The 56,345-nt window shown below is 47.7% G+C and carries 57 protein-coding genes and 1 pseudogene (1 of these 58 cut by a window edge); 39 read left to right on the forward strand and 19 right to left on the reverse strand.

The annotated features are described in order from the left end of the window. Window positions 1-21 precede the first annotated feature (21 nt). From M1D67_RS04330 to M1D67_RS04340, 3 genes are all read left to right on the forward strand, one after another. Window positions 22-402: an OsmC family protein gene (locus tag M1D67_RS04330; protein WP_268489584.1), complete on the forward strand. Its 381-nt coding sequence runs from the start codon at window positions 22-24 to the stop codon at window positions 400-402. 104 nt (window positions 403-506) lie between these two features. Beyond that, the gene (cax, locus tag M1D67_RS04335; RefSeq protein ID WP_020450572.1) at window positions 507-1,562 is read left to right on the forward strand and encodes a calcium/proton exchanger; all 1,056 of its coding nucleotides are present in this window, start codon (window positions 507-509) and stop codon (window positions 1,560-1,562) included. 66 nt (window positions 1,563-1,628) lie between these two features. After that, a complete protein-coding gene (locus M1D67_RS04340) occupies window positions 1,629-2,420 on the forward strand; it encodes a YfkD famly protein (protein WP_020450573.1) in 792 nt (263 codons plus the stop codon). Between the two features lie 28 nt (window positions 2,421-2,448). Here M1D67_RS04340 and yfkAB read toward each other — a convergent pair whose 3' ends face one another. Then, complete coding sequence (yfkAB, locus tag M1D67_RS04345; protein ID WP_020450574.1) at window positions 2,449-3,570, reverse strand: radical SAM/CxCxxxxC motif protein YfkAB; 1,122 nt, start codon at window positions 3,568-3,570, stop codon at window positions 2,449-2,451. Window positions 3,571-3,713: 143 nt separating this feature from the next. Between yfkAB and M1D67_RS04350 the strand changes: the two genes are divergently transcribed. The 3 genes from M1D67_RS04350 to M1D67_RS04360 all read left to right on the forward strand — a co-directional run bounded on the left by M1D67_RS04350 (window position 3,714) and on the right by M1D67_RS04360 (window position 6,078). Beyond that, on the forward strand, window positions 3,714-3,899 hold the full coding sequence (locus tag M1D67_RS04350) for an SE1561 family protein (protein WP_003179806.1): 186 nt from the start codon (window positions 3,714-3,716) through the stop codon (window positions 3,897-3,899). A gap of 109 nt (window positions 3,900-4,008) precedes the next feature. Next, on the forward strand, window positions 4,009-4,800 hold the full coding sequence (gene pdaA / locus M1D67_RS04355) for a delta-lactam-biosynthetic de-N-acetylase (RefSeq protein WP_479831625.1): 792 nt from the start codon (window positions 4,009-4,011) through the stop codon (window positions 4,798-4,800). Window positions 4,801-4,974: 174 nt separating this feature from the next. Beyond that, a complete protein-coding gene (locus tag M1D67_RS04360) occupies window positions 4,975-6,078 on the forward strand; it encodes a glycerol dehydrogenase (protein WP_023855873.1) in 1,104 nt (367 codons plus the stop codon). Window positions 6,079-6,256: 178 nt separating this feature from the next. Here M1D67_RS04360 and M1D67_RS04365 read toward each other — a convergent pair whose 3' ends face one another. Continuing rightward, complete coding sequence (locus M1D67_RS04365; protein ID WP_095293049.1) at window positions 6,257-6,853, reverse strand: hypothetical protein; 597 nt, start codon at window positions 6,851-6,853, stop codon at window positions 6,257-6,259. 57 nt (window positions 6,854-6,910) lie between these two features. Then, window positions 6,911-7,873 (reverse strand): magnesium/cobalt transporter CorA, encoded by a 963-nt coding sequence (gene corA / locus M1D67_RS04370; RefSeq protein ID WP_023855875.1) that lies wholly within the window; start codon window positions 7,871-7,873, stop codon window positions 6,911-6,913. 134 nt (window positions 7,874-8,007) lie between these two features. Here corA and M1D67_RS04375 point away from each other — a divergent pair, with 134 nt between their 5' ends. The 6 genes from M1D67_RS04375 (at window position 8,008) to M1D67_RS04400 (ending at window position 12,792) form a co-directional block, all read left to right on the forward strand. Beyond that, window positions 8,008-8,871, forward strand: a complete 864-nt coding sequence (locus M1D67_RS04375; RefSeq protein WP_106071174.1) for a DNA-3-methyladenine glycosylase family protein — start codon at window positions 8,008-8,010, stop codon at window positions 8,869-8,871. Between the two features lie 2 nt (window positions 8,872-8,873). Next, window positions 8,874-10,280 carry a 23S rRNA (uracil(1939)-C(5))-methyltransferase RlmD gene (gene rlmD, locus M1D67_RS04380; protein ID WP_479831626.1) on the forward strand — a complete coding sequence of 469 codons (1,407 nt, stop codon included), beginning with the start codon at window positions 8,874-8,876 and terminating at the stop codon, window positions 10,278-10,280. A gap of 50 nt (window positions 10,281-10,330) precedes the next feature. Then, entirely contained in the window at window positions 10,331-10,801 is a 471-nt protein-coding gene (locus M1D67_RS04385; protein ID WP_020450581.1) for a DUF6884 domain-containing protein, read from the forward strand. Window positions 10,802-11,017: 216 nt separating this feature from the next. Then, window positions 11,018-11,512: an RNA polymerase sigma factor gene (locus tag M1D67_RS04390; protein WP_023855879.1), complete on the forward strand. Its 495-nt coding sequence runs from the start codon at window positions 11,018-11,020 to the stop codon at window positions 11,510-11,512. Then, window positions 11,502-12,065: a hypothetical protein gene (locus M1D67_RS04395; protein WP_216922014.1), complete on the forward strand. Its 564-nt coding sequence runs from the start codon at window positions 11,502-11,504 to the stop codon at window positions 12,063-12,065. The genes M1D67_RS04390 and M1D67_RS04395 overlap by 11 nt, the downstream gene beginning before the upstream one ends. A 1-nt stretch (window position 12,066) precedes the next feature. Then, window positions 12,067-12,792 carry a YfjL-like protein gene (locus M1D67_RS04400; protein ID WP_025810228.1) on the forward strand — a complete coding sequence of 242 codons (726 nt, stop codon included), beginning with the start codon at window positions 12,067-12,069 and terminating at the stop codon, window positions 12,790-12,792. Between the two features lie 29 nt (window positions 12,793-12,821). Here the strand turns inward: M1D67_RS04400 and M1D67_RS04405 are convergent, their stop codons facing one another. Beyond that, window positions 12,822-13,397: a TetR/AcrR family transcriptional regulator gene (locus tag M1D67_RS04405; protein ID WP_025810226.1), complete on the reverse strand. Its 576-nt coding sequence runs from the start codon at window positions 13,395-13,397 to the stop codon at window positions 12,822-12,824. 107 nt (window positions 13,398-13,504) lie between these two features. Between M1D67_RS04405 and M1D67_RS04410 the strand changes: the two genes are divergently transcribed. The 6 genes from M1D67_RS04410 to M1D67_RS04435 all read left to right on the forward strand — a co-directional run bounded on the left by M1D67_RS04410 (window position 13,505) and on the right by M1D67_RS04435 (window position 19,937). After that, window positions 13,505-14,698 carry a macrolide family glycosyltransferase gene (locus M1D67_RS04410; protein WP_145929900.1) on the forward strand — a complete coding sequence of 398 codons (1,194 nt, stop codon included), beginning with the start codon at window positions 13,505-13,507 and terminating at the stop codon, window positions 14,696-14,698. A 300-nt stretch (window positions 14,699-14,998) separates the two neighbouring features. Next, a complete protein-coding gene (locus tag M1D67_RS04415; protein ID WP_023855883.1) occupies window positions 14,999-15,319 on the forward strand; it encodes a YckD family protein in 321 nt (106 codons plus the stop codon). Window positions 15,320-15,422: 103 nt separating this feature from the next. Continuing rightward, window positions 15,423-16,628 (forward strand): MFS transporter, encoded by a 1,206-nt coding sequence (locus M1D67_RS04420; RefSeq protein WP_026580644.1) that lies wholly within the window; start codon window positions 15,423-15,425, stop codon window positions 16,626-16,628. Next, a complete protein-coding gene (locus M1D67_RS04425; RefSeq protein WP_020450589.1) occupies window positions 16,621-17,361 on the forward strand; it encodes a YfjL-like protein in 741 nt (246 codons plus the stop codon). The genes M1D67_RS04420 and M1D67_RS04425 overlap by 8 nt, the downstream gene beginning before the upstream one ends. 314 nt (window positions 17,362-17,675) lie before the next feature. Then, window positions 17,676-19,052 (forward strand): sucrose-specific PTS transporter subunit IIBC, encoded by a 1,377-nt coding sequence (locus M1D67_RS04430; RefSeq protein WP_020450590.1) that lies wholly within the window; start codon window positions 17,676-17,678, stop codon window positions 19,050-19,052. A gap of 42 nt (window positions 19,053-19,094) precedes the next feature. Continuing rightward, a complete protein-coding gene (locus M1D67_RS04435) occupies window positions 19,095-19,937 on the forward strand; it encodes a PRD domain-containing protein (protein ID WP_020450591.1) in 843 nt (280 codons plus the stop codon). Between the two features lie 34 nt (window positions 19,938-19,971). Here the strand turns inward: M1D67_RS04435 and M1D67_RS04440 are convergent, their stop codons facing one another. The 5 genes from M1D67_RS04440 to M1D67_RS04460 form a co-directional block, all read right to left on the reverse strand. After that, a complete protein-coding gene (locus M1D67_RS04440) occupies window positions 19,972-20,478 on the reverse strand; it encodes a carbonic anhydrase (protein WP_035339184.1) in 507 nt (168 codons plus the stop codon). An 11-nt stretch (window positions 20,479-20,489) separates the two neighbouring features. Beyond that, a complete protein-coding gene (locus tag M1D67_RS04445; protein WP_479831627.1) occupies window positions 20,490-23,111 on the reverse strand; it encodes a DUF2309 domain-containing protein in 2,622 nt (873 codons plus the stop codon). Next, window positions 23,108-24,640: an NADH dehydrogenase subunit 5 gene (locus M1D67_RS04450; RefSeq protein WP_105980816.1), complete on the reverse strand. Its 1,533-nt coding sequence runs from the start codon at window positions 24,638-24,640 to the stop codon at window positions 23,108-23,110. The genes M1D67_RS04445 and M1D67_RS04450 overlap by 4 nt, the downstream gene beginning before the upstream one ends. 175 nt (window positions 24,641-24,815) lie before the next feature. After that, a complete protein-coding gene (locus M1D67_RS04455) occupies window positions 24,816-25,190 on the reverse strand; it encodes a Na-translocating system protein MpsC family protein (protein ID WP_016886253.1) in 375 nt (124 codons plus the stop codon). Window positions 25,191-25,457: 267 nt separating this feature from the next. Beyond that, window positions 25,458-26,009, reverse strand: a complete 552-nt coding sequence (locus M1D67_RS04460) for a DJ-1 family glyoxalase III (protein WP_016886252.1) — start codon at window positions 26,007-26,009, stop codon at window positions 25,458-25,460. A 212-nt stretch (window positions 26,010-26,221) separates the two neighbouring features. On the opposite strand from M1D67_RS04460, the gene M1D67_RS04465 reads away from it, so the two are divergent. The 5 genes from M1D67_RS04465 (at window position 26,222) to M1D67_RS04485 (ending at window position 32,735) form a co-directional block, all read left to right on the forward strand. Continuing rightward, window positions 26,222-27,196, forward strand: coding sequence for a thiamine pyrophosphate-dependent dehydrogenase E1 component subunit alpha (locus M1D67_RS04465; protein WP_016886251.1), 975 nt, complete (start codon window positions 26,222-26,224; stop codon window positions 27,194-27,196). A gap of 21 nt (window positions 27,197-27,217) precedes the next feature. Further along, window positions 27,218-28,252 carry an alpha-ketoacid dehydrogenase subunit beta gene (locus M1D67_RS04470; RefSeq protein WP_479831628.1) on the forward strand — a complete coding sequence of 345 codons (1,035 nt, stop codon included), beginning with the start codon at window positions 27,218-27,220 and terminating at the stop codon, window positions 28,250-28,252. 22 nt (window positions 28,253-28,274) lie between these two features. Next, a complete protein-coding gene (locus M1D67_RS04475) occupies window positions 28,275-29,402 on the forward strand; it encodes a dihydrolipoamide acetyltransferase family protein (protein WP_020450596.1) in 1,128 nt (375 codons plus the stop codon). A gap of 18 nt (window positions 29,403-29,420) precedes the next feature. Beyond that, the gene (lpdA, locus tag M1D67_RS04480) at window positions 29,421-30,797 is read left to right on the forward strand and encodes a dihydrolipoyl dehydrogenase (protein ID WP_020450597.1); all 1,377 of its coding nucleotides are present in this window, start codon (window positions 29,421-29,423) and stop codon (window positions 30,795-30,797) included. A 102-nt stretch (window positions 30,798-30,899) separates the two neighbouring features. Next, on the forward strand, window positions 30,900-32,735 hold the full coding sequence (locus tag M1D67_RS04485) for a sigma-54-dependent Fis family transcriptional regulator (protein WP_268489597.1): 1,836 nt from the start codon (window positions 30,900-30,902) through the stop codon (window positions 32,733-32,735). Here the strand turns inward: M1D67_RS04485 and M1D67_RS04490 are convergent. Beyond that, window positions 32,732-33,061, reverse strand: coding sequence for a YnfA family protein (locus tag M1D67_RS04490; protein ID WP_161513128.1), 330 nt, complete (start codon window positions 33,059-33,061; stop codon window positions 32,732-32,734). The two genes, M1D67_RS04485 and M1D67_RS04490, sit on opposite strands and share 4 nt — an antisense overlap. Window positions 33,062-33,243: 182 nt before the next feature. On the opposite strand from M1D67_RS04490, the gene glvA reads away from it, so the two are divergent. From glvA to M1D67_RS04505, 3 genes are all read left to right on the forward strand, one after another. Next, a complete protein-coding gene (gene glvA / locus M1D67_RS04495; RefSeq protein WP_020450600.1) occupies window positions 33,244-34,593 on the forward strand; it encodes a maltose-6'-phosphate glucosidase in 1,350 nt (449 codons plus the stop codon). A gap of 107 nt (window positions 34,594-34,700) precedes the next feature. After that, on the forward strand, window positions 34,701-35,471 hold the full coding sequence (locus tag M1D67_RS04500) for a MurR/RpiR family transcriptional regulator (protein ID WP_020450601.1): 771 nt from the start codon (window positions 34,701-34,703) through the stop codon (window positions 35,469-35,471). Window positions 35,472-35,486: 15 nt separating this feature from the next. Continuing rightward, the gene (locus M1D67_RS04505) at window positions 35,487-37,079 is read left to right on the forward strand and encodes an alpha-glucoside-specific PTS transporter subunit IIBC (RefSeq protein ID WP_025810194.1); all 1,593 of its coding nucleotides are present in this window, start codon (window positions 35,487-35,489) and stop codon (window positions 37,077-37,079) included. A gap of 149 nt (window positions 37,080-37,228) precedes the next feature. Here M1D67_RS04505 and M1D67_RS04510 read toward each other — a convergent pair whose 3' ends face one another. The 3 genes from M1D67_RS04510 to M1D67_RS04520 all read right to left on the reverse strand — a co-directional run bounded on the left by M1D67_RS04510 (window position 37,229) and on the right by M1D67_RS04520 (window position 39,383). Continuing rightward, window positions 37,229-37,807, reverse strand: coding sequence for a class I SAM-dependent methyltransferase (locus M1D67_RS04510; RefSeq protein ID WP_026580631.1), 579 nt, complete (start codon window positions 37,805-37,807; stop codon window positions 37,229-37,231). Between the two features lie 106 nt (window positions 37,808-37,913). Next, complete coding sequence (locus M1D67_RS04515) at window positions 37,914-38,891, reverse strand: glycosyltransferase family protein (protein ID WP_023855896.1); 978 nt, start codon at window positions 38,889-38,891, stop codon at window positions 37,914-37,916. A 153-nt stretch (window positions 38,892-39,044) separates the two neighbouring features. Continuing rightward, window positions 39,045-39,383, reverse strand: coding sequence for a winged helix-turn-helix transcriptional regulator (locus M1D67_RS04520; protein ID WP_020450605.1), 339 nt, complete (start codon window positions 39,381-39,383; stop codon window positions 39,045-39,047). 230 nt (window positions 39,384-39,613) lie between these two features. Between M1D67_RS04520 and M1D67_RS04525 the strand changes: the two genes are divergently transcribed. The 4 genes from M1D67_RS04525 (at window position 39,614) to M1D67_RS04540 (ending at window position 44,200) form a co-directional block, all read left to right on the forward strand. Further along, on the forward strand, window positions 39,614-40,072 hold the full coding sequence (locus M1D67_RS04525) for a DoxX family protein (protein WP_048350624.1): 459 nt from the start codon (window positions 39,614-39,616) through the stop codon (window positions 40,070-40,072). Then, window positions 40,044-40,904, forward strand: a complete 861-nt coding sequence (locus M1D67_RS04530) for a VOC family protein (RefSeq protein ID WP_020450607.1) — start codon at window positions 40,044-40,046, stop codon at window positions 40,902-40,904. Before M1D67_RS04525 ends, M1D67_RS04530 begins: the two co-directional genes overlap by 29 nt. A 160-nt stretch (window positions 40,905-41,064) precedes the next feature. Beyond that, window positions 41,065-42,663 carry a glycoside hydrolase family 43 protein gene (locus tag M1D67_RS04535; RefSeq protein WP_479831629.1) on the forward strand — a complete coding sequence of 533 codons (1,599 nt, stop codon included), beginning with the start codon at window positions 41,065-41,067 and terminating at the stop codon, window positions 42,661-42,663. Beyond that, on the forward strand, window positions 42,653-44,200 hold the full coding sequence (locus M1D67_RS04540) for a glycoside hydrolase family 43 protein (protein ID WP_479831630.1): 1,548 nt from the start codon (window positions 42,653-42,655) through the stop codon (window positions 44,198-44,200). Before M1D67_RS04535 ends, M1D67_RS04540 begins: the two co-directional genes overlap by 11 nt. Here M1D67_RS04540 and M1D67_RS04545 read toward each other — a convergent pair. Continuing rightward, entirely contained in the window at window positions 44,197-45,042 is an 846-nt protein-coding gene (locus M1D67_RS04545) for a helix-turn-helix transcriptional regulator (RefSeq protein ID WP_479831631.1), read from the reverse strand. The two genes, M1D67_RS04540 and M1D67_RS04545, sit on opposite strands and share 4 nt — an antisense overlap. 50 nt (window positions 45,043-45,092) lie before the next feature. On the opposite strand from M1D67_RS04545, the gene M1D67_RS04550 reads away from it, so the two are divergent. The 7 genes from M1D67_RS04550 (at window position 45,093) to M1D67_RS04580 (ending at window position 52,863) form a co-directional block, all read left to right on the forward strand. After that, on the forward strand, window positions 45,093-46,565 hold the full coding sequence (locus tag M1D67_RS04550) for an extracellular solute-binding protein (RefSeq protein ID WP_479831632.1): 1,473 nt from the start codon (window positions 45,093-45,095) through the stop codon (window positions 46,563-46,565). 128 nt (window positions 46,566-46,693) lie between these two features. Next, window positions 46,694-47,287: an NAD(P)H-dependent oxidoreductase gene (locus tag M1D67_RS04555; protein ID WP_479831633.1), complete on the forward strand. Its 594-nt coding sequence runs from the start codon at window positions 46,694-46,696 to the stop codon at window positions 47,285-47,287. Continuing rightward, window positions 47,284-47,895: an NUDIX hydrolase gene (locus M1D67_RS04560; RefSeq protein WP_048350617.1), complete on the forward strand. Its 612-nt coding sequence runs from the start codon at window positions 47,284-47,286 to the stop codon at window positions 47,893-47,895. The genes M1D67_RS04555 and M1D67_RS04560 overlap by 4 nt, the downstream gene beginning before the upstream one ends. Window positions 47,896-47,909: 14 nt before the next feature. Further along, the gene (locus M1D67_RS04565) at window positions 47,910-48,440 is read left to right on the forward strand and encodes a YfiT family bacillithiol transferase (protein WP_458117835.1); all 531 of its coding nucleotides are present in this window, start codon (window positions 47,910-47,912) and stop codon (window positions 48,438-48,440) included. Between the two features lie 180 nt (window positions 48,441-48,620). Beyond that, window positions 48,621-51,173, forward strand: coding sequence for a bifunctional lysylphosphatidylglycerol flippase/synthetase MprF (gene mprF / locus M1D67_RS04570; protein WP_023856445.1), 2,553 nt, complete (start codon window positions 48,621-48,623; stop codon window positions 51,171-51,173). A gap of 112 nt (window positions 51,174-51,285) precedes the next feature. Beyond that, entirely contained in the window at window positions 51,286-52,182 is an 897-nt protein-coding gene (locus tag M1D67_RS04575; RefSeq protein ID WP_106071182.1) for a PhzF family phenazine biosynthesis isomerase, read from the forward strand. Between the two features lie 102 nt (window positions 52,183-52,284). Then, window positions 52,285-52,863: a nitroreductase family protein gene (locus M1D67_RS04580; protein ID WP_020450617.1), complete on the forward strand. Its 579-nt coding sequence runs from the start codon at window positions 52,285-52,287 to the stop codon at window positions 52,861-52,863. A 33-nt stretch (window positions 52,864-52,896) separates the two neighbouring features. Here the strand turns inward: M1D67_RS04580 and M1D67_RS04585 are convergent, their stop codons facing one another. The 4 genes and pseudogenes from M1D67_RS04585 to M1D67_RS04600 all read right to left on the reverse strand — a co-directional run bounded on the left by M1D67_RS04585 (window position 52,897) and on the right by M1D67_RS04600 (window position 55,038). Further along, window positions 52,897-53,091 carry a YfhD family protein gene (locus M1D67_RS04585; RefSeq protein ID WP_020450618.1) on the reverse strand — a complete coding sequence of 65 codons (195 nt, stop codon included), beginning with the start codon at window positions 53,089-53,091 and terminating at the stop codon, window positions 52,897-52,899. 68 nt (window positions 53,092-53,159) lie between these two features. Beyond that, window positions 53,160-53,273, reverse strand: coding sequence for a YfhE family protein (locus M1D67_RS04590; protein WP_023856002.1), 114 nt, complete (start codon window positions 53,271-53,273; stop codon window positions 53,160-53,162). Between the two features lie 67 nt (window positions 53,274-53,340). Continuing rightward, window positions 53,341-53,871, reverse strand: a complete 531-nt coding sequence (locus M1D67_RS04595) for a GNAT family N-acetyltransferase (RefSeq protein ID WP_043054191.1) — start codon at window positions 53,869-53,871, stop codon at window positions 53,341-53,343. 266 nt (window positions 53,872-54,137) lie between these two features. Further along, window positions 54,138-55,038: pseudogene (locus M1D67_RS04600) on the reverse strand (TIGR01777 family oxidoreductase). Window positions 55,039-55,106: 68 nt separating this feature from the next. Here M1D67_RS04600 and recX point away from each other — a divergent pair. Together recX and M1D67_RS04610 are read left to right on the forward strand one after the other, a co-directional pair. Then, window positions 55,107-55,898, forward strand: coding sequence for a recombination regulator RecX (gene recX / locus M1D67_RS04605; protein WP_020450621.1), 792 nt, complete (start codon window positions 55,107-55,109; stop codon window positions 55,896-55,898). Window positions 55,899-55,902: 4 nt separating this feature from the next. Beyond that, entirely contained in the window at window positions 55,903-56,217 is a 315-nt protein-coding gene (locus M1D67_RS04610; RefSeq protein WP_025810180.1) for a YfhH family protein, read from the forward strand. Between the two features lie 29 nt (window positions 56,218-56,246). Here M1D67_RS04610 and M1D67_RS04615 read toward each other — a convergent pair whose 3' ends face one another. Further along, a protein-coding gene (locus M1D67_RS04615) for a YpzG family protein (protein ID WP_369878957.1) crosses the window boundary here: on the reverse strand, window positions 56,247-56,345 show its 3' portion. 30 nt of this gene lie beyond the right edge of the window; 99 of the gene's 129 nt are visible here — the last part of the coding sequence; the start codon falls outside the window, past its right edge — the gene reads right to left on this strand; the stop codon is at window positions 56,247-56,249.

Raw genomic sequence — 56,345 nt, forward strand, 5'->3', positions numbered from 1 at the left:
CTGTCAAAAGAGGTGTGAATCATGGAAATCGTGTGGAATCAGAACGGCTTTGAGGCTGGTCTGGAATATGGAAAGCTTAAGATATCAGGCAATGAAGAAGCAGGATTCAGGCCTTATCAATTGCTGGCCGCTTCGATTGCGGCATGCAGCGGAACCGTTCTTCATAACATATTGGAAAAGAAAAGGATACAGCTGAAAGATATGACCATTGAGACAAAAGAAGAACGCATTTCCGAAGAGGCGGGCCGCATCAAAAGCATTCATCTTCACTTCATATTGAAGGGAGAAAACCTCGGTGCAGAACAAATTCAAAAGGCGCTGAAAGTAGCGATGAAAAATTGTGCCATGGTGAGGTCTGTTGAAAACAGCATCAAGATCATCGAAACATTTCAGATTCGCTGATGTTTAAAAACCTGCGTTAATGCGGAATAGATCAGTATGCTGTATATAAACTGAAAAGTTCGCACAAAAATAACCTACACCAAAAAAGAAAAGAGGAATGAAAAATGGGCCGTTTTTTCTTTTGGATGATGGCTGCGGGAGTTCCCCTTTCTGTTGCAGGGAGCATGTTGCATTGGCCGCAGGTTTTATTGTTCATCATATACTGCCTGACGATTATCGCGCTTGCAAGCTATATGGGAAGAGCCACCGAAAGCCTTGCGATTATTGCGGGTCCGAGGATCGGGGGCCTTTTAAATGCGACGTTCGGAAACGCCGTTGAGCTGATCATTTCGATCTTCGCGTTGCGGGAAGGACTGACCGGCATTGTGCTCGCATCGCTGACAGGATCTGTCCTCGGCAACCTTCTCCTGGTCGCCGGCCTGTCGTTTTTCATCGGGGGCCTGAAATATAAGCGCCAGGAATTCAACGTGTATGATGCGAGACACAATTCAGGTTTGCTCATGTTCGCGGTGATTGTCGCTTTCGTCATCCCTGAAGTATTTTCAGCCGAAATGACAGAGCCGAGGAAGCTGTCGATGAGCGTCGGCATCAGCATCATCATGATTTTGCTTTACCTGGCAGCGCTTTATTTCAAGCTTGTCAGCCACCGCGGGGTTTACCAGACGAATCAAAATGAGCGGGAAGAATCGCATGAAGAGCCGGAATGGTCGGGAAAGAGGGCAACATTGATTTTATTTTTGGCGACCGTTGCCGTTGCCTACATTTCCGAGCACCTCGTCCACACATTTGATACGGTGGCCGAACAATTCGGCTGGTCGGAGCTTTTCATCGGGGTCATCATTGTCGCGATCGTCGGAAACGCGGCAGAGCATGCTTCCGCCGTCATTATGGCCTATAAGGACAAAATGGATGTCGCAGTTGAAATTGCGATCGGATCAACGCTGCAGATCGCGATGTTTGTCGCACCCGTTCTTGTGATCAGCTCTTTGTTTTTTCCAGTGAGCATGCCGCTCGTCTTTACCTTGCCGGAACTCGTCGCCATGGCTTCCGCCGTCCTTTTGATGATCGTCATTTCAAACGACGGGGATACGAACTGGTTTGAGGGCGCGACATTGCTGGCTGCTTATATCATCATGGGAATCGGTTTTTTCCTTCTTTAAAAAAATTGGGATAAACGGAGAGCATCCGGAAAACAATAAGGGAAAAGAAACAGAAAGAGTGATAGTATGAAAAAGCTTTTGTGTTTTACGCTAACTGCGTTTTTATCCTTTAGTTTTTTCGCTGTACAGGAAGCTGATGCAGCCAAGCCGATCAAGATTCCAAGCTCTGTCACGAATATTTCCAAAGAGAACACATACCCTAACGCCTCCCAGGATCAGCCGAGGCTGCAGCCGAGCGAACTGGCTGAAGAGCTGCTGAAAACAACCGATATCGCGATTGAAAATCCGCATCTTATCAAAATGCTGAATGAGTCAAGCATTTCCGGCACACCGCTGGCAATCGGCTACAGAGCGACGATCTATTTGGGCAGATGGGCGCTCGGGTATACCTCGAATGAAACCGTTGCGAACTGGGAATACCGCAAAATCAACACGAACCGCTTTGACAACCGGGGCGGGAAAGCACCTGCCGAACTCACGTATTCCCAGGAACAGACGAGCAAAATCAAAGGCGGCTTAACAGCGAAAGTCCCGAAAGCGGACGATGTCAAAAACATGATGATGCTTGAAGCCATGGAAAAAACAAAGCTGCCGCTCGCCTTTGAAACAGTCGTCGGCGCCGGCACAAAACGCGATCAGATTTATAAAGTGCAGCCGAAAAAGCTGGGGAATTTACACGCCTATGCACCTGCCGTCAATGAAAAAGGGAAGGTCACCTACGGTGAAGTGTACATTGTATTAAAAGGCAACAAAAGAAAGCTGGTCGTCAAAAATATCACCTCGCAAGGAATCGGCGCCTGGATTCCTGTACAGGATCACCTCACATTCGGCTTTCAGCTCAGCCATCAGCCGAAATAAAAAAGCAAGCCTTTTGCGGCTTGCTTTTTCATACTCTTGCTGTTCTGGAAGTAAAATCAACATCTTGATAATAGCTGTTTTTGACGAGCACATTCGGCCCGAGGCATCGGACGTGCGGGCAGTGGCAGTTGAGCTCCTTGGCAAGCTCTGTTTTTCTCCACTTCGCATAGGCGCTTGGCAGGCTGTCGGTTTGAATGTTGCCGAGCGGCGGAGTATCTCCGAAATCGGTCACGATGATATTGCCGTCAAAAATATTGACGTTCAGGCGCGATCTGCCGTCAGGGTCGTTTCTGACCGTGACATTTTTCGCTTCGCGCAGCCGCTGTAAAAGAGCGTGGTCTTCAGGATCAGGGCTGCATGCGTAAAACGGCAGGGTGCCGAACAGCATCCACGTATTTTCGTCGCGAATGTCAAGAAGGCGGTGGATCGCTTTCCTCATGTCTTGTAAGCTTAAAGATTCAAGCGCGCTTGCAAAATCGCTCGGATACATCGGGTGAACCTCATGGCGCTGGCATTTCATGTCTTCGACAATTTGCCGGTGAATATGCTCGATGTGAGGAAGCGTCCGTTTGTTGAGCATCGTCTCGGCGGATACCATAACCCCTTCATCAACAAGCGTCCGGCTGTTTTCGATCATTTTTTCGAAATAGCGCGCCCGCTGGGCAAACGTCGGCTTTTTATCCATCATGGCGAAGCCGATTTCTGCAAAGTCTTCGACTGTTCCCCAGTTGTGGGAAATATGAAGCACATCAAGGTAGGGGATGATCAGCTCGTAGCGCCCGATATCGAGCGTCAAGTTTGAGTTGATCTGCGTCCGCACGCCGCGTTCATGAGCGTATTTTAATAAAGGAACGACATATTCCTTTACGGATTTTAATGAAAGCATCGGCTCGCCGCCCGTAATGCTTAAAGAACGAAGGCGGGGAATCTCATCAAGCCGTTTCAACAGAAGGCTGACGGGCAGCGCGTCCGGGTCCTTCGTCTGGAGCGTATACCCGACGGCGCAGTGCTCGCAGCGCATATTGCAAAGAGTCGTCGTCGTAAATTCAACGTTCGTCAGTTGTATATCTCCATATTGGTCAACGTCCATGTAGGCTTCCCACGGATCATATTCCGGGGTAATCGGACGAACCTGCGTTTTTTCTGTCATGACATATCTAACTCCTTTATGATAGGACATACTAATATAGCCCAACTATTCATTTTAGACCTGATCCTTGAGGCGTGCAAGTCATGGATGATTGAAAAAAGGCCGTTTATAGGCTACGATAAAGGAACAAAAGGAGGAGAATCATGGGTAACGCAGTACATGACAAAGAACAGCAAGTCAATTATTTAAAAAACAGATTGGATATGTTTATGTCAGTCATCGATTCTTTAGACCCGGAATCGACCGACCTTGAAGATATTGACAGACTGATCAGCATGCTCGACGACTTGGAAGCCAAATACGAGCGCTTTAAAAAAGACTGGAAATAAAACCGCCGCATTCTTTGCCGCGGTTTTTTTGTTTTCCAAGTGTTGCTTGGTATGAAAAGCTCAGCCCTTCTGCACAATAAGAAAAAATAAAACTGGGAGCGAGAAGATGATGAAACGATTCTTTGCCTTATGCTGCGGATTCCTGCTGATGCTGGCCTTCAGCGGCAATGCTGAAGCGATTTCCAACAAGGCGATCCATTGGGGCTTTTCAAAAAGCAAAAACCATCGGCCGGCAGATGCGGGACAAGAGCTGAACAGCCTTTTGCAGCAGTACGACGCCTTTTATTTGGGCAACACAAAGGAAAAAACGATCTATTTGACCTTTGATAACGGCTATGAAAACGGCTACACCCCTAAGGTGCTTGATGTTCTGAAAAAACAAAACGTCAAAGCTGCCTTTTTTGTAACGGGCCATTTTGTCAAAGATCAGCCGGAGCTGATCAAGCGAATGGCCGAGGAAGGACATATCATCGGGAATCATTCCTATCACCATCCGGATCTCACGACGAAAACAAGCCGCGTGATACAAGAGGAATTGGAATCGGTCGATGAGGAGGTTTACAAAATCACAGGCAAAAAAAACAACCTCTACCTGAGGCCGCCTCGGGGCGTTTTCAGCGAGCGGGTGCTTGAAGAAACGAAAAAGCTCGGTTATCAAACGGTATTCTGGTCTGTTGCTTTTGTCGATTGGAAAATCAATGCCCAAAAAGGGTGGCGCTATGCGTACGACAATATGATGAAACAGGCCCATCCCGGCGCCGTCTATTTGCTTCACACCGTCTCGAAAGACAATGCCGAAGCGCTTGATCAGGCGATCACCGACTTAAAAAAAGAAGGCTATACATTTAAAAGCCTTGATGACCTGATGTTTGAAAAATCTATGATGCTAAAGCCCTTTTGAAAGAAATGCCCCGGACGCTGAGACGGGGTTTTTGCTTTGAGCGGAAAAGTTGATGGTTCAGGCTCTTTTATTTCCCCTAGTCAATTCTATAGAATAAAAATCCATTCTATATACATATATTACTAGATTTAAAAAGAAAATAGGTATATCATTGATAGTGAAGGGGGAATTACCATGTCAAAATTAGTAAAATCAGTCACATCGCCTAAAAAATTTATTACAGGAAAACGACTCCTTGAGAACTTGAACGATTACATTGAAGATTATGGTGATCACGCATATATCATTTGCGATGAATTCATTTTAGAACGCGCTCAAAAAGAAGCGGGGAATTCGATTCAGAAAGCCGGCAATCAAGCTGTTTTTGAAAAATTCAATTACGAATGCACACAGGAAGAAATCGATCGTAACCGGGAGCTTGCACGCAATGCAGGTGCTAATATCATCGTTGGGATCGGCGGGGGAAAAACGCTTGATACAGCAAAGGCCACCGCTTATTACGAGAAGCTGCCGGTTGTGATTTTCCCGACAATTGCTTCAACAGATGCTCCATGTACGGCCCTTGCTGTCATTTATAAACATGACGGATCGTTTGACCGATATCTGTTTTTGCCGACGAACCCAGATGTCGTTCTCGCGGATTCTGACATTTTGGCATCCGCGCCGCCGCGCTTTTTCGCAGCCGGTATCGGAGACGCCTTGGCGACGTATTTTGAAGCGCGCGCCTGCTTTAAAGCAAACGGCGACAACCTCGTGCTGATGAAGCCTTCAACAACTGGATTGGGACTTGCCCGCCTTTGCTACGATACGCTATTGGAAAACGGCGTAAAAGCGATGCAGGCGATCAAGCATGGCGTTTCTACACGAGCCGTTGAAGACACAATAGAAGCGACCATCTATTTAAGCGGCGTCGGCGCCGAATCAGGCGGTCTTGCCGCCGCACATGCGATCCACAATGGAATGACAGCCGTTCCTTCTCTGCACAGAGCTCAGCACGGCGAAAAAGTCACGTTCGGCCTTTTGGCACAGCTCGTTCTTGAAAACGCGCCGGCCGAAGAGCTGGAGACCGTCATTGACTTTATCAAAGGCGTCGGTCTGCCGTTGACATTAAAAGACCTCGGAGTCGACGAATTTATCGAAGAAGAATGGCGCCAAGTCGCTCAAAGCGCTTGCGCAGAAGGCGACACAATGGGCAACATGCCGTTCCCAGTCACCCCTGACGATGTCTACAATGCGATCGTCGCCGCCAACGCGATTGCAGAATCTTATCGCGATTAATAGACGAAAAGCCGCTTCCGTGAAGGAGCGGCTTTTTTCTTTGAGGTTTGTCTATTAGTTTGTGAAGCGGCTGTTTGCAGTTCGTTTTTTCTGTATACCTTTTACTTCTAAACCTTCTCTTCCATGTAATATTTTTAAAAGTTTCCAAAAGCGTGCTGCTTGACTCGAGTGAAGCCGCTCATTTCACCACTTCAACCTTCATCCTCGGCTCTTCTTCTATCCCTGATTCATACACATCCTCATTTCCCGGAGCCTTAAAGGTGACGCTGTACGTCTCTTGTGAATGCGGAGACAGTTCCAGCTCTTCCGGCTGAAAGTCAAATTCGCTCGTTATATCAGGGATGAGCTGGATGCGTTCGGTCTTTTTTCCGTAATTGTTCACTTTCACCTCACAGTCCATGTTTCCTTCCTCCATATCGCTCTGATAGCTGCAAGTGCTTCTCTTTTTCATATATTCCACGGCATCATCGCCTTGTGCATTCCATTTTTGAAAGAGCATCAGCTGTTCTGTGACCAGCGGGTAAAATACTGAAATGCCGATAATAAACAAAAACAGCTTAAAGCGGATCCACGGTACTCCATAATAATGGCGCCACGCCATAATGAAGCCGATGATGAGCATCAACATGCAGATCAGAACCACTAAATTGCGGACAGGCAGTCTGAAAAAGTCCGAAAGCGCGTCTGCAGCAGACACGCTTTGATGATTTTCGGCGCTAATCAACAAGCCGAGAACGATCAAGAAGATGCCAACAAGCCCTGTATGTACCTTCATTTCTTTCCCCCCTCAGTTATAGAAATAGTCGAATAGAGAGGAAAAAGGTTTCCGGTTTTACTTGAAAATGTCAAACCATCCTTTATGCCGGAACCAGAAGATCATGCCGGCGACAACGGCTCCCATCATGACGAGGATGAAAAAATAGCCGTAGCGCCAATGCAGTTCAGGCATGTTGTCAAAGTTCATGCCGTACACTCCGGCAATAAAGGTGAGCGGAATAAAAATCGTTGAGACGATCGTCAGCGTCATCATAATGGCGTTCATCCGGTTGGAGTTGAGCGTCTGGTAGCTGTCCCTTAAATCGGCGGTCATGTCGCGGTTGTTTTCGACGATTTCGGTCAGCTTCAAGAGGTGGTCGTAAATGTCGCTGTAATACGCTTTTCGTTCGCGGTTTTCTTTTGAGATTTCAATGTTTAAAATCCGGTAAAGCAAATCCCGCATCGGAATGATTGTTTTCCTAAGCTTTAGAAGGTCGCTCCGGATATCAAACACTTCATTCATCAGCGTTCCATACGTTTTTCTGCTGTCGCTTTCAGCAATTTCATTGAGGCGGTCTTCTATTTTGTAAAGAATCGGGAAATATTCGTCCACAAGCTGATCCATGACCATATAGGCGATATGGCTCGGTCCTTTTTTCCACAACTCGCTGTTTTCCGAAAGCTGTCTTCTTACTTTTTCAATACCGTCTGAACGATGAAAGTGAAATGTGACGATAAAATCTTTTCCAACGAATAAGTCAACTTCTTCAGACGCCAGCGTCCTTTGATTCAACGCGTGTATGACGAAAAAAAGATATTCTTCGTATTGATCAAGCTTCGGACGCTGCAAATGATGAACGCAGTCCTCAACTGCTAAAGGGTGAAAGTGAAACTGACTTTTGAGTAAAGAGACTTCTTCATCCGAAGGCTGATCGAAGTCCGTCCAGTACCACTCAATATCTTGATCTGTCAGCCTTTCTGCTTTGATGTCGGTAGATAAAAGTTTTCCGTCCTTTGTCATCGCAAAATGTTTAATCATCGGCACCCCTCCGCTTCCATAGGATGCTGCGATGCCCTGTGATTCATTCGGTGAAAAAATAAAATGTTGTTCTTTTTTAAGAGAATTTGAAACATGGTATACTGTGGACAAAGAAGAAAAAGGGATGGGAAGCGATGTGGAAGGAAACTGTAAGCGTATCACCGCCGTATCATTTTGACCGCGTCTTGGACAGGCTTTCGCTTGATCCGCTCAATGCGGTCAACCTCGACAAAAGGGAGGTCAAGCTGCCGCTCCGCAATCAAAACAAAGAGCCCCGGATTGTCGCTGTGCAGGCGACGGGAACTGTCGAAGCCCCGGCGTTTGCCGTCAGCGGTACAGACGATCGAGACGCCATGATGAAAGAAGTGAAACGGATCTTCAGATGGGAGGAAAATCTTCAGCCTGTACTGGATCACTTTTCACAATCAAGCTTGTCATCAATTTTCGCAGAGCATGCCGGAACGCCGCTGGTGCTCGATTTTCATTTGTATCATTGCTTGATGAAATGCATTATCCACCAGCAGCTTAATCTGTCTTTTGCTTATACGCTCACAGAGCGGTTCGTTCACACTTATGGAGAGCAAAAGGACGGGGTCTGGTTTTATCCGCTTCCCGAAACGATTGCACAGCTCGACTATAACGACTTGCGCGAACTTCAGTTCAGCATGCGGAAGGCTGAATACGTCATCGATACATCAAGAATGATCGCAGACGGCCGTTTAAATCTTGATGAGCTTGATCAATTATCAGATGAAGATATTATGGAAAAGCTGGTGAAAATAAGAGGCATCGGCCCGTGGACCGTCCAAAACGTTCTGCTGTTCGGACTCGGCCGTCCCAATCTGTTTCCGGCCGCCGATATCGGCATCCAAAATGCCATCAAACGCCATTTTGGCTTAAACGATAAACCGACAAAAGAACAAATGCTTGAAATGAGCAAAGAATGGCACCCTTATTTAAGCTATGCTTCCTTGTATTTATGGAGGAGCATTGAGTAGAAATGGAGAGAACATCAGTGAAACGTGACAAAAAAGGATCATCAGCAGAATTAAAAGTCGGACAGCAATTTCCGCTGACGATCAAGCGCCTCGGCATCAATGGCGAAGGCGTCGGCTACTTCAAGAAAAAAGTCGTCTTCGTCCCCGGCGCACTGCCGGGTGAAGAAGTCGTCGTCGAGGCGACAAAGGTTCATCAGAAATTTTCCGAAGGGCGGGTCAAAAAGGTGCGCAAGCGTTCAGAGCACCGCGTCAAGCCGCCCTGCATCATCTATGAGCAATGCGGGGGCTGCCAGCTCCAGCATCTGGCTTATGAAGAGCAGCTGAAAGGAAAACGGGACATCGTCATTCAATCGCTCGAACGGCACACCCGTTTTGACATCGGCAAAATGGACATCAGGCCGACGATCGGCATGGAAAACCCGTGGCACTACCGGAATAAAAGCCAGTTTCAACTCGGGCTTTCGAAAAATGGAAAGATGGTAGCAGGGCTGTACGGCCTTGACTCACACCGGCTTGTCCCGATTACGGAATGCATCGTTCAGCATCCGGCGACGAACAAAACGACACAAACCGTCAAGCAGATTCTTGAAGACTTCGGCATTTCCGTCTACAACGAACGGAAGCGAACGGGCGACGTCCGCACGATCGTGACGAGGGTCGGCTTTGAGACGGGGGAAGTGCAGGTTGTCATTGTCACGTCAAAAGAAGACCTGCCGCGCAAGGAGCTCATTGCAGAAGAAATCAAAAAGCGTCTGCCTGAAGTGACATCCGTAATTCAAAACGTCAACAAAGCCAAGACATCGGTTATCTTCGGCGATGATACAAGGCTCCTAGCCGGCAATATGGTCATTCAGGAATTTCTCGGCGAGGTTACGTTTGAGCTGAGCGCCCGCGCTTTTTTTCAGCTTAATCCGATCCAGACGGTCAAGCTGTATGACGAAGTGAAAAAAGCGGCGAAACTGAGCGGGCGCGAAAAAGTCGTCGATGCCTACTGCGGCGTCGGCACAATCGGAATGTGGATCGCCGACGGAGCAAAAGAAATCCGCGGCATGGACGTTATCAAAGAATCGATCGATGACGCCAACCAAAATGCCAAAAAGCACGGAATTGATAATGCGCGTTATGTCACAGGAACGGCGGAGCACTGGCTGCCGAAATGGACTAAAGAAGGCTTCAGGCCTGACGTCGTCATCGTCGATCCGCCAAGAACTGGCTGTGACCGCCCCTTCCTTGATACGATCAGGCAGGTTAAGCCGAAGCGGTTCGTTTATGTCTCATGCAATCCGTCAACACTTGCGAAAGATTTGCAGTACTTAGCGAAGGATTACCATGTCGAATACATTCAGCCTGTCGATATGTTTCCGCAGACGGCGCACGTCGAATCGGTCGTATCGCTGAAGCTGAAATAAAACGCCTTTTTAAAGGCGTTTTTTAGCGGAACCAAAAGGGGGGACATATGATGAAAAGACTCTGCATCATCCCGTGCGGGGCGAAGAAAATCTGGGATGTCGATCCGGGCATCGGCCCGTCTGCCGCAAAGGATGTCTATCTGAGTCCGTTTCATCGGGCGTGCCGCGCATATGCGCAGACGTTTTTTGCGGATTGGGTGATTCTTTCAGCAAAACACGGTTTTTTAAAACCGGAAGATATCGTTCCTGAAAACTATGATGTCACATTCGGGATGGACCACCCGGAGATTATGGCGGATGATGAGCTGAAGGCGCAAGGTGAACGGAAAAACTTGATGGATTATGACGAAATCGTTATGCTCGGCGGGAAAAAATACAGGCCTGTTTTGAGGAACGTGTTTGGCAGCCGCCAGCAGATCACTTACCCGCTGGCGGGCTATCGGGGAATCGGCTATATGCTCCAGGCGCTGAAGCGGGCTGTCGATGAAGGCCGGGAGCTTAGTGAACCTGAAAACAACTGAAGAGAAAGTGAGTTTTTTAAAATCGCTGGCGGGTTTGCCTGAATAAGGGCAGGGCATGATCTGGAAGGCATTTGTTTGGTGGCTGGGATATCCGGAGGCAAAATGAAATATTCATTTTTGCCTCTTTTTTTATGCGATTTTTTGTAACAAAAAGAGGTTCAGCGGTACTAATAAGTGAATGGAAAAATAGCGGCAGCCCAGCCGGGGAGGGGCTTTATGAAGCTTGAGGAAGTCTACAAGAGTATTCAGCCTTCCGTTTATGCCTTTTTCTACGTTAAGACATTTCATAAAGAAACAGCGGAAGATTTAACACAGGAAGTATTTTATCAGGCTGTGAAAGGCTATCATACATTTTCGGGAAAGTCGACAATCAAAACATGGGTGTTTGCGATTGCTAAAAATGTGTTGAAAAAACACTTTCGTTCAGGAGCGTCAAAAGCCGGGACAAACACGATATTTCAGCATGAGGAAGCGGCTTGCTTATCTCCTGAAGAACACCTTCTGAAAACCGAGAAAGAGCGGCGGCTTCTCGAGGAAATCAACCGGCTTGATGAGGCTTCAAAGGAAATTGTCACCCTCCGTATCTACGGAGAATTATCATTTAAAGAAATCGGCATGCTCACAGGCAAAACTGAAAACTATGCCAGGGTCGGGTTTCACAGAGCAAAGCTCAAGCTACAGCAAGAAATGGAGGGCTATGATGAAGGATAAGGAACGCAGTGTATTCAAAGATTTGCTTCCTTTATACCATGAGGGGCTGTTAAGCAAAGAGTCGGCTGAATGGATTGAGGAAGCGGCCGAAAACGATGAAGAGCTTCAAAAGCTTTTGAAGATGACGCAGGCCGAGCTTCCGAAGGAACATATCGAATCGACTGTTCATGAAAGTCAAATGTTTAAAAAAATCAATCGGAAGCTCTCCTTGTACCAATTGATGTTTACAGCCATTTCGTTTTTTCTCGCGATTCACACATCCCTGTTAAATGAGAGCTTCGGCTTTATTTTGTGGTACGCCGTGCTTGGGCTTGCGGTGTACTTGTTTTACCGGGATATGAAACTTGTGATTCTCCTCTCCTTTGCGCCGATTTTCATTTGGGGGATGGGGGATATTCTGGCCGGCTGGGATGCAGCCGACGGTACAGGGGTTGTGGAGCACCTGCTGTATTCTGTCTTTGGCGCTTTCATGCTTGCTGTTATTCACTGTTTTTTCGCCGCGGCCGGGATGATGATCGGATGGCTGTTCTTAAAGCTGAAAGAAAGTAGTTGATATGATGAAAAAGAAAATCTTGTATAGCGTATTGATCGTGCTGCTCGTTTCTTTTGTGCTTGCCGCATATAACGCCTTCAACGGAAATCCCGTAAGCAAGAAGCTGTCTCAAACGGCGCTTGAGCATTATTTGACTGACCGCTATCCTGAAAAAGACTTGCGGATCGACAGCGGGCTTTATAATTTCAAGTTCTCCGAATATGTATTTGAAGTCACGGATACCGGCGATCAAAAGCGCAAAGATCCCTATCTGTTTTCTTTGAGAGGGTTTGTTCAACCAGAAGTACACACGGACGGTATCTATGAAGAGAACCTCAACGAACCGCTGATGGAGCGGCTTGGAGAAGAAGCCGGAAAAGAAATCAAAACGTTTTTATCGAAAAACATAAACCATCTGAAAGACGTTGACGTGCATGTGGAAGTATTAAAAGGAAAGCTGAAAGAGGACGCAAAATGGGAGAAAAGCCTCCGCTTAGAGCGGCCGATGGAGATTCATATTTTACTTGATGCCGCAAATGCCGACCGAAAAGACGTATACAAAACGGCGCAAAAGATTCAGCGCCTGTTGAATGAAGAAAGATACGACTATGAAAGCGTGACGATTAATGCCAACATTTTTGAGGGGGAAGATATCAAAGACGACGAGACCGGCTATGTCAAATACAGCACCTTCTTTGAAAAAAATACGGATACCAGGCTGAAGGATGTTGAGGAGCTAAATGAGTAGCGATCCATCCTTCAGTCTGAAAGGTTAGATCAGATGTGCAAACCGCCGCAGAAAGCGGCGGTTATCTGTTTAATATAAGTGTCTTTAGCGACTTTTTGAAACCGGCCGTCAGCCAATGCGCCAGAAGAGAAGTATCCGTATAAAGATGACAGAAAAGCGAAGGCCTGTGAATCCGCATCTCCCTTTTTCATCAGGCTTTTGTCCTGCATCGTTTGAAAGTAGTCTGTTAAATAACGAAGGAGTTCTTCCATATGCTTTAACAGAGAACCGAAAAGATCAGTCATCCTTCCGCCGTCTTGAACAGCGATAAGGTAGAGGGGCTTGTTTTTTTCCATATGAAGCAAATACGATTCTGCAATCAATGTTAAGTCATTCTCCAGGTTCCAAGTGATATCATTTTCAAATACGCGCTGAAAGGCTGGTATATAAGAAAATTGCTGAACGGCCGCTTCCAAAAGTCCGAGCTTTGTGTTGAAGTGGCGATAGACCGTCATCTCGCTGACGCCTGAATGGAGCGCGATATCCTTTACCGTCACCGACTTGAAACCGTATTTTTGCATTAAGTCTAAAGCAGCAGATATGATCCGTTCGTTCGTCTCTTGCAAAGGTGTTTACCCCCATTTTATGATAGTTAGTAGTAACTAACACCAGTCTAATCAGGCGCTGAATTGATGTCAACCCGTTTCAAAAAGGATAAAAAGGAGTTTTAATCATGAAAAATATTTTAATCGTCAATTTTCCGGCGGAAGGGCATGTCAATCCTACATTAGGGATCACCAAAGCATTTGCTGACAGAGGCGACAATGTGCACTATCTTTCAACAGAAAAGTATAAAGACAGGCTGGAGGGCGTCGGGGCTACCGTCCATTTATACGAAGATCTGGTGAGAAACGCGCATATTGATCCGAATTCACCGTCCGGCCTTCTTGAATTTTTAAAAATTCATCTCAAAACCTCGCTGTATATTTTAGACATTGTAAAAGAGCTGTCCAAAAGCATTTCGTTCGATGCCGTGTATTATGACACATTCGGTGCGGGTGAATTGGTCAGGGATTATTTGAACATTCCGGGAATCGCTTCGTCGGCTTCATTTCTCTTCGGACAAGAACATATGAAGATTCTGCCGCTGCATCCGGATTCAGGTGCGGAGCTGCAATTGGATAAAGAATGTGAAGACATGCTTAGTGAACTGAAAGAAAAGTACGGCGTCTCACCTAGGCATACAGGACAGTTTATGAGCAATCAGGCGGAGCTGACGGTTGTGTATACAAGCCGGTATTTTCAGCCTGACAGCGACCGTTTTGGGGATGATGTGCTGTTTATCGGTCCGCGTTTTCCGAAGCGCCTGGACAAGACCGATTTTCCGATAGAATCGTTAAAGAATGAGAAAGTCATTTATATTTCAATGGGAACCGTACTTGGTAAAACTGAGGATTTTTTCAATATGTGCATCGATGCATTCCGTGATTTCGACGGCAAGGTTGTCATCGCCGCCGGCGAAAAGTCGAACTACGCGGATATAAAAGAAGTGCCGGAGCATTTTATCATTGCACCGTATGTGCCGCAATTAGAGGTGCTTAAAGAAGCCGATGTGTTCATCACCCACGGCGGCATGAACAGCGTCAATGAAGGCATTCATTACCGTGTCCCGATGGTCGTGCTCCCGCATGATAAAGATCAGCCGATGATCGCCCAGCGCCTGAAAGAACTGAATGCTGGATATCCGCTGTTTACAGAAGAGGTCAATGCTGAAAGATTAAGAGATGCAGCAGAACAAGTACTCACTGACGAAAAATATCAGGAAGGTATTCAAAAAATTGATGAAAGCTTCAGCAACTGCATGGACATGAAAGACGCATTAGCGCGCATTGATGAATATACTGCGCGGAAATCGCTGCAGCCTTAATAGAAAGCCCAGCCGCTTTACCAAGCGGCTTCAGCGTGTCGACAAACCCTCGCATTCGTTGTCAGGCCTGCGCGTCGGTGCTCACGAATTCCAACATTCGCTGTGCTCCGATGCTCGGCCTTCCTAGACTGCAAGGGTTTTCAATCACGCTGAAAGGATGACAAAATCCCAAAACTAAAAGTCGTTTTGGGATTTTGTCAACAATCTGAAGCCGCTTTACCAAGCGGCTTTTTTTTATGCATAAACTCCGCAAAACAGATAAAAATAGAATGAATCATAGATCAGAAAGGATGTTGCATGATGCGCAAACTGTGCGTTTGCCTGCTTCTCGTCATTCCGCTGTCATGTACGGCTGTCATGTCTTCTGCCTACGGGGAAACACGCGTTTATCAAGAGTTGACCGACAAGCAAAAAAATGAACTGGCTTCTTTGCAAAAGGACATTGTGGAAAAGAAAAAACAGCTGATCAATAAGTATGTGGAGTACGGAATCCTTGATCAGGAGAGGGGTAAAGAAATCAAATCTCATATTGAGAAGCGCTATGAAAAAGAGCGGGAAAACGGGTTTCTGCCAAAGTTGAGGCACCAAGAAGAAAAGTTTCACAAGCATCATATTCATTAAACTGAAATAGACGGCGCCTCATTTTCTTCGTGACAAAAGTGTAAAGACAGGTGTAAACTAATACTCATGTAAACTGCTAAGAGAGTAAAGAGGTGTAGTGAGTATGAAGAAGAACCGTCCTGTTTCAGAGCGCAGACTGCTTGGCATCGCCGGTCTCGGCTGGCTTTTTGATGCTATGGACGTTGGCATATTATCGTTTATTATCGCCGCTTTGCACGTGGAATGGAAGTTGACGCCGCAGGAGATGAGCTGGATCGGCAGCGTCAACTCAATCGGCATGGCAGTCGGGGCGTTTGTCTTTGGCCTTTTGGCTGACCGTGTCGGAAGAAAATACGTTTTTATGATTACGCTGCTGTTTTTCTCGATCGGCAGCGGGTTATCCGCTTTGACGACGACATTGTGGGCATTTTTAGTCCTGCGCTTTTTCGTCGGTATGGGGCTTGGCGGAGAGCTTCCAGTCGCATCTACGCTCGTATCCGAAACGGTTGCGCCGGAGCGGAGGGGAAGAGTCGTCGTCCTGCTCGAAAGTTTCTGGGCATTCGGCTGGCTGGCCGCAGCGCTCATTTCGTATTTTATTATTCCGGCCTACGGCTGGCAGGTTGCTTTATTAATAACCGCGATACCGGCTATTTACGCCTTATATTTGCGGATCGCCCTGCCGGATTCTCCGAAATATGAGAAGCTTTCGCAGGAAAGGAAGCCGACCGTCGTGGAAAATGTGAAAAACGTCTGGTCCCGCAAATATGCCCGGCCTACGGCCATGCTGTGGATTGTCTGGTTTTGCGTTGTCTTTTCCTACTACGGCATGTTTCTTTGGCTGCCGAGCGTCATGGTGATGAAAGGATTCAGCATGATCCAGAGCTTTGAGTACGTCTTGATCATGACGCTGGCTCAACTGCCCGGCTATTTCTCCGCGGCATGGCTGATTGAAAAAGCCGGCCGGAAAATGGTGCTTACCGTCTACTTGTTAGGGACGGCTGTCAGCGCCTACTTCTTCGGATCGGCTGAATCGCTGGCGCTTCTGCTTGCGTCAGGTATGTTTTTATCGTTTTTCAACCTTGGTGCCTGGGGCGCGCTTTATGCTTATACGCCTGAACAATACCCGACATCAATCAGGGGGACCGGCGCAGGAATGGCAGCCGGCTTTGGCCGAATCGGCGGCATCCTGGGCCCGCTTCTTGTCGGCTATCTCGTCGCCCGGGGAACAGAGATTTCAATGATCTTTTTGATCTTCTGCGTCGCCGTTATTGCTGCTGTCGCGGCGATCTTCTTTTTGGGGACGGAGACGAAGCAGAAAGAGCTTGCCTAATGTCCGAATTCTCCTTCATAATGGACGGGACGCGAGAATTTGGAAAGAGTTGATTGAATTGAAAAAGAAAGCCATCATTACTGGTCTCTCGTTGTTGATTCTTGTGACAGGCTGTTATGTGTATAACGCCTTTTACGGAAATCCGTTCAGCCGCGCGCTGGCTGAACAAAAGCTATCGGCATACTTGCAGGAAGCACACGCCGGTGAAACCTTAAATATGAAAGGGAGCTCCTATAATTTCAAGTTTGCTGAATACCTTTTTCGTGTGTCAGATGAGCGGAATGATGAGTACATTTTCAGCGTGAAAGGCGGATTGCACCCGGCTGTCACAAACGATGGCATCAAAGAAGCCAGACAGGAAAAGACGAGAGCCAGAATAAGCAAAGAAGCCTCAAATGAGATCAAGAGAGAGCTTGAAAAAAAGCTGAAAAACGTAATTGACGTCCAAGTTTCTCTATCAGGAAGCTATGATGTCAATACAAATTGGAAAAAACTGAAGCAAACAGAACCGATCGCTGTTACAGTTACCTTGAATTCAGGCCGGGACGGCCGGAGGCAGGTCTATGACCAGGCAAAAGTGGTGAAAAAGTTATTGAGCGGCTACCATTATGAAAACATTGAGATTGACAGTATGGGCTTAGACGGGGAAGACCGGCCAGGCTATGTGAAGTACAGTGTGCATGTTTTAAAGGACCGTGCGATAGCCATTGAAGATGTAGAGAAGACGCTTTAACGCCTTCTCTTTTTTTATACGGGGGATATATAGGCGGTTTGCACTATTGATGTCCAAGGCCGAAGCGAATAGAATCATATTAAGAACAAATATTGACGGGATTGTTACTGGTAAGGCAGGCAAGACCTAAAATGTGCTAAAGGAACTACAGACCTTAGTGTGCTTTTTTTGCGCCTATCGGCTGATGCTTTCGCATGTTTTAGGTCTTTTTTTATTCCTTTCGCCGGAGGTCTTTGGATGTGATGGCACATTTTTCATTTTGATCGTCTTCTGTTGATTTGATAGGATAGAAAAATTGGAGGAGGTAGATCCGGGTGCTGCATAAAGAGATTGCAAGAGTTCTCTTGCCCCTCATTGGAGGCGCGGAGAATATCATCAGCATCAGCCATTGTACGACAAGGCTGCGCTTCAATGTCAGAGATGAAGAAAAAATCGATATAGCTGCTATTGAAAAGATGGAGTCTGTGCAGGGGACTTTTTTCAGATACGGTTTGTTTCAGATCATTTTCGGTACAGGTGTAGTCAATAAGATTTATAAGGAAATGATTCAATACAGCGATCCGGCTCCTCTTGAAGAAGCCCGGCGGGAGGCGCCGCCAAACATGAACGTATTGACGCGATTTGCCAAAACGCTGTCAGACATCTTTGTGCCGATCATTCCGGCAATCGTTGCGAGCGGATTGCTCATGGGTCTCATCAGTGTGCTTAAAGAATTCAGCCTCGGCGCTTATGGCGGCCCGCTGATGAAAATGCTCGATATTTTTTCAAGCTCAGCGTTTGTCATTTTGCCTGTGCTGATCGGGTTCAGTGCGGCTAAACAGTTTGGAGCGAATCCGTTTTTAGGCGCTGTCATCGGCGGAATTCTGACCCATCCCGATTTACTCGATCCTTCATTGCTCGGCAGCCAAAAGCCGGAATCCGTCGAAGTATTCGGCCTTGAAGTCCCTTTGATCGGATACCAGGGGACGGTCATACCGATTCTCTTATCCGTCTACATAATGAGCAAAATCGAAAAATTCTTAAAAAGAATCGTCCCCCGTTCTTTAGATTTGCTTGTCGCACCGTTTATTACAGTCATGGCTTCCGGATTTGCCGCGCTGTTTATCATGGGGCCGCTCTCACTGATCATCGCTCATTTCGTAAGCGACTGTCTCGGGTTTGTTTATCATTTTGCGGGGGCCTGCGCCGGATTTTTATTTGGCGGGCTTTACTCCTTACTCGTTTTGAGCGGCCTGCACCATAGTTTTTATGTGATTGAAGCGTCGCTGCTTGCAGATCCCGAATATGGGGTCAATTTTCTGCTTCCAATATGGTCGATGGCCAATGTCGCGCAGGGAGGAGCGGGGCTCGCCGTATTTTTGAAAACAAAGAATGCCGCTATCAGAAAGATTGCGATTCCGGCTTCTCTCACCGCTTTTTTGGGAATCGTCGAACCTGTCATGTTTGGCGTCAATCTGAAGCTCGCGAGACCGTTTATCGGCGCATCGATCGGAGGCGCCATCGGAGGGGCATACGCCGTCTTCACACACGTTGCGGCAAACTCTTACGGATTGTCCGGCATCCCGATGATTTCAATCATTCTCCCTCTTGGCACCGCCAATCTCATTCATTATTTAATCGCTTTTGCGATTGCGGTGATTTCAGCATTCATTGCGACTTTGTGTCTTGGCTTTAAAGATGAAAAAGAATAATTCCGTTTTCATTCATTAAAACAGGATGAAAGGAAGGCAGCTATGAAAGTAAAAAAAATCTTAAATAACAACGCGCTCGTCGTCAAGGATGGCGGCGAGGAAAAGATCGTATTAGGTTCCGGAATCGCATTTCAAAAAAAGAAGAATGATATTGTCGATAGATCTAAAATTGAAAAAATATTTGTGATGAAAGATTCAACAGAATACCGCCAATTCGAGGAGATCTTAAAAACGTTGCCGGAAGATCATATTCAGGTGGCGGAGGACATTATTTCTCATGCGGAAAAAGAGCTCGGGATCAAAATCAATGAGCGAATCCATGTCGCTTTTTCAGATCATTTATCATTCGCGATAGAACGGTTAAGCAAGGGAATGGTCATTAAAAATCCGCTGCTTCAGGAAGTTAAAGTCCTCTATACGAAAGAATTTCAAATCGGCCGCTGGGCAAAGGCCCTCATTAAAGATAAGCTGAAGATCGATATTCCGGAGGATGAAGTCGCCAATATTGCGCTTCATATTCATACAGCCAAAACAAACGCGGGAGATATGACAAAAACGCTCGATCTCACAACGATGATCAAGGATATTATCGAGATTATCGAAGATAAACTCAACATTAAAATAAAGGATGAGACGATTTCGTATGAGCGGCTTGTCAACCATCTCCGTTTCGCCATTCAGCATATTGAATCGGGAGAGACATTTTACGAAATGGATGGTGAAATGATCAGCCTCATTAAAAAGAAGTTTGGACAAGCGTTTATGTGCGCAGAAGAAATCGGGGCATTTGTGAAGCGGGAGTATGGCTTTGAATTTCCGGAAAAAGAGCTGTGCTATATTACCATGCATATTCAGAGATTTTATCAGCGGTCTGCTGTTGTGTAAAGAATGCCTGTGTTTAAGACAAAACGGAGCCCTGTTATCGGGCTCCGTTTTTGTTTAAGGTTTCGATTTCCGTTAAAACCGAATTTTCGATTAGAAATCCTTTTACATTGACGTGCGAAGGGATTAACGGGTGCTGTCGGATGGCGGCGACGCTTTTTTGGACGCCTTCGGCCGCATTTTCGCTCGGTGACAGCCATTCATCGATGCTGCCGTACGGAAATTCCGGACTGCAGTTTTGGAAAAGGTACTCTAAAGTTTGCATTCTATCGCTTAAATCTTTGTTTCTATTTAAAAGGTCAGAAATATCTTTATCTGCCGTTTGCTCGTATTTATCGCGGACAATCCAAATTTCTTCCGCTTTGTTCCGGTGGACAAGGGTAATGATATCCCTCATCATATCACCGTAGGGCTGTGAAATATCAGGGAAGACGCTTTTTAAAACAAGGGCGTTCTCAGGCTGAATATTCCCTGCCCGGCAGATGGTCTGTTCAAGCTGTTTCTCCATTCCGATAATCATCAGTATTTTTTTGTTTTCTTCCATGACATTTCACCTCATTCATTTATCGTGTTTGTCCAGTTCTTCCATTTTCCCTCCGGGTTAATAGATGCCAGGTGGATCCATCCGTTCTCCGCCTTTTGCCGGAAGCTGTGATCGCGGTCAAGGAGACGTTCGATAGCATCATCCGGTGCTTCGATCACGATCAGGAGTCTGAGAGGCGCATGATATATTTCGTCATCCGACCGCATGACGGACTGCCACGGGAGACCGGCCAAAAGATCGCTTGCATTTCCTTGCATGACGCCGAGGCCTGAAGTGACGGTTTGAGTTGCCTTATTTCCGCTTCCATAATAATGCGGTGCGACGGTTGACGCGTAATATTGCAGATTGATCCATTGGGCTACTGTTCCAGGCCCTGAAATGATGCCGCTGAGGATGGAGCCGTCCTCGTCATTCCGCCAGTCATAGCTGTGCAGAAAAGCTCTTCCTTCAAGATCAGCTTCGCGTGTAAGCCGGCGTGTGCCGATGATGAATGAAGCATTTCGTGCCAGCCCCCATTCTGGACGGACTTCGCTCCAATCTTCGGCGAAGCGCTCAACTTCATTCCGCGGATTTTGGTAGCCGAGCTGCGGCAGCTCTTCTAAGCGTTCGGCTCCGACAGTACGGCTCACATCAGGAAGCACCGAGTTGATGCGGTCGAACGCTTGTTGAGCTTTAGCCGGAAGCTCAGGTACATAGAGCCACTGCAGTTCATCCAATGTTGTAATGTGCTCTGCGGCGGCGAATACCGTATCATCCGGAATAAAAATGCCGTCGGAGCGGAGCCTCTGTCTGACGCTCGGAAGGTTGCATAAAGCGGCTAGGACGCGTGCGTTAAAAGCGCCTGATGCGCCTCCGCAGGCGCCGCAGTCCAATGCCGATGCATAAGGGTTATTCGTGCTTCTGCTGGCGTGCCCGCAAATGACAACCAGCGGAGCGAACCGGTCGGTGATCCCCATCATCTTTAATGCCTGTCTGGCATAGGCGGCTTTTTCTTCATCCGTAAATCCGACCGGAATATCGGCATCAGATGTTTCCATACGATCAAGCGAGAGCTTTGCCTGAGGCTTTTTCAGCCATGTTTTCCGCACATTCCGGAAAGTTTGCCCGGCTGTGCGGGGGACCAGGCTGCGCGCGGCCATTTGCAGGCTCAGCCATGGCCCGCTCACTTCGGGAAGGAGCATACCCGCCAATAGATTCTGTTTCATCTTTTTAAAGGCGGAGCTCAGCGAAGCTGCTGCTTTTTTATGTTCTTGATACGATTTAAAGCTTGATTCATCGGCCGTTTCATTTACTCGATGCTGAGGTTTAAGGATGACCGGCAGAGAGCTGTGAGTGTGCTTAGTGCCAAGTTCACACGTTTCGATTGCCAGATTGAAAAAGCCCGCTGTTCCATACGTTTCAAAAGGGCCTGACTTTTCCAATGCCCGTCGGAACGGCTCTGAACGGACATCAATACAAAATGCAAGCTGGGCCAGCGCCGCTTCACTTTTGGCGGCAGCGGCAGGTTTGTTTGCCGTGATGAGGTTCCTTACCTCAGCAGCGTATGATTGTTCCCATGCTTCCAGCCAGATGCGCCTGCGCGTTAGATCATCAAAGCGGCGGGCGAGTGTTAATCTTGCTTTTTGCTCTGCTGCTGAAAGTTTGAGCCATTCGTCAGGCGTCAGGCCGCCCCAATGCAGCCAGGCCGCAATCAAAGGAACGATCTGCATCTCTTTTTCAGGTTTTGGCTTAGACAGCGGCACATAAGGTTCAATAAGCATCCATTCCATTGAAAGCCGGATGGCCAAATACTCGAGAAGCAGCCCTTGTTCGTCCTGCGATTGCTGGGAACGCCAAAGCATCATCCCGGCCCATCCCGGAAGAGAGAGCAAATGAGCTTCAAGGTATGCCTGAACGTCTCCATCAGAAATATCAAGCGCTCGGAGTGCTCTTTTCATCGCGTCCCGAGGCTCCTCCGGCCACCCTTTCAGTCGTTGGCGTTCCGCTCGCGCCAGGGCGGGATCATGTTCAACAAGCTGCCGCCAAGCGCTGTAAAACCCTTTCTCGCGATGTGGAAGCCGCCATGCCGATTGTGATTCATCGAGAAACAGCTTGCACCATTTAATCACATGATGATCAAGAAGGTGAGCGGTTTTTTGTCCGGCAAAAACGCTGAGCGGTTTGATCAAGCGTGTTTTTTGATCATCGATTGTCCCGCGCGCCGCTTGTTTGGCAAGCTTTTCGACTTGCCGGGATCTCAAGAGCTTTTCAGGGATTTCATCCAGCTTGAGCGCGGCTTTGCAAAACGCTTCCGCTGTTTCCCTCTGCATGCCGGGCTGATGTGAATCGAGCCAATGCGTCAGCTTTTTTTCAAGAATGGCCTCATCGATTTCTCCCCTTTGTTTTGCGGAGCGGAAAATGGAGGACTTTGGGTATATATCAACCTGAAGCTGCTGTTTAAGCTGCCGGGCCGTCTGTTCAAATGTCTGTTCTTCAAGACCCATCCACGGATGGCGCGCGGCAAAGGTTTCAATCGGCCAAAGCGGCGCAATGACTCGTGCTGCTGATTGAACCGATTCATCAATATTAAAGTCCGCTGTCTGATGTTCATATTTGAAGATCAATTGTTTAGACAATGTGGGTGCTGCTTTCATGATTGACGACCTCCTTGAGTAAGATATTGGTCAAGATAATTCGGCCGTTCTTCGACCGATTCAAAATGAGGCTCACCCGTTTTTACAAGACGCAGATAAAGTGCGCCGGACCATGCAAACCGCTGCCGAACGATCAAGGCGCCGGCCGCAGTGCCAGCTAACAAAACGACTACCGTTAAAACGGCCGCCATGACGGGTGGTTGCGCCCCCTGTACAACAGCTTCCTTCAGGAGCCCGTGTAAACCGGAATGAATGATGGCAAACGCGAGTGAAGCCCCCGTTAAAATGAAAAGCCCGGCCATTCGTGTGACGCGACCGTCATTGGCTGTGACAAGCTGTCTCCAAGCAATGAACAATGCCCAGCCTAAAACAAGGGCGCTGATCAATTGATAGCCATCGTCCGCAGCTGAGACCCAGATTCCGATGACGACAGTAAGAGCAAAGGCGCCGCCTATCATGTCCCAGAAAAGAGCCGGTCTGCCCCGTTTAGAGGCGAACGATTCATAACGGCGCACCGCTGATCCGGCTTGCAGGAAAAGGGCGGCTTTGAACAGGCCGTGCAAAATGAGGTGAATAACAGCCGCAATATAGGCTCCTAATGCGCATTGGACGAGCATAAAACCCATCTGCGCGACCGTTGAAGCTGCGAGCTGCCGCTTGTAGTCCGTCTGGACGATCATCATGCCCGTTCCGAGCAAGACGGAAAAGACGGCGGGAACAAGCAGAATAAGCTGCAGACCATCACCGCTGAACATCGGTGCGAAACGGGTCAGCATGACGCCGCCTACATTTACGAGTCCGGCGTGCATGACCGCGGAAACGGGAGTCGGAGCGATTGCCGAATCGAGCAGCCAGCGATGAAACGGCCACTGTGCCGCAGGAATCATCACCGTTAAAATGATAAGGAGGCCAATCCCGGTTTTCTCCCATGAACTGAGCTGTACAAGGCTTTCCTCCGCTATGGCGGATGATAGCTGCCAGTGTCCTGTCGCGAGAGACAGCCAAAGAGCGGCTGCTGCTATCGCCAGCCAGCTGAGTGCAAAGATTCGGCCCGCATACAAAGCGGCATTTTTGGCCGGTTGCCACGCGCTGTTTAAGCCGATTAGCGCGGTCAAGCCGAAAAGCGTGATACCCCAGCATAAGAGGAGCCAGCGAAGATCATCGTTCAGCCAGGCGCATGAAGCGCCTCCTGTTGTAAGCGTCAGCAGCACAAAAAATTTACGGTAGGAGCGGTCGCCGAACAAATACCGGACAGAGTAGCGCTGGACGATGAAGCCGATTGTCAAGACAAACAAGGCGATCAGCCAAGCCAGCGAATCCAAGCGCCAAGGAGCTCCAACTTGCCCGGGATTTGCCGTTATCAATGCTGCCAGCGCGGCAAGCGGCGGCAGGGCGATGATCTTGGCGTGAATCCGTACATATGCCAATGGAACCTTTCGATTCAGGACGAGCAGTGCGCTGAACAAACAAAGCGCAAGCGACGCGAAAAATATTTTCAGCCAAAATAAAGAATCTAGCAGATCAAACATCCGGCATCCCTCCGTCGGGATGATGGAAAAGAACATACTGTTTCATGTCTTGCCTTCCTTTCTGAAAACGTAAAAAAAGCCGGTATATTCAGGATCGGCCCATTTCAGCCAATCTTTCTGAATAATACCGGCTTATCTTTAACTCATGTTCATGCTTTAAAGATCTTCCGTTTTTCTATGCCAATTTTTTTTGCAGGTCGTTTGCCAATTTAAATACCATGATCCGCTCGCCAGTGCGGGTGCTGATATCCGTGTGAAAGCTGATCGTCTCTTCACCGGTCAGCTCCTTCATTATGCGGCTCAGTTGTTCTATACCCGATTCCACCAAACCGGAGCGGGTTCTTTTAATTGACAGCAGGCCTTCTTTTGTACTGCAAAGTTCGTATTCGGCGGGTGTCAAAATACCGTTCAGGGAAATGATGACCATATTTCTGAGAATGTCTGTTTTAACAGACACGGAGCCGCGGCCCAAATAGTCTTTTTCCCATTGGGTTAAGGTTTTGCTGATCTCCGCCTCCAGAGACCCCTTTGTCACTTTCTGTTTTTTCAATGTTATATCCTCCTGAAAAACGGTATATTTCTTTTCCTTATACATGAGTATAGGGAAAATGAAATATACCGTCCTATCAAAATGTTAATGTCATACATGGTAAAGGGTGCTTTTTCACGCGACCATAGGGATTATAGCCGAATGCTAAAGCTCTTTTGCATGAGATTACAATTATTGATTTTACGGAATTACTTTTTAAATATCATATCTTTTAAGATTTATGATGTCAATACCGTTCTTTTATGGATAAAAAAGAGGAATACCGTCTTAGCAGACGAGCATTCCCTTGGCAACTGCATCGGCTTTTTCTTTGCCGTTCAGCAATTCGGCAAGCTTGAGGGCAAATGGAATCGTGGTCGCCGGGCCTCTGGAAGTAATGATGTTTCCATCTACGACAACATTTTCATTTGCAGTGACATCCGCTCCTGTTAAATGTTCTTCAACCCCAGGATAGCAGGTCGCTTTTTTCCCGCTGACAAGCCCCGTTTTTCCGAGCGTCATCGTTGCGGCGCAGATAGCGGCGACATATTTTCCTGCATCCGCCGCTTCTGTCAGCGTCTTGTGCAAAGCTTGGTGTTCCAGCATTTTTTTGCTGCCTACATTTCCGCCCGGAAGAATCAGCATATCCGCTTTTTGAAAATCAGCATCCTCAAACATGACGTCTGCCTCGACGACAATGTCATGCCCGCCTTTCACGCTGCGCGATGGATCAAGCGAGACGGTGACGGTCTCGACTTCAGCTCTCCGTAAAATATCAATCGTTGCTATCGCTTCGATTTCTTCAAATCCGCCGATTAAAAAAACATACGCTTTCTTCATGAAAAAAACCTCCTTCGTCTCTACCGTTCATTCTAACTGCGGCAAAGACATTTCCGCAACTGATGAAGTAGACAAATTGAGACACCCGTCTCGTTTTGTCTCTTGTTTTGGAAGGATGTTCGTCTGAAAAGAGCTTCATGTTCGCGTCGGAGAGCTGGCACGATTTTTGCATCATAACGTGTGAGTAAAAAAAAGACAGGAGGTTTTTTCATATGGAAGAGGCACTGACAAAGGAAAAGGCGGTATGGATGTATCAAAAAATGCTGGAAATCCGCTATTTCGAAGATCGGGTTCATCAGCTGTTTGCTAAAGGGATACTGCCGGGTTTTGTCCATCTTTACGCCGGGGAAGAAGCGGTCGCTGCGGGCGTCTGCGCCCATCTGAATGATGAAGACACCATCACGAGCACACATCGCGGCCATGGGCACTGCATTGCAAAAGGGTGCGACTTGAAAGGGATGATGGCCGAGATATACGGGAAATCTGCAGGACTTTGCAAAGGAAAAGGCGGATCGATGCATATCGCAGACTTTGACAAAGGGATGCTAGGCGCAAACGGAATCGTCGGCGGGGGATTTCCCTTGGCCTGCGGAGCTGCCCTCACTGCAAAGTATAAAAAGACTAAAAATGTAAGCGTTTGCTTTTTTGGCGACGGCGCCAACAACCAGGGGACGTTTCACGAAGGGATCAACCTTGCCGCCATCTGGAAGCTCCCTGTCATATTTGTCGCCGAAAACAACGGGTATGGCGAAGCGACGCCGTTTTCCTATGCGTCAAGCTGCGAGTCGATCGCAGATCGTGCGGCCGCCTACGGGATTCCGGGCATTCGCGTGGATGGAAAAGATGCAGCCGCGGTTTTCCAGGCTGCGGGCCGGGCGATAGAGCGTGCCAAAAACGGTGAAGGACCGACGCTTATTGAGTGTATGACATACCGGAACTACGGCCATTTTGAAGGAGATGCCCAGCGCTACAAAACAAATGACGAAAAAGCGGTGCATCAGGAAGAAAAAGATGCCATTGCCGTGTTCAAAAGCGAATTGCTGGCAAAAGGGCTGATGAGTGAAGAAGAGCAGTCACGGATTGAAAAAGAAGTTGAAGAAGCGGTCGAGCAAGCGGTCGCATTCAGCGAAAAAAGCGCTTATCCGGAAGAAACCGAACTGCTGACAGATGTATATGTATCCTATTAATTCATGAAGGGGGAAGGAAACATGACGAGGGAAATCAGCATGTCAGCCGCATTGAATGAAGCGATCAAACTTGCGATGAGAAAGGACGATCACGTCATTTTAATGGGGGAAGATGTCGCAGGAGGAGCGAATGTCGATCATCTGCAGGATGATGAAGCATGGGGCGGTGTACTTGGCGTCACGAAAGGGATTGTTCAGGAATTTGGACGGGAGCGCGTCCTTGATACGCCGATCAGTGAAGCGGGGTACATCGGCGCAGCCATGGCGGCGGCTTCAACAGGTTTAAGGCCGATCGCGGAATTGATGTTTAACGATTTTATCGGCACGTGTCTGGACCAGGTGCTGAACCAGGGAGCGAAGTTCCGCTACATGTTTGGCGGAAAAGCGGAAGTTCCGATTACGATCCGGACGACCCACGGAGCCGGCTTTAGGGCAGCCGCCCAGCATTCGCAAAGCTTGTATGCCCTATTTACAAGCATTCCCGGCTTGAAAGTGATTGTGCCGTCGACCCCGTACGATGCGAAAGGCTTATTGCTCGCTGCGATTGAGGATCAGGACCCGGTTATCTTTTTTGAAGACAAAACGCTGTACAACATGACAGGCTATGTGCCGGAAGAATATTACACGCTTCCGATCGGAAAAGCCGATATCAAGCGGGAAGGCGCTGATGTAACGATTGTCGCAGTCGGCAAACAGGTTCATACGGCGCTTCAAGCGGCGGAACAGCTCTCACTGCAGGGAATCGAAGGCGAAGTCCTTGATCCGAGGAGTCTTTCACCGCTTGATGAGGAGGCCGTCCTTGCATCTGTTGAAAAAACAAACAGACTTGTGATCGTCGATGAAGCCAATCCGAGATGCAGCATCGCCGCGGATATCGCATCATTGGCGGCAGATAAAGGATTTGATTCGCTTGATGCACCGGTTAAAAAGGTAACGGCTCCACATACGCCGGTTCCATTTTCACCGCCTCTTGAAGACCTGTATTTGCCGACGCCGGAAAAAGTGGTGAACACCGTGCTGGAGATGCTCGGAGAAATCTCAACACATACGGTATAAAGATTGGAAAGGAGAGGAGAACATGGCTGTCGAGGTTGTCATGCCGAAATTGGGAATGGCGATGAAAGAAGGTACGGTTTCCGTCTGGAATAAAAAAGTCGGTGAAGCCGTTGAAAAAGGAGAAAGCATTGCCAGCATCAATTCCGAAAAAATCGAAATGGAAATCGAATCTCCGGCAAACGGAACCGTGTTGGACATCAAAGTGTCCGAAGGAGAGGGAGTGCCGCCGGGAACGGTCATCTGCCAGATCGGGAATGAAAACGAACAAACGCCGGAAAGTCAAACAAAACAGCCGGATTCCCCGAAAGAACGGATTAAAATTTCTCCGGCTGCACGCAAAATCGCGCAAAGCGCAAATATAGACATCAAAACGCTGAAAGGCACGGGGCCCGGAGGGAGAATTACGAAAGCGGATGTGCTGCAGGCGCTTCCCGACAGGCCGAACAAGCAGGCGGATAAGGCTGAAGATCGTCCGCCGGCAAGCCCGATGAGGAAAACGATTGCCGCAAGAATGACGGAAAGCCTGCAAAACAGCGCCCAGCTGACGATTACGATGAAGGCGGACATCACGAAATTAACAGCCCTGCAAAAACAGCTTAATGAAACAGCTCAATCCAGGTATGATACAAAGCTGACGATCACTGATTTTGCCGCCAGGGCAGCTGTTTTTTCGCTTTTGGATCATCCGGCCATGAACAGCGTTTATCAAGACGGAAGGCTTGCGACCTTTGATCATGTTCATTTAGGAGTGGCGGCGGCTTTGGACGAAGGCCTGGCCGTTCCCGTCATCCGTCATGCAGAGCGGCTTCCGCTGATCGAACTGGCCAAGAAAATCAAATGGTACGCCAAAAAAGCGCGGGAAGGTAGGCTTCTGCACGACGAAATAGAAGGATCGACATTTACGATTACAAATCTCGGCGCATATGGTGTCGAGCACTTTACACCGATCTTAAATCCGCCAGAAACCGGGATACTTGGAATCGGCCAAATGTATTCGGCCCCCGTCTATCAAGACGGAGAACTGACAAAGGGCGCCATTCTGCCGCTCAGTCTGACTTTTGATCACCGCGCGCTTGATGGTGCGCCTGCTGCAGCATTCCTTTCAGATGTAAAAAAATATTTGGAAGATCCTGCATCGATTCTTTTATAGGGAGAAGGTGGATAGACTGTGACACTCGCGATTATAGGAGGGGGACCTGCGGGTTACGTGGCGGCGATAACAGCCGCCAAGAATAGCAGAGAAGTCATCCTGATTGAAGATGGCCCCCTCGGAGGGACGTGTTTAAATGAAGGGTGCATACCGACAAAAGCGCTTCTTGAGAGCGCCGATATGTTCGAGAAAGTAAAGTCCGCCGGCGCATTCGGCATCGGGCTGGCAGGCGAAAGCCCGACGGTTCAGTGGGAGGCCGTCCAAAGCCGTAAAAGAGAGATCATTCAGCGGCTCGCCGGGGGTATTAAATATTTGATGAATAAAAACAAAATCAAGGTGCTGCAAGGAAAAGCATCGTTCTTGTCGGAACACGACATAATTGTTGAAAAGGACGGAAAACAGGAGGTCATCAATGCCGGGCATGTGATTATAGCGGCAGGAGCGGAACCTGCCGCACTGCCTTTTGCGTCTTTTGACGGGAGCTGGATCATCGACAGCGGAGATGCCATGTCATTGCCGTCCATTCCTGAAACAATTTTTATTATCGGCGGAGGAATCATCGGTTGTGAATTTGCCAGTATATACAGCAGGTTGGGAGCGAACGTAGTGATAGCCGAGCAAGCGGAACAGATTTTGCCTGAGGAAGATCCGGATATTGCCGCCTTTCTGCACACAAGTCTCGAAGAGTCCGGCGTCCGTGTTTTCACATCTGTACAAGTGGAGCGTCTTGATCCTGCCCGGCAGCGCGTCTTTCTGAAAAATGGCGATGACAGCTTTAATATTCAAGCGGATCGATGTCTGGTCGCCGTCGGCCGAAAACCGAGAACTGCTGATTTGAAGCTTGAGCATATCGGAGTCCGATATGACAGGAAAGGGATTCAAGTCAACCAGCATATGCAGACAAACATTCCGCATATTTATGCGTGCGGGGATATCACAGGCGGAGTTCAGCTGGCGCATGCCGCCTTTCACGAAGGAATCGTCGCCGCATCCCATGCCTCGGGCAAAGACATGAAGGTCAACAGTGAAATCATTCCGCGCTGCATCTATACCTCGCCTGAGATCGCAAGCGTCGGCTTAAATGAAAAAAAGGCGAGGGAGCGCTACGGGGATGTTCGTATCGGTGAGTTTCCGTTTTCTTCAAACGGAAAAGCACTTATTTTAAATGAGGCTGCCGGAAAGGTCAAAATCATCACAGAGCCGGAGTATCAGGAAATTGTCGGGGTTTCGATCGTGGGTCCGGGAGCAACCGAACTGATCGGCCAGGCAGCCGTGATGATGCACGCTGAGCTGACGGCAGACGCAATGGAGCACTTCATCGCGGCCCATCCGACTCTTTCGGAAACGATTCACGAAGCTTTGCTGCAAGTCGCAGGCCAGGCGGTTCATTGCTGAATAATGGAAAACTTCGCACAGCAGGTAAGTGCGGAGTTTTTTTTATCGATATTGAAAGCGCTTTTATAATATAATGAGGAAAAAGCATTAGGAGAGGATGGAATGAATCCGACGCCCTGCTATTTAAATACGTGGAAACGTTTTGTTCAGGAGGGGCTCCTTGACCAGGCCCGCTTGAACAAAAGAGTCATGGAATCATGGTACCGCTGCAAAAGCCGAAATGTAAATCCGTATTTAGATAAAGGACAGTCAATTTTAAAAAAGGATTTATTCAACGCTCAAAAAAAGAAACATTCGTTATTCCTCGATATCGCCCTGCCTTATTTACACAATATCAGCCGTGAATTAAAAGAGTCGGAAATGATGGCGCTCTTGATCGATGCCGACGGGTACGTATTGAGTTTGGCCGGATGCCTGAGGACGCTTGAAGAGGCGAAAAAAATCAATTTTGTTGAGGGTGTGCGCTGGACGGAAACAGAAGTCGGCACGAACGCCATCGGAACCGCACTTGAAATCGGCGAAGCTGTCACCATTCACGGGACCGAGCATTTTTCGGTGGCATCCCATCATTGGAGCTGTTCTGCTGCACCGATTCGCGATGAAGACGGCACCGTTATGGGTTTGATTGATATTTCCTGTCTCACGGATAGAAGGCATCCCTTTATGCTTGGGATGGCTGCTACTGCCGCACACGCCATCGAGCGCGAGGTCAGCGTACACACGAAAAAAAACGAAGCCGAGCTCATCAGCCATTGTCTTGAAAAAATCGATTCGGATCAGCCGTTTATCGTCTGCAATGAAAAAGACAAAATCGTAGCTGCGAGCAGATCGGTGCGGGAACGTTTTTCCGACTGGAGGAGAATGGATGTCAATGATCTGTATGAGCGCGGGTTTGCCGGCGTGCACAAGCAGCCGATTTTCTCCGCAAAAGACGGGAGGCCCCTCGGAAAGTCGATGGCACTGGCTGAAGTCTCCCGCAAAAAAACAGCTCCATCACTCGCATCCGGTTTCATCTATCCAGGAGAAACCGGAACAAGCCGGGCGTTTCAGCAGGCGCTTAACGACATGAGGCTTGCGGCTCAGACGGATGCGAATGTATACATATGGGGGGAGACAGGCTCCGGAAAGGAACTTGCCGCAAGGGCCATTCATCAGGCAAGCGCCCGGAGAAACGGGCCTTTTATCGCCGTCAACTGCGGCGCCATTCCTGAAAGCCTGATGGAGAGCGAATTGTTCGGCTATGCCGAAGGTGCATTTACAGGAGCAAAGCGCCACGGTTCAAAAGGGAAGTTTGAACAGGCTCACCGCGGTACGATTTTTCTCGATGAAATCGGTGAGATCCCTTATCAGATGCAAGTGGCGCTCTTAAGGATCATCGAAGAGCGGAAGGTCACCCCGATCGGCGGAACCCGTGAAGTTCCCCTCGACATCAGAATCATCACAGCAACACACCGTGATCTGAAAGATCTTCTCCAAAAAGGAAAGATACGTGAAGATCTGTATTACCGCCTTCATGTTTATCCGGTAAAAGTACCGCCGCTCAGAGAGCGCAAAGAGGACATACCTGATTTGTTCCGCCACTATCAGCAGCAACACGGGTGGAAGGCCGATTTTCCGCCGATTTTTTTCAATCGGCTTCAAGAATATCACTGGCCGGGAAACGTCCGTGAGCTCTTTAATACGTTTGAAAGGCTCAGGGTTTTATTTCCGGACGGCGGGCTGATCGCCCCGTCCCAATACAGCGCGGTGCTGGACGGACTCCATTGGAAAAGCGGCGCACCTTCTGAAGAAGACCGGCTCACATTCAGAGAACGTGTTCAAAAACAAACGATGATGGAAGCTTTGCAAAAAACGAAAGGAAATGTGTCCGAAGCGGCTAAGCAGGCCGGAATTCCAAGAAGCACATTTTACAAGCGGCTTCGAAAGTATAACCTTTAACCTCTCGGCGCCCAAAGCATGACGCTGACACCGGCTAAACAGATCACGGCCCCGGCCCAATCATAGAGGTCGGGGGTTTTTTTGTCCACCAGCCAACCCCAAAGCACAGCCAGAATAATAAATACGCCCCCGTACGCGGCATAGACGCGCCCGAACGATGGAAACGCCTGAAAAGCCGGGATTATGCCGTAAATGATTAAAGTCAGCCCTCCGGCTACCCCGTACCACAGCGGTTTGGCTTCCCTCAGCCACAGCCATACGAGATAGCCCCCGCCGATTTCAGCCAAGCCCGCCAGCAAAAATAAACCGATTGCGATCAGCATCAACAACACACTCCAATTCAGTGAATTGCCTTTATTCTACACGACATAAAACGGCCGGGAAAGTTCCCGTTTTTCGGGAAAATAAACAGAACGCGAGTATAGGAACTGTCTTTCCCGAACCTGTTGGAACGGCTCCTTCAGCATGATATAAGTAAATTGTAAACGCTTATAAGGGGGCTTTAAAAATGGATAAAACGTATTCGATTGTCATTGCAGGCGGAGGAAGCACATTTACCCCGGGGATTGTATTGATGCTCTTGGACAATTTGGATGATTTCCCGATCCGACAGCTGAAATTGTATGACAATGATGGGGAGCGGCAAGACAAGATAGCCGGCGCCTGTGAAGTGTTGGTTCGAGAAAGGGCTCCGCACATTCAATTTTTAGCGACAACCGATCCGGAAGAGGCGTTTTCCGATGTTGATTTTGTCATGGCTCATATCAGAGTGGGCAAATATGCGATGCGCGAGCTCGATGAAAAGATCCCTCTGAAATACGGAGTCGTCGGCCAGGAGACGTGCGGACCCGGAGGGATTGCGTACGGAATGAGGTCGATTGGCGGCGTCCTTGAGCTCATTGATTATATGGAAACTTATTCACCTGATGCGTGGATGCTGAACTATTCAAACCCGGCTGCAATCGTTGCCGAAGCGACGAGAAGGCTGCGGCCGACATCAAAAGTGCTGAACATTTGCGATATGCCGATCGGTATCGAAGACAGGATGGCTCAAATTCTCGGGCTGTCATCACGAAAAGAGATGGTCGTCCGTTATTACGGTCTTAATCATTTTGGCTGGTGGACGTCAATTTGTGATAAAAACGGCAATGATCTGATGCCGGCGATCAAGGAGCACGTCGGGAAGTTCGGCTATATTCCTGAACACGAACATGAAAAGGCTGAGGCCAGCTGGAACGACACGTTCAAAAAAGCGAGGGAAGTATATGAACTCGATCCTGAGACGCTTCCAAATACGTATTTGCAATATTATTTTTATCCCGATGACATGGTGAAAAAATCAAACCCTGAATTCACGCGGGCGAACGAAGTAATGGAAGGGCGGGAAAAATTCATTTTCGGCGAGTGTGAAAAAATCGCAAAAGCCCAATCCAGCGCCGGCAGCAAAATCAAAATTGATGATCATGCTTCATATATTGTCGACCTTGCGCGCGCCCTTGCTTTTAATACCGGTGAACGGATGCTGTTAATTGTTGAAAATAACGGAGCGATCCAAAACTTCGATTCATCGGCGATGGTTGAGGTGCCTTGCATTGTCGGCAAAAACGGTCCGGAGCCGATCACAATCGGCAAGATACCGCAGTTCCAAAAAGGGCTGATGGAACAGCAGGTGTCTGTTGAAAAGCTTGTCGTTGAAGCCTGGATTGAAAAATCGTATCAAAAGCTTTGGCAGGCTCTGATTTTGTCGCGCACCGTGCCGAATGCAAGAACAGCCAAACTGATTCTCGATGATCTGATTGAAGCGAACAAAGCATATTGGCCGGAGCTCTCCGCGGAACATCTTCAGCCGTCGCTTTAAGGATAAAAGCGCCTGGGCTCCTGAGCCATACCGGCCAGCCCAGGCATATCTCCCATTTATTCTCGTATTTTATATAATAGAGACAGAGAATAAATGGGGTGAAAATGATGCAGTTGGAAGAATTAATGAACAAGCATTATAAAAAATTGAACGAAAACGACTTTCATGTTTTGAAATATATTTTGAACCATCAAGACACTTGCTACAAGCTGGGCATCAACGAATTAGCAAAGAAATGCAACGTATCCCGCACATCGATTTTAAGGCTTTCTCAAAAATTGGATTTCAGCGGGTACAGTGAGTTCAGGGTGTTTCTGAAATGGGAGGCCGAGAAACGGGAAGAAGAGCGGGAAGATTGCCGTTCCTTTGAATGCCTCATGAGGGATATGGAAGCAAGCATGAAGTATTTGAAAAATACGGATTTGCGCAAGATGTGTCAGCTCATTGACGAAGCAGACCGCATTTTTGTCTATGGTTCAGGTACCGCTCAGACCACGTGCGCTTATGAGCTGCAGCGAATGTTTGTTTCTCAGCACCGTTATTTGACGGTGATCAAAGATCAAATCGATTTCGACCTCATGTTTCCTGATTTTAGCCCGGCCGATCTGATCATCATCATTTCGCTGTCAGGAGAAACCCCGTCGCTGATTCCGCAGGCACAGTCTCTGTCGGCAAAAGGCATTCCTTTTATCTCTTTGACTAATTTGAAAAATAATCTGCTCGCCCAGCTCACGCCTTACAATCTCTATGCGCCGAGCCAGACGGTGACGGTTTATCCAAAAACGGAGCTGACAGCTTTTGCGCCCTTTTTTCTCGTTGGGGAAGCGCTGTTTCGCAGCTATGTCGACTATGCTGAAGAAAAGAAAAATCAGGAATAACAGGGGGGATTCGCATTGATGCAAAAAGTACAGCGATTCGGAAGCGCCATGTTTGTGCCGGTTTTGCTATTTGCCTTTGCCGGGATCGTCGTGGGCCTCAGCACATTATTTAAAAATGAGCAGCTGATGGGAGCGCTTGCCCGTCAGGACACCTTTTGGTATCAATTCTGGTATATCCTTGAAGAAGGCGGCTGGACTGTCTTCAGGCAAATGCCGCTGCTGTTTGCGGTCGGAATTCCGATCGCACTGGCGAAAAAAGCGCAGGCGAGGGCATGTTTGGAAGCGCTTACTACCTATCTGACCTTCAATTATTTTGTCAGCGCCATTTTGACAGTATGGGGCGATTTTTTCGGTGTTGATATGACACAGGAAGCCGGAGGAACAAGCGGACTTGCGGAAATCGCCGGCATCAAAACCCTTGATACGAACATTATCGGGGCGATTCTGATTTCATCGATTGTCGTTTATATCCACAATCGCTACTTTGATAAGAAGCTGCCCGATTTTTTAGGAATATTTCAAGGCTCTTCATTTGTCGTTATCATTTCATTTGCGATCATGCTTCCGGTAGCGCTTGCGACCGCGTGGATTTGGCCGATGGTGCAGGGCGGCATTGCGTCGCTGCAAAGCTTCCTTGTCGCCTCAGGAGCATTCGGTGTATGGGTTTACACATTTTTGGAAAGAATTTTGATCCCTACAGGCCTGCATCACTTCATCTACACGCCATTTGTTTTCGGCCCGGCCGTAGTTGAAGGCGGAATTGTCACCTATTGGGCGCAGCATCTCAGCGAGTTCTCGGCAAGCTCTGAGCCGTTGAAAGAGCTCTTTCCTCAAGGCGGATTCGCGCTCCACGGAAACTCTAAAATCTTCGGAATTCTGGGGATCGCGCTCGCGATCTATGTAACAGCCAAAAAAGAAAAGAAGAAAATCGTTGCCGGTCTGCTGATTCCGATCACGCTGACAGCGGTGATTGCGGGGATCACGGAGCCGATCGAATTTACGTTTTTGTTCATTTCGCCGCTGCTGTTTTTCGTACACAGTCTCTTGGCCGCGACGATGGCAACCTTGATGTATGCTGCAGGGGTTGTCGGAAATATGGGCGGCGGTTTAATCGAGATTTTAACGCTCAACTGGATCCCTCTGTTTCATCAGCATGGCAGCACTTATATTTTTCAAATTTTGATCGGCTTGTCTTTCACCGCCATTTACTTCTTCGTATTCAGGTTCTTGATTGTAAAATTGGATATCGCCACACCGGGGCGTGAAAAAGACCAGCAGCAGGAGACCAAATTTTATTCGAAAAAAGAATACAAGGCGAAAAAAGAGTCCGAAAAAGAGGTTTCTGCTGCGCAGGAAATGGATGAAACCGATCAGGCGGTTCTTTGCATCAAAGCGCTCGGCGGAAAAGAAAACATAGCTGAAGTGACGAATTGTGCGACAAGACTGAGAGTCAGCGTGTATGATGAATCGAAAGTGGAGCCGGACAGTACGTTTAAGTCCTTTGGCGTTCACGGTGTCGTCAGAAACGGAAAAGCCTTGCAAATTATCATCGGTCTTTCGGTTCCGCAAGTCCGTGAAAGGGTTGAGAAGCTGCTGGATCAATCATAATTGTGCCGGGGAAAATAGCATCTCCTGAAACGACAAATGCAAGTTGCGGAGACTTGCATGTACGATTGGGGGATGCTCTTTTGATGCAGAGACAAGCTAACGCTTCACAGGTTATCCGCATTAGCTCGCTGCATGCCAATTCCCGTTTATTATCTTTTTTTGCAGTTCAGCACGTAAATTTCATTCTTCAGCTGTTCAGATGTTTTAATGACGACTTTTTCGCTGCCCTGAAAATCCAATATGCCGTCGTATCTTTCGATGACTTCGTCAATATGTTTGAAGTGGCGGACATGGGCGCGAGAATCATAGTTAGGCACAGAAATCACCATATCGCTCCCTTGAGGAAGACTTGATAAAAACGCCTTGTCTTTCTCGATATGCTCTAATACTTCCAGCAAAACAAAAACATTGTATTTTTGCAGCATCCGGACGATCGCCTCGTCATATACATTCCCTTCGATGAAAGTAAACGAGGGATTATACCTTTTGGCTTCTTCAAGCATTCCTTTGGAAAAATCGATGCCTAAATATTTTCTGTATCCTTTGTCATATAAAAGCTTTGCGAATCTCCCTGTGCCGCAGCCAATATCAACAATCGTTTCATCTTTGGACTCCGGCAATAGACGTGCAGCTTCTTCATACACCTTTTTCCAAGGGCTTTTTTCAAGCGGAATCAGATGTCGGTCAATAAATTGATCATAAAACTCAGCGGGCATTTCCGTTCCCATGTTTTTCACCTCGAAATCTTTTAAATCATCAGTAATAGAAATATATGTCCGAAAAGAAAATGCGTGCGGGAACAATCCCGCCGGATAAGAAAAATGGATCCATTCATCACCGTTTCCGCTGCTCCAAAAAATCTATTATCGCGTCTGCTATTTCTTGTGCGCGCGCATGATAGGTATGCCGCGAATGAACGAGACGGTAGCCGTTGTCTGTGATACGCTGCCTTTCTTTTTCGTTTTGAAGATAGTATTTTGCTTTATCATAAAAGTCTTCAACTTCACAAGCAATGAAATGGGTGCCGTCTTTAAAACCAAGATCGTAAATATCTTGATTTGGTTCCGCCAGCAACAACGTTCTGCAGGCAGGAGCTTCAAAAAATTTCAACAACGGATAGCGAAGGGTGCTTCCGCACGTGAAAAATATCTTGGCCCTGTTCAGTTCCTGGGCATACTTTTCATTCAAAAAAGCCTGCTTGATTTCTTCTTCATCAGTTATGACATTGCCGGGATGGGGGTGGTGAACAAACCCTTCTTCATGCTTCATGGTCTGCAGTACAGCTTCCCTAAAAAGGTATTTTCCTTTTGGGGGGTATCTTTTGTTTCCTTCATGCACGAGCCCCATGAGCAAATAGTCTATCGTTTTTTTCAACTTCCAGTCCTTGAATATTTCTGGATCAACTGCCCATGGAACCCATCTGAATTTTTCTTCATACTGGGGATATTCATTTAAAAAATGCTCTTTTGTCACTGAAAAAATTAAATCAATTTGGTTTTCTTCGAAATAGCTGCTTCTGATCTGTTGATTAAAATGAGAATCGATCACAAACGCGCCGGTGGGGATGTTTGTATCCTTGAGCCCCCTTATGTTTGGGGATAATGAGAAGCCGTAGGCAATGTCGTAGTGGAAAATGAAATCAGGGCGAAATTGGATTTTGTCCAAAATATCCGGAAGATAGCCGTCTGTATGCCAGTACATGACTTCGGCAAACTCCTCCAGAGATTTCATCATTTTATACTTTACTTCATGTTTGGGCATGGTCTTCCAAAACGTTTTAATCAGAACTAATATTTTCAAGCATCTCCGCATTTCTTTCTCCTCTCAGGAAGTAATCTTTCCCTATTTAATATATGAGGATTAAAAATTGATGTTCAGGCAAGCATGAAAAAGGCGGGGATCTGAAAAATATGCGGAATAAAACGGCAAAACAAAAAGGCGATGCACCTGAGATGCACGCCTTTTTTAATGATTTTCCCGTTCATTGGCGCCGTCCGGATCGATCCATTCCTGCGACCATTTTTCCATTCCTTTAAGGACCGATTCGAGCGCCTGTCCTTTTTCAGTCAGGGAGTATTCGATCCGCACCGGAGTTTCTGGATACACGTGCCGGTGGATGATGCCTTCGTGTTCGAGTTCTTTTAATCTTTCGGATAATAGCCTTCCGCTGATGGGAAGGGAAGATTCTATATGGCAAAACCGCTGCGGGCCGTTAAGAAGCTGGTGAATGATGAATCCATTCCAGCGCTGACTTATCATTTTCATTCCTTTTTCGAATTTCGGACATAAAGATGATAGGCTCATATTTCTCACCTCTCTAGGTCTATTATAACGGTATATCAATGAATGAGCAAAGCTCATAAAATGTCTTGACGTAAGTTTCTTATTTATATATACTAACTTACACAAAGTAAGTAACGAACGAAAAAAGGAGGACACTGCAGACTTCTTATGCGGATGATATGTTGATAGATGGATAAAGTTGGTGTACGTCATTGGTCTTTTAAATAAAAAATAAACTAGAGGAGAAAATAATGAACAACAAATACGAATTAGGTGCATTTATTTTACGTTTGGTTACCGGTCTTACATTTTTGCTTCACGGTCTTTCAAAATTTCAAGGCGGGATTGAAAATACTGTAGGATTTTTCAGCAGTGTCGGAATTCCGGGCTTTCTCGCCTATATCGTAGCGATTATCGAATTGGCCGGAGGGGCTTTAATGATTCTCGGGCTCGGTACGCGTGTGATTGGCCTTTTATTTGCGATTGTCATGCTGGGGGCCATTTTCACTGTTAAGCTATCCGCCGGATTCATGGGAACGGATGGAGGCGCAGGCTATGAATTTGATGTAGCGCTTCTTGCAATGTCTATATACTTGGGCTTGAGCGGAAGCCGCATGCTGTCTCTTGATGGTTTATTCCGTTCCAAAGGGCAGGAGAAACCAAGGAAAGAAGGAAAAACAGATGACGCAGCAAATCCACCCGGGCACTGAGCTCGGATATGTGAAGCTGAAGGTGAGCCGTCTTGAAAGATCGGTTTCTTTTTACAGGGATGTGATCGGTTTTCAAGTATTAAAACGTGACGGAAAAACGGCGGAGTTCACAGTTGACGGGAAAAATCCGCTTCTGATTATTGAGGAAATTCCAAATGCTGTTGTGCTGCCTGAAAGATCGGCAGCAGGCCTTTATCATTTTGCCATTTTGCTTCCAAATCGCAAGCAGCTCGGCATGGCTGTGAAGCATTTGCTCCGCTCCGGCATTGAACTCGGCCAGGGAGATCACCTTGTCAGCGAGGCGCTTTACTTGTCAGATCCTGATCAAAACGGAATTGAAATCTACCGGGACCGCCCGTGCGAGGGCTGGAAGCGTGATGAACAGGGGAACTACGTGATGGGTACGGAGCCGGTTGATGTCCAAGGTCTTCTTGAAGAAGCCGATGGTCACGAATGGAAAGGTCTTCCCCCTGAAACAAAAATCGGACACGTCCATTTTCACGTCAAGGATTTAAAGCTGGCGAAAGAATTTTACCACTCTGTGCTGGGATTTGATATTACAGGAGATTATCAACACATGTCAGCGCTTTTCGTCTCTGCCGGAGGCTACCATCACCATATCGGCTTAAACATCTGGGCCGGACAACATGCGCCATTTGCTCCACTTAATGCGGCAGGCATGGCATATTACACGGTTCTTCTCCCGAGTCAGGCGGAATTGGACTGCATCGTGAAAAAACTGAAAAGCTCAGGTTATGCCGTTGAGCATCAAGAAAACGCATGGTTTGTTAAAGACCCGGCTTCAGGCATTGATATCAGGTTGACTGCTTGAAAAGGCGAAACTTTAGTTTCGCCTTTTTTTTATGCCATTCAATCAAAGGACAACAATAGCAAAGAATGAGAATAAACAGACATTAATAACAAAGATTCAGGGGCGGCAGCTGTGCTAACATGAATTTGAAAAATTGGAAATGAAACAGGGGTGAAGGTTGATGGCAAAAAGCCTGACTGGCAAGGCGAAACATCCGCCTGTCTGGAATCCGAATGTTGACGGCGGGCGGTTTTGCAATCCCGTTCTTTTCATGGACTACTCAGATCCCGATGTCGTTCGGAAAGGCAGCGACTTTTTTATGGCGGCCTCGAGTTTTTCCTGTTTTCCCGGAATTCCCGTTTTGCACTCGACAGATTTGGTGAATTGGTCTTTGATCAGCCATGTGTTTGACGAGCTCCCCTTCGGCGAATACGAGGCCCCTGCTCACGGCAAAGGAGCATGGGCGCCGAGCATTCGGTACCATAACGGGGAATTCCTGGTGTATTTCGCTACGCCTGATGAGGGAATCTTTATGAGCAAAACATCAGATCCGTTTAAAGGATGGGAGCCTCTCATACACGTCAAAAAGACAAAGGGCTGGATTGATCCTTGTCCATTTTGGGATGACGACGGAAATGCCTATTTGATCCACGCCTATGCCAACAGCAGAATCGGAATCAAGAGCAAGCTGAATCTCTGCCGAATGAAAAAAGACGGAACGGCATTGGAAGACGATGGCGAGATCGTCTTTGACGGTACGCTGAACCACCCTACCATTGAAGGGCCGAAACTGTATAAAAAAGACGGCTATTATTATATCTTTGCCCCGGCTGGAGGGGTGAAGACAGGCTGGCAGACGGTTTTGCGGAGCAAGCAGATTTACGGTCCCTATGAAGATAAGGTTGTCCTCCACCAAGGAAATACAGCGATTAACGGTCCGCACCAGGGAGGCTGGATTGAGCTTGATTCCGAAGAATCATGGTTTATCCACTTTCAAGATCGCGGAGCATTCGGCAGAGTAGTGCACCTTCAACCTGTCCGCTGGATCGACGGCTGGCCGTTGATGGGCGAAGACATAGACGGCGACGGGATCGGCGAACCTGTTTTGCAATGGGAAAAGCCGAAGACAAACGCCAAAGAAGTGAAACAGCCCTTTGACCATGCCAATGATGATTTTTCTTCAGATCGCCTTGCGCTTCATTGGCAATGGGAAGCGAATCCGAAGCAAGACTGGTACTCTCTCAGCGCCAGTCCCGGCCGGCTTCGCTTGTACAGCCGCGGCATCCCGGATCCGTTCAAACTGAGCCGTCTGCCGAACCTTCTGATGCAGAAATTTTCGGGTCCAAGCTTTACAGCAACGGTCAAATTGTCGCTAAACGCCTTCTCGGACACTATGCTGGCCGGCTTGGCTGTAATGGGAAGGGAATACGCCTATCTCGGCTTTTCGAAATCGGAAAACGGCTATCGGCTTTCTGTATACAAAGGCCGTATGGAAGGTGAACAGAAAGATGTCAAAACAGAAGAGCACGGTGTACAGGCGGAAACGGTCTATTTGCGCTTGACTGTTGATGAACAGGCGGTGTGCCGTTTCAGCTACAGCATGGATCAGCGTCATTTCACACAGATTGGGGATTCGTTTCAGGCTGTTCCCGGGCGATGGACGGGTGCCAAGGCAGGTGTATATTGCACGGATACCGGAGGAGCAGACGGACAGGACGGCTGGTGCGATATCGATTGGTTCAGGGTCGAACCGGCAGGAGGGGAATGTCATGAATGGTGAACACACATATACGAACCCGGTGTTGACCGGTTTTCACCCAGATCCTTCAATTATAAAAGTCGGGGAAGATTTTTACATGGTGAACTCAACGTTTCAGTATTTCCCGGCAATCGTTATTTCCCACTCTAAAGATTTAGTCCATTGGAAGATCATCGGCCACGGAATTACGGAGAATGACGGATTGGATCTGTCTGATATCAATGATTCACACGGCATTTGGGCGCCCGATATCTCGTATCATGACGGAACCTTCTACATTTTCGCGACACACAGGCTGAACGGACCGACCGTCATCAATGGACGAGAGCTGATCCGCAGGCAGATCATGATCAAGTCCAGCCGTCCTGAAGGCCCTTATTCAAAGCCCGTTTTCATTGATGAAGGAAGCGGCATCGATCCGTCTCACTTTGTTGATGACGACGGGAAACACTATATGCTGCTCAGTCCTGCTTGCACGCTCTTTCCTTTAAATGACGAGTGCACAGAAGTTTCCGGCGAGCCGGTTCAGATTTGGGAAGGGACCGGCAGAAGGGCGCCTGAAGGGCCGCATGTGCTGAAAAAAGACGGGTATTACTATGCGATATTGGCGGAAGGAGGCACCGGATATTCCCACTCGATCACGACAGCCCGCTCGACGCATTTGTACGGTCCTTATGAGCCCTGCCCGTATAACCCGATATTAACGCAGACAGACCCGGATGCTCCGATTCAAAGAGCGGGGCACGGCAAGCTCGTTGAAACCCAGAATGGAGAATGGTGGGGGGTGTATCTATGCGGGCGGCCCAATGAGGGAAACTATACAACGGTTGGGAGAGAGACCGCTTTGGATCCCGTCGAATGGAAGGATGACGGCTGGTTTGTCATCAACGGCTTGAACGGCCCGAGCCTGATCCAGCGCGCTCCCAACCTTCCCCCGGTCAAATGGGATGAAAAGAATTTCGACGATTTTGACGATGATACGCTCGGTCTTGACTGGCAGTTTGTCAGAAACCCCGACCATTCAGGCTGGTCTTTGACCGAAAGACCGGGATATCTCAGGCTATGGACAGGTGATTGGGATTTACACGACATCCGCGCAAAAAATACGATCGTCAGAAGGGAAAAGCACCACCAATACAGCGCCGGCGTGAAACTCGACTTTTCACCTGCGGCGTCCGGCGAGCAAGCGGGGATCGTCTGCTACTACAGCACGCATAATTATTTGAAATGCTGTCTGACCTATGAAGAAGGATTAAAGATCAAGGTCATGGAAAATCGCTCCGGCTTCCAAAAAACGCTTGGGGAAAAACATGCCGAAGCCGGCCCGCTGTATTTAAAAGCCGTCATCAATAAGCAAAAGAGGGATTTTTACTACAGTTATGAAGGGAAGCATTGGCATCACGCAGGCGGTACTTATGATGCCCGTTTCTTAAGCGATGAGGGGTCGCGTGACGCAAAAGGACATACGGGAACGATGGTGGGGGTATTCGCCAATAATGGCGGAAGCGGCAGAAAGGCCGTCGCTGATTTTGACTGGTTCCGTTATACCGCATATTAAATGTCTCTGCTTTTTTTCCTGTATTGAAGCGGCGGGATGCCGACGATTTCTTTAAATACTTTATTAAAGTGGCTGATATGCTTAAAACCGGTATCCGCGGCGATGTCCAATATTTTCTCGTCTGTATCACGAAGCCGTTTTTTCGCTTCGCGGATTCTGATATGCCGGATATACTCCTGAAGATGAAAGCCGGTCACTTTTTTAAACACTCTGCTTAAATATGATGGGCTGATATAAAATTGTCCGGCCAGCCCGTTTAATGTCATCGTTTCTTGAAAGCTGCCATTGATATATGAAGCGATTTCCGAGATTTTTTCATCCATCGGGTGAAGCGGCCGTGTTTGATTGCGTCCGCCACCCGCAAGGTTCCGGTAAATGGTAAAAAGCAGCTGAAACAGCAGCGCCCTCACGACATCTTCGTGTCCTTCTTTCTTCAGCTTGCACTCCTTCTTCATCTCCATCAGCAGGTGTTCGACTGCCGCCTGTTCACGGAGGGAAAATGCGATGAAATTTTGATGTTCCGGAAACGGAAGCAGCCGATAATGGCTGCACTCAAGCAATGGTTCAATGAAATTGTGCGAGAAATTAATCAGGATGCGTTCGAACTCTTGAACTTCCGTGCTTGACGTTCGGTGGAGGTCGTGGGGGTTGATGATGATCATCGAGCCTTTTTCCGCGGTATAGACGCTTTGGTTAATAAAATACGTGCGTTCTCCGCTGAGCAGATAATACAGTTCATAGCCTTCATGAACATGCGGCGCGTTCATCTCGGTAAATCCTTTTCTCTGCATATATTGAATCGAAAAAGAATGCTCGGCTATGAAATATTTAGGATGGAGCATGTCGGGCATTCCTCCTTGAAAACGTTTTCTTATCAAGCGGGAGGGATCATATGAAAAAGTTATGTTGCCTGATCTTGATCTTGGTTTTTTCAGCGGGCTGCACGCAGCAAAAGGCGTCAACAGAAGAGGGCGGGGCGCTTGAAATCGATTGGCTCGTACCGCTCCACACGCCGCAGCCTCCGAAGGAGAAGGCGCTTGATATCATTGAAGACAAAACGAATACAAAGCTGAAGCTCATTTGGGTTCCGGATTCAACAAAAGAAGAGCGGATCAATACAACGCTTGCTGGCGGAAGCATGCCTAAAGTGATGACATTGCCTGATCTTGAAGATTCAGCGGTTGTCAGCGCGCTGCGGTCGGGAATGTTCTGGGAAATCGGTCCGTATTTAAAAGACTATCCGAATTTAAGAACGCTTGATAAAACCATTTTAAAAAATATCTCGGTTGATGGCAAAGTTTACGGGATTTATAGAGAAAGGCCGATGGCCAGACAGGGAGTCGTGATTCGGAAAGATTGGCTCGACAATCTCAGGTTGGAAATGCCGGAAACCGTTGATGACCTTTATAAAATAGCAAAAGCGTTCACAGAACAGGACCCCGATCAAAACGGAAAAGACGATACGATCGGTCTTGCCGACCGCAATGACCTCACCTTCGGAGCGTTTAAAACCTTGGCTTCGTACTTTGGCGCACCGAATGAATGGGGGACCGACAAAGACGAAAATCTGTTTCCTTATTTTAAGCATGAGGCCTATAAAGACACAATGGCATATATGAAAAAGTTTTATGAAGAAGGCCTGATGAACCGGGACTTCGCGGTGACAAGCAAAACGCAGCAGCAGGATTTAGTGATTCAGGGAAAAGCGGGAATCTATATCGGCGCAATGAGCGATGCCATGAACTTGCGTGATCAGGGACTCGCTTTGAATCCCGAATTTCAGCTTGAGATCGCAAACCGGATCAAAGGCCCCGACGGCAAGGAGCGCACATGGGCGCTCGGCGGTCATGGCGGGATGTTCGCCATTTCGAAATCAAGCGTCAAGACTGAAGAAGAGGTCAAAAAAATTCTCGCATTTTTTGACAGAATCGCTGAAGAAGACCTCAACAATTTAATGCTGTATGGAATAGAAGGCGTACACTATGAAAAGAAAGGCGACAGCGGCTATTTTCGAAAACAGGAATACTACCATCTGTGGGAAGCGGAAATTCAGCCGTTAAACCAGCTGATCGGCATCAATAAACAAGCTTTAAAAAGCGCTGAAGATCCACTGCGCGCCAAAAATGAAAAGCTTGAGGAGGACAACCGGGCAATCGCAGTCCAGAATCCGGCCGAACCGCTGTATTCCGCCGCACAGATGGACAGGGGAACAGAATTGAAGAAAATCATCGATGACGCCACATTCAAATTTATTCTCGGGGAAATCAATGAAAAAAGCTTTGACAAGGCAGTCGTAAAATGGGAGAAGCATGGCGGCGGAACGATTATGAAAGAGCTGAATGAAGATCTGAAAAAGGCAAACTAAACAGAAAAACCCTTTCCGTTTTTTCAAAAGGAAAGGGTTTTTCATCATATTTGCTCCAAGTTCATTTTCTTTAAATTCTGCAAAATAAACAATATAATTCCATCAAAGGACGAAAAGGAGGAAGCGATATGCAGACTGCCGTTATATATGCACACCCAAATCCAAACAGTTTCAACGGGGCCATTTTAAATCAAATCATAAAGGCGCTTGAGGACGGTAAGCATTCTTATGATGTCATCGATTTGTACAAAGACCGGTTTGATCCCGTTCTTTTATTTGATGAAAAGAAAAGGCGCTCTGATATGAAGCGCGACCCTGAAACCGCCGAATATCGAAGAATTGTCAAAAACGCCGACCATCTGATTTTCATTTATCCGCTTTGGTGGGGCGGGATGCCGGCGATCATGAAAGGATTTATTGACCGCGTTTTTGCCGCCGGAGAAGCTTATACATATCAAGGGAAGCTGCCAAAAGGCCTGCTGAAGGCGCGTACGGCTTCGGTTTACTACACGGCTGACGCCCCATCATGGTATTTGCGGTTTTGGCGGCGGGATGCCGACTGGGTGACGGTTAAAGATGTGATGTTGAAGTTTTGCGGCGTACGGCGGGTAAGGCGACTGCTGTTTGCCGGTGTGAAAGACAGCTCCGACGGAAAACGAACGCAATGGCTTGACCGTGTCTACCGGTCTATAGCTCCTGCAGATCGGGGGATCAGCGAATGAAAAAGGATCTGAAATGGCTGGATTGGGCAAAGGAAATTCAAGCCATCGCCCAGGCGGGGCTTGCCTATACAAAAGATGACTTTGATCGTGAACGTTTTGAGCGGCTTCGCGAGTTGAGCTGTGAAATTATCGCCGATTATGCGGAAACCGATTTCTCAAAAGTGAAAGAGCTTTTTGCCGGAGAATCAGGCTATCAAACACCTAAAGTCGATGTGAGAGCCGTGATTTTTAAAGATCATAAGCTCCTCCTTGTCCAGGAAAAAGCAGACGGTAAATGGGCGCTGCCAGGCGGATGGGCAGACATCGGCTTTACGCCGAAAGAAATTGCGGTTAAAGAAACGCTTGAAGAGACAGGTTTGAAAGTCAAGGCGCACAAACTTTTGGCTGTCATGGATAAAAAGCGCCACAACCACCCTCCTTCCGCCTTCCACATCTATAAGCTGTTTATTGCCTGTCAAATTGTCGGAGGCAAGGCGGAAGCGGGGATGGAAACGCAAAACCTTGGATTTTTCCCATTGGAGAATCTGCCTGAATTATCGGAAGCAAGGAATACGTATGAACAGATCGAATACCTTTTTGGAAAGCATGATGCAGTGTATTGCGACTAGGGGAGGAACAGACAATGGATCAGTTGAAATATCCGATCGGCACTTTTTCAAAACCGCTTGAAGCGGAAGAAAGGGAACGGAAAAAATGGATCGGGGATCTGAAGCAAGCGCCGCATCTCCTGAGTAGTGCGGTGGCGGGGCTAAATGAAGAACAGCTTGATACGCCATACCGGACCGGAGGCTGGACTGTCCGGCAAGTCGTTCACCATCTTGCCGACAGCCATATGAACGGCTATATTCGAAGCAAATTGGCACTGACTGAGGAGGCGCCTTTGATCCGCACGTTTGACGAACAGAATTGGGCCGGACTTACCGATGCCAGAACGCTCGATCCGGCTTTGTCGCTGGCGCTTTTGAACACGCTGCATCTGCGCTGGACCGCTTTTTTTGAATCTTTAACAGAAGCGGATTTTGAAAAAGCGTACGTTTATCCTGACACAGGAGAGGAAATGAAGCTGTATCAAGCGCTCGCTCTCTATGTGTGGCACTCACACCACCATATTGCCCATATTACAGAGCTTCGAAAAAGAATGGGTTGGAACTGAAAAAACGCGCCGCTGCGCGTTTTTTGTTTACCGTTTGTTTTCAGGAGGGATGGTTAACACTAACATAACAGCAGAATCGTTGGTTTTTGCTTTTTCTAGCCGGTAAATTAAGGTAAGATATATGAGTTATCACTCAAAACGTGATGGATTTATCCTGTGATTAGAGAGAAGTGGTTTTTCATGAAAAAAAATGCGCTGGCGATTTTAAGGATTGTAATTCCGGCGGCTGTTCTTTTGTTTGTCTTTTTTCAAGCGAAAAAAGAACTGGCCGGGCTGTCTTTTAAAGCAACATTTTTGATTATCGATCAAATTAATCGGGTTGACCTGTTTATCCTTGTTTTTCTCGGACTTGCCGCCATTTTGGCGATGACATTATACGATTTTGTTCTGGTTCGCTCACTCGGAATGAAGGTTTCGAAATGGAAGACGATCAAGGTGTCCTGGATCGCCAACTCGCTTAACAATGTTCTCGGGTTCGGCGGATTGTCCGGTGCAGGATTGAGAACGATCCTTTACAAAGAGCATGTTGATGATGTGAAGAAGCTGATCAGGGGGATCGCATGGCTTGCGTCTTCGATTCTTCTCGGGCTGTCTGTCCTCTGCCTTCTCGTCCTTGCCGGGATTCTGCCTGCCGGAGATCTGTTTACAGAAAAAGCGTGGGTGCTGCTGGCTGTTACCGGTACGGCGATAATCGCTCCCGGTACGGCCATCATTTTAATGATCAAAAAGAGGAGAAGCGCAGGAGCCGAAAAAGGCATGCGGCTGTCGGTCTTCTTTTCGTATTTGGGTGCATCTGTGATCGAGTGGTTTGCCGCTGCAGCGGTTATGTATTATTCCCTTGTAACGATGGGGGTCGATTTAGATGCGAAAACCGTTCTCGGCGTTTTTACAATTGCATCTGTAGCCGGAATGATCAGTCTCGTTCCCGGCGGATTCGGTTCGTTCGACCTGCTTTTTTTGGTGGGGATGAGCAAGCTTGGGGTTGATCAGGAAATCACTCTGACGGCGATTGTGCTTTACAGGCTTGCCTATTCGTTTATCCCTTTTGTATTCGGCCTTATTTTTGCAGCAGCCGATTTGACTGGGAATACAATGAAGAAGCTCGAAGAAAAGCCGATTATTGCCCCGGCAATAGAAACGACCAATATTCTGTTGATTTTACACAGAGCGCTGTTATTCAGACTGCTGAACGGTTCGCTTTCAGTCATCGCGTTTTGCAGCGGAGCGATTGTGATCGCATCCGTGGCGCTGCCGATTGACAGGATTACATTGATACCGAATATTCCGAAGTACATGCTGGTGTTTTTTAACGGCTTGTCCCTCAGTTTCGGCTTGATTTTGCTGATCCTGCCGCTGGAGCTTTATCGGAGGACAAAGAGATCTTATTATATGACGCTGACCGCTTTGGTTCTTGCCTTTCTGTTCACGCTTTTTAAAGGTTTTAATATTAGCGCGGTCTTCATGATTCCTGTGGTATTTGTCCTGTTTGTTCTGCTGAGGGGGCAGTTTACAAGGGAGCGGGCTGTCTACACATTCGGGCAAATCGCATGGGGAGCTTTTATCTTTCTCTTTACTTTGCTGAATTACAATATTATTGCTTCAAACATTTGGGAGGCGCTCGGCCATATTCTCGTAAAAGATTATTTCATTCACAGTGAACGTCATGTCGACTTCGCGACGTTTTTTGCATTATTTTTCGTTCCGCTGTATTTCGTTGTTTTCATCTGGACGTTTAACAGGAAAACGAAAGAGGTCGGTGAAGCTCCTGACCCGGAGAAACTGGAGGCATTCTTAAAAGAAAAAGGCGGAAACGCTTTGAGTCATTTGGGTTTTTTAGGTGACAAGCGGTTTTTTTATTCAAGCGACGGGAATGCGCTGATTCAATTCGCCAAAGTCGGTCAGCGTCTCGTTGTGCTCGGCGACCCGTCCGGCCTGGAAGGCTCGTTTCCGCTCGTGATCAAAGAATTTCTTCATACGGCTGACCAAAAAGGGTATCTTGTCATTTTCTATCAGATCGAACGAGAAGACATGGGGCTCTATCATGATTTCGGATACCGTTTTTTCAAGCTTGGAGAAGAGGCGATTGTCGACCTTGACACCTTTACAATCACCGGAAAAAAGCGGGCCGGGTTAAGGGCGATTCACAACCGCTTTGAACGGGAAGGGTATACATTTCATGTCGAACAGCCGCCGTTTTCGGCAGAATTCCTCAACGAGTTGAGGCAGGTATCTGATGAATGGCTCGGCCGAAAAAAAGAAAAAGGCTTTTCGCTCGGGTTTTTTCATGAAGATTATTTGCAGAAAGCGCCGATTGCCGTTTTAAAAAGCGAAGAAGGCGAGATCGTCGCGTTTATGAATATCATGCCGATGTACCGCGAAGGGGAAATATCCATCGATCTGATGCGCTATTCGAAGAAAGCGCCGAAAGGAATCATGGATGCGCTGTTCATCTATTTATTTCAATGGGGAAAAGAACAGGGCTACACGGCCTTCAATATGGGAATGGCCCCTTTATCGAATGTAGGGACATCGTTTCAGTCATTCTGGACGGAGCGATTAGCCGCTGTGATTTTCAACAATGTCAGCTACATGTACAGTTTTAGCGGACTGCGGTCTTTTAAAGAAAAATATAAACCGGTTTGGCGGGGAAAATATTTAGCCTACCGGAAAAACCGATCTCTCCCGGTGACGATGATCCTTGTGACGAGGCTGATCGGAAGGAGAACGAAGTGAGGCCGTTTTTTAAAACGGTCTTTTTTAGATTGCCATTGTAAGAAGCAATGAAAGGCGGTATACTGCAAATGATTGGAAGGAAAGGATCGAACTCGACAAATGGGGGATCAAAATGAAGCAAATTGAAGTATTAAGATATGATGCATTTTCAAAGACGGCGGGTCTGGGAAACCCGGCGGGCATCGTGCTTGAAGCAGACGGATTGACCGATCGTGAAATGCAGAAGATCGCTGAACAGGCAGGCTATAACGAAACGTCTTTCCTGCTGCCGAGCGAGTCGGCCGACATAAGGATCCGCTACTTTACGCCGGGCCATGAAATGAATCTATGCGGACATGCGACTGTTGCTTCACTTTATGCGCTTCTGGAAAAAGGCGCGATCGAAGCCGGGGCGGGGTTGAAGGTCGAAACAAAAGCGGGTGTTCTTTCCGTGTATACCGCTTCTGACGGCAATCAGCGGTTTTTGGTGACGTTGGAGCAGGCGCCACCGAGTTTTCAGTCATTCACAGGAAGCAGAAGCCAACTGGCGGAAACGCTGGGAATCAGCGAAGCGGACTTTCATGAAGCATTGCCCGTTGTTTACGGCAGCACAGGGATATGGACATTGCTTGTGCCGGTGAGAGATTTGGCCGCAATCCGCAGGATGAAGCCCGTTCAAGCTGAATTCCCCAACATTTTAACCGAAATGCCGCGGGCATCAGTCCACCCGTTTTGCCTGGAGACGATTCATCGGGATTGCCAGCTTCACGGCAGGCATTTTTCATCGCCTTATTCCGGAACGAGTGAAGATCCTGTCACAGGAACAGCATCAGGAGTGATGGGCGCTTATATGAAAACGTACGGAAAGGAATTCTGTGAAGAGGGCCGGACTGATTTTCTAATAGAACAGGGCCAGGAAATGGGGAAAGACGGAAAAGTGAAAATCGAAGTTGCGGAACAAAACGGCATCATGAAAGTGCGGATGACAGGAACCGCTGTATTTGCTGAAAAGCAGAGCTTCGAGGTGTAAAACAGATACCGCCTTTTTTTAACGAGTGATGATCATTGCAAACGCCAGCGGTAAACATTATAATCAACAATGATAATCATTTTCATTTGAGGGGGCGGCCACATGAACGACACGCTGGAAATTCAAAGTATTCGCGATTGTGTCAGAAATAGAAGAACGATTCGAAAGTTTAAACAGGATCCGGTGCCGAAAGAAGTGGTGCTGGAACTCTTGGAAGATGCGGTTTATGCGCCGAACCACAAGCTGACAGAACCGTGGCGGTTCATTTATATCGGGACGGAAAGCGGGAAAAAGAAGCATGCCGACAATTTAAAAGCGGCGTTTAAAGAGCTCAAGCCGAATATGCAGGAAGAACAAATCAATAAGTTCAGAGAGCATATTCTCAGCGTTCCGGCTTTTCTCTTCGTTATTATGAAAGAAGACGAAAACGAACGGGTCAGAAGAGATGATTTTGCAGCCGTCAGCTGTTTGATCCAGAATCTTCAGCTTCTCGCTTGGGAAAAAGGCATCGGCATGGTATGGAAGAGCGGGGAAGTTCTTTCTCATGAAACATTGCACAGGTTAATGGGGCTGAAGCGCGATGAGCGGGTAGCAGCTCTCTTGCAGATCGGATATCCTGCGGAAATTCCTGAAGCGAAGCACAGGACCCCGGCAGCACAGCTACTGACCGAATTAACTTAAAGAATGAGGCCCGGGAATCCCGGGCCTCGATTATTATTTTGACTGCCGCTTTTCCGCGCGCTTATCAGCCGCCTGCATGCGGGCTTGTGCTTCGCGGTCATCCTGATCGGCGAGTTCAGCAGAATATTCCTCGTATACTCCGTCAGCTTCTCTCTTATACTGATCAGGAACTTGAGGGAGCTTTTGCTTGTTTTTGTCACGGTTTTTGTGGATTGCATTTCTGCCCATATGATCACTCCTCATCAATAATCGGCCGGTCAAGCTTTATTGTTCGCTGATCAGGCTCCCGCTATGCATTACGATTTTTCCCTTGCGGCGCGCTCAGCCCTTTTAAATTCGCGCGAATATCTGACTTCCTGCGTCTTGTTCAGAGAGGATTTAAAATGCTCTCGTTTTTTCTTGTCAGCCATCTTTTCAAGCCTCCTCAAAACCTCAGTTATTCACAGGCTGTCCGTTTCAACGGCATTTATACAAGTTTTAAGCTTCTTTTAACCGGCGGTTTTCCTCTTCGAATGTTCTCATGCTGTACAGCGTGTACATATCTTTCGGAATTTCATACAGGTGAAATGTATCGCTGCCGGCCCAGTCAAGATCAGTCTTGACGGCATAGGGGAGCTTTTCCGCCGCTTTGAGGGAGCGCATATTTGTTTTTCTGATTTTCATAAAAACGGCTTCGATTTGCTTTTCATAAAAAAGCTCGCAAAAAAACGTGTCTTTCGCCCGTTGATTCAAGCCTTTTCCATGATAAGGTTTGCCGAGCCATGTGCCAAGGAAGCCTTTTTGATCTTCGATTTCATACAAGCTGATGCAGCCGACCGGGTTTTCCCATTCATCAAGTATCGTTCGCGATATCAGCTTTCCCTGTTCTTCTTCTTCGATCATGTTTTTGACATGAAACATATACTCTTCAATCGTCTCCGCTTTATTTCTGACAAAAGGGAAGACATCCGGATGAATCATCAGTTCAAAAAGTGCATAGCAGTCGGTCAGTTCCCGTTTCTTCAGCATGGCAGCCCCTCCTTAGTTTGAGGGCGGCTTTTACAGCAGAACGGGACGCATAAATCCACCCTCGGAATTTTTTAATTTGCGGAAACAGTTGTCCGCGTATCTTGCACATCCATTAAAAAATTCGGGGTGGGAATCGAACCCACTAAAACCAGAGACCTGGTGGCGCACCATTTGCCTTCCCTGTATTGTATGCTGCTAAAAAGATACTTACATTTTACGCAGCTGGGAAAGGAAAAGCTACAAGGCTTTTGTTGGGAAAACAGCTTTTATGTCAAAAGGTGTTGCAGGGCATCTTCCAGTTCGGGATATATGAAATGATAGCCGTTCTGAAGCGCTTTTTTCGGGAGGACGCGCTGCCCTTTCAGCACGAGCATGCTCATTTCTCCGAGGATGCCTTTTATTACAAATTCGGGAACCGGAAGCCAGTGGGGGCGCTTTTCTACTTTCGCGACGGTTTGTCCGAAGGTTTCCATCTGAACGGGATTCGGTGCCGTGACATTGACAGGGCCGGACAGCTGAGGCTGCTCAATCGCTGATAATATCATGCCGACGACGTCTTCGATATGAATCCACGGCACCCATTGCTGCCCTGAGCCGACGCGTCCGCCTGCAAACAATTGATAGGGGAACACCATTTTTGGGAGCGCCCCTCCGTCTTTTCCAAGCACCATGCCAAAACGCATCCAGACGGTGCGGATGCCAAGCGTTTCAATTGGTTCGGCTGCTTTTTCCCACGAAGCTGTCGTTCTGCTTAAAAAATCCTCAGCTGAGACGGGAGATTCCTCTGTGAATGTCTGTTCAAGACTCGTTCCGTAAATGCCGACTGCGCTCGCCTGAATGAAGGTGTTCGGCTTCTTCCGAAGACTTTGTATGATGCGGGCCGACTCCTGCACGGAGCGGAGGCGGCTTGCCGCGATTTCCGCCTTCGTTTTTTCATTCCAACGGCCGAAAAGTGATTTTCCGGCTAAATTGATCCAAACATCGATATCGGTCAGCTCTGTTTCAGGGCGGGTGCCGTTTTTTTTGCCAGAGAACGTGAGAAGTGTTTTTTTGTTCGGTTTCAGCCGGTTTTCTTGTTAAAATATAGACGTGATGTCCCCGGGCGGTTAAGGCGTTTGTCAAATGCCTGCCGATAAAACCCGTCCCGCCGGAAATCGCAATCTTCATCATGATTCCTCCCTTTCATGATCATTAACCTTATTGTAAAAGAAGAAAACAAAAGAAGGGAGTTATTTATGCCATATATTACAAAGATTTCTGCCCAGAAAAACAATGAAGAGCGGGTCAATATTTTTCTGGATGAAAAGTATGCGTTCAGCGTCGACCTGGACGTGCTCGTCAAGTTTGACCTGCGAAAAGGCAAAGAGCTTGATGAGCTTGATATCATTGAGATTCAGTACGGAGACGACGTTAAAAAAGGGTTCAAAAAAGCGCTCGATTATTTGTCATACCGGATGCGCTCGACAAAGGAAGTCAAAGACCATCTCAAGAAAAAAGACGTCGCAGACTCCGCGATCACAGAAATCCTGCATATGCTTAAAGGTTATAAATATTTGGACGACCGCGAATTTGCGGCTGCATATGTCAGCACCCACAGAAAAACGAGCGGCAAAGGCCCCGATGTCCTATTCAGAGAGCTTAAATTGAAAGGGATCGATGATGAACTGATTCAGGAAGCGCTCAGTTCGTTTTCGTTTTCCGATCAGGTCGAGGCCGCGGTCAAGCATGCGGAAAAAGTGCTGAAAAAAGAAAAAAAGCTGTCCTCCAAAGAGACGAAACAGGCCATCGAACAGCACCTTGTCAGAAAGGGGTTCTCCTTCGATGTCATCTCGGCCGCGCTTCAGGAAACGGATTACGAAAACGACGACAGCGCTGAAAGGGAAGCGCTTGAGAAGCAAGGGGAAAAAGCGATGAAGAGGTGCGGTTATGACGGATCATACGAAACGAAAATGAAGGTCAAACAGCATCTGTTCAGAAAAGGCTTTTCAATCGACATGATTGATCAATTTTTAGATGAAAAGGGATGAGAATATGGAGAAAAGATACAGTGAAATGACTGCACACGAACTGCACCAGGAAATCGCGGGTCTGACCGAAAAGGCAAGAAAAGCGGAACAAATGGGGATTGTGAATGAACTGGCCGTCCACGAACGAAAAATCGCGATGGCGAAAGCTTACCTTCTTGATCCGGCCGATTTTAAAGCCGGCAACGTATACGAAATCGAAGATGGGGGCGACGATTTCCATATCCGCTATATAAACGGCGTGTTCGCCTGGGGATACCGTCTTTCGTCACCTGATCATGAAGAGGCTCTGCCGATTTCTTTATTAAAAGAAAAGGGCTAAGCCAAAAGCTTAAACCCTTTTCGCAAATGTTATCTTGTCCGGATGCGCGTGTTGCGCTGGAGAATGATGAGGTCCTGGGTCTGCTGCGTTTCTCCGTTTACCTGCGCGCGCGCATGCTTTGTGTTTGC

This window comes from Bacillus sp. PK6-025 (assembly GCF_056530265.1).

Bases quoted from the DNA above. Each gene is read 5' to 3' on its own strand.
- M1D67_RS04330 (WP_268489584.1), top strand. From the start codon at position 22: ATGGAAATCGTGTGGAATCAGAACGGCTTTGAGGCTGGTCTGGAATAT.
- cax (WP_020450572.1), top strand. From the start codon at position 507: ATGGGCCGTTTTTTCTTTTGGATGATGGCTGCGGGAGTTCCCCTTTCT.
- M1D67_RS04340 (WP_020450573.1), top strand. From the start codon at position 1,629: ATGAAAAAGCTTTTGTGTTTTACGCTAACTGCGTTTTTATCCTTTAGT.
- yfkAB (WP_020450574.1), bottom strand. From the start codon at position 3,570: ATGACAGAAAAAACGCAGGTTCGTCCGATTACCCCGGAATATGATCCG.
- M1D67_RS04350 (WP_003179806.1), top strand. From the start codon at position 3,714: ATGGGTAACGCAGTACATGACAAAGAACAGCAAGTCAATTATTTAAAA.
- pdaA (WP_479831625.1), top strand. From the start codon at position 4,009: ATGAAACGATTCTTTGCCTTATGCTGCGGATTCCTGCTGATGCTGGCC.
- M1D67_RS04360 (WP_023855873.1), top strand. From the start codon at position 4,975: ATGTCAAAATTAGTAAAATCAGTCACATCGCCTAAAAAATTTATTACA.
- M1D67_RS04365 (WP_095293049.1), bottom strand. From the start codon at position 6,853: ATGAAGGTACATACAGGGCTTGTTGGCATCTTCTTGATCGTTCTCGGC.
- corA (WP_023855875.1), bottom strand. From the start codon at position 7,873: ATGATTAAACATTTTGCGATGACAAAGGACGGAAAACTTTTATCTACC.
- M1D67_RS04375 (WP_106071174.1), top strand. From the start codon at position 8,008: ATGTGGAAGGAAACTGTAAGCGTATCACCGCCGTATCATTTTGACCGC.
- rlmD (WP_479831626.1), top strand. From the start codon at position 8,874: ATGGAGAGAACATCAGTGAAACGTGACAAAAAAGGATCATCAGCAGAA.
- M1D67_RS04385 (WP_020450581.1), top strand. From the start codon at position 10,331: ATGAAAAGACTCTGCATCATCCCGTGCGGGGCGAAGAAAATCTGGGAT.
- M1D67_RS04390 (WP_023855879.1), top strand. From the start codon at position 11,018: ATGAAGCTTGAGGAAGTCTACAAGAGTATTCAGCCTTCCGTTTATGCC.
- M1D67_RS04395 (WP_216922014.1), top strand. From the start codon at position 11,502: ATGAAGGATAAGGAACGCAGTGTATTCAAAGATTTGCTTCCTTTATAC.
- M1D67_RS04400 (WP_025810228.1), top strand. From the start codon at position 12,067: ATGATGAAAAAGAAAATCTTGTATAGCGTATTGATCGTGCTGCTCGTT.
- M1D67_RS04410 (WP_145929900.1), top strand. From the start codon at position 13,505: ATGAAAAATATTTTAATCGTCAATTTTCCGGCGGAAGGGCATGTCAAT.
- M1D67_RS04415 (WP_023855883.1), top strand. From the start codon at position 14,999: ATGCGCAAACTGTGCGTTTGCCTGCTTCTCGTCATTCCGCTGTCATGT.
- M1D67_RS04420 (WP_026580644.1), top strand. From the start codon at position 15,423: ATGAAGAAGAACCGTCCTGTTTCAGAGCGCAGACTGCTTGGCATCGCC.
- M1D67_RS04435 (WP_020450591.1), top strand. From the start codon at position 19,095: ATGAAAGTAAAAAAAATCTTAAATAACAACGCGCTCGTCGTCAAGGAT.
- M1D67_RS04440 (WP_035339184.1), bottom strand. From the start codon at position 20,478: ATGGAAGAAAACAAAAAAATACTGATGATTATCGGAATGGAGAAACAG.
- M1D67_RS04445 (WP_479831627.1), bottom strand. From the start codon at position 23,111: ATGAAAGCAGCACCCACATTGTCTAAACAATTGATCTTCAAATATGAA.
- M1D67_RS04450 (WP_105980816.1), bottom strand. From the start codon at position 24,640: ATGTTTGATCTGCTAGATTCTTTATTTTGGCTGAAAATATTTTTCGCG.
- M1D67_RS04460 (WP_016886252.1), bottom strand. From the start codon at position 26,009: ATGAAGAAAGCGTATGTTTTTTTAATCGGCGGATTTGAAGAAATCGAA.
- M1D67_RS04465 (WP_016886251.1), top strand. From the start codon at position 26,222: ATGGAAGAGGCACTGACAAAGGAAAAGGCGGTATGGATGTATCAAAAA.
- M1D67_RS04470 (WP_479831628.1), top strand. From the start codon at position 27,218: ATGACGAGGGAAATCAGCATGTCAGCCGCATTGAATGAAGCGATCAAA.
- M1D67_RS04475 (WP_020450596.1), top strand. From the start codon at position 28,275: ATGGCTGTCGAGGTTGTCATGCCGAAATTGGGAATGGCGATGAAAGAA.
- M1D67_RS04485 (WP_268489597.1), top strand. From the start codon at position 30,900: ATGAATCCGACGCCCTGCTATTTAAATACGTGGAAACGTTTTGTTCAG.
- glvA (WP_020450600.1), top strand. From the start codon at position 33,244: ATGGATAAAACGTATTCGATTGTCATTGCAGGCGGAGGAAGCACATTT.
- M1D67_RS04500 (WP_020450601.1), top strand. From the start codon at position 34,701: ATGCAGTTGGAAGAATTAATGAACAAGCATTATAAAAAATTGAACGAA.
- M1D67_RS04510 (WP_026580631.1), bottom strand. From the start codon at position 37,807: ATGGGAACGGAAATGCCCGCTGAGTTTTATGATCAATTTATTGACCGA.
- M1D67_RS04515 (WP_023855896.1), bottom strand. From the start codon at position 38,891: ATGCGGAGATGCTTGAAAATATTAGTTCTGATTAAAACGTTTTGGAAG.
- M1D67_RS04520 (WP_020450605.1), bottom strand. From the start codon at position 39,383: ATGAGCCTATCATCTTTATGTCCGAAATTCGAAAAAGGAATGAAAATG.
- M1D67_RS04525 (WP_048350624.1), top strand. From the start codon at position 39,614: ATGAACAACAAATACGAATTAGGTGCATTTATTTTACGTTTGGTTACC.
- M1D67_RS04530 (WP_020450607.1), top strand. From the start codon at position 40,044: ATGACGCAGCAAATCCACCCGGGCACTGAGCTCGGATATGTGAAGCTG.
- M1D67_RS04535 (WP_479831629.1), top strand. From the start codon at position 41,065: ATGGCAAAAAGCCTGACTGGCAAGGCGAAACATCCGCCTGTCTGGAAT.
- M1D67_RS04540 (WP_479831630.1), top strand. From the start codon at position 42,653: ATGAATGGTGAACACACATATACGAACCCGGTGTTGACCGGTTTTCAC.
- M1D67_RS04545 (WP_479831631.1), bottom strand. From the start codon at position 45,042: ATGCTCCATCCTAAATATTTCATAGCCGAGCATTCTTTTTCGATTCAA.
- M1D67_RS04550 (WP_479831632.1), top strand. From the start codon at position 45,093: ATGAAAAAGTTATGTTGCCTGATCTTGATCTTGGTTTTTTCAGCGGGC.
- M1D67_RS04555 (WP_479831633.1), top strand. From the start codon at position 46,694: ATGCAGACTGCCGTTATATATGCACACCCAAATCCAAACAGTTTCAAC.
- M1D67_RS04560 (WP_048350617.1), top strand. From the start codon at position 47,284: ATGAAAAAGGATCTGAAATGGCTGGATTGGGCAAAGGAAATTCAAGCC.
- M1D67_RS04565 (WP_458117835.1), top strand. From the start codon at position 47,910: ATGGATCAGTTGAAATATCCGATCGGCACTTTTTCAAAACCGCTTGAA.
- mprF (WP_023856445.1), top strand. From the start codon at position 48,621: ATGAAAAAAAATGCGCTGGCGATTTTAAGGATTGTAATTCCGGCGGCT.
- M1D67_RS04575 (WP_106071182.1), top strand. From the start codon at position 51,286: ATGAAGCAAATTGAAGTATTAAGATATGATGCATTTTCAAAGACGGCG.
- M1D67_RS04580 (WP_020450617.1), top strand. From the start codon at position 52,285: ATGAACGACACGCTGGAAATTCAAAGTATTCGCGATTGTGTCAGAAAT.
- M1D67_RS04585 (WP_020450618.1), bottom strand. From the start codon at position 53,091: ATGGGCAGAAATGCAATCCACAAAAACCGTGACAAAAACAAGCAAAAG.
- M1D67_RS04590 (WP_023856002.1), bottom strand. From the start codon at position 53,273: ATGGCTGACAAGAAAAAACGAGAGCATTTTAAATCCTCTCTGAACAAG.
- M1D67_RS04595 (WP_043054191.1), bottom strand. From the start codon at position 53,871: ATGCTGAAGAAACGGGAACTGACCGACTGCTATGCACTTTTTGAACTG.
- recX (WP_020450621.1), top strand. From the start codon at position 55,107: ATGCCATATATTACAAAGATTTCTGCCCAGAAAAACAATGAAGAGCGG.
- M1D67_RS04610 (WP_025810180.1), top strand. From the start codon at position 55,903: ATGGAGAAAAGATACAGTGAAATGACTGCACACGAACTGCACCAGGAA.